Origin of the sequence: Umezawaea tangerina (assembly GCF_003002815.1) — a bacterium.
In the GTDB taxonomy this organism is placed as follows: Bacteria; Actinomycetota; Actinomycetes; order Mycobacteriales; family Pseudonocardiaceae; genus Umezawaea; species Umezawaea tangerina.
In genome coordinates this window covers 227,424-284,011 of record NZ_PVTF01000002.1, presented here as the reverse complement: position 1 = coordinate 284,011, position 56,588 = coordinate 227,424, and the positions used below count along the sequence as shown (strand labels likewise).

Annotated in this window: 52 protein-coding genes (1 of these 52 only partly in view); 27 read left to right on the top strand and 25 right to left on the bottom strand. The window is 72.7% G+C overall.

Features of this window, described 5'->3' with window-relative positions:
- Position 1 precedes the first annotated feature (1 nt).
- Positions 2-979, top strand: coding sequence for a methyltransferase (locus CLV43_RS07350; protein ID WP_106186295.1), 978 nt, complete (start codon positions 2-4; stop codon positions 977-979).
- Positions 980-1,016: 37 nt separating this feature from the next.
- On the opposite strand, the gene CLV43_RS07345 is transcribed toward CLV43_RS07350, so the two are convergent.
- From CLV43_RS07345 to CLV43_RS07325, 5 genes are all read right to left on the bottom strand, one after another.
- Positions 1,017-2,234 (bottom strand): cytochrome P450, encoded by a 1,218-nt coding sequence (locus CLV43_RS07345; protein WP_106186294.1) that lies wholly within the window; start codon positions 2,232-2,234, stop codon positions 1,017-1,019.
- 95 nt (positions 2,235-2,329) lie between these two features.
- Positions 2,330-3,514 (bottom strand): glycosyltransferase 87 family protein, encoded by a 1,185-nt coding sequence (locus CLV43_RS07340; RefSeq protein WP_106186293.1) that lies wholly within the window; start codon positions 3,512-3,514, stop codon positions 2,330-2,332.
- Positions 3,511-4,041: a VanZ family protein gene (locus CLV43_RS07335; protein ID WP_106186292.1), complete on the bottom strand. Its 531-nt coding sequence runs from the start codon at positions 4,039-4,041 to the stop codon at positions 3,511-3,513. The genes CLV43_RS07340 and CLV43_RS07335 overlap by 4 nt, the downstream gene beginning before the upstream one ends.
- A gap of 155 nt (positions 4,042-4,196) precedes the next feature.
- On the bottom strand, positions 4,197-4,823 hold the full coding sequence (locus tag CLV43_RS07330) for a response regulator (RefSeq protein WP_106186291.1): 627 nt from the start codon (positions 4,821-4,823) through the stop codon (positions 4,197-4,199).
- Positions 4,820-5,989, bottom strand: coding sequence for a sensor histidine kinase (locus CLV43_RS07325; protein WP_106186290.1), 1,170 nt, complete (start codon positions 5,987-5,989; stop codon positions 4,820-4,822). The genes CLV43_RS07330 and CLV43_RS07325 overlap by 4 nt, the downstream gene beginning before the upstream one ends.
- Before the next feature lie 134 nt (positions 5,990-6,123).
- On the opposite strand from CLV43_RS07325, the gene CLV43_RS07320 reads away from it, so the two are divergent.
- From CLV43_RS07320 to CLV43_RS07310, 3 genes are all read left to right on the top strand, one after another.
- Complete coding sequence (locus CLV43_RS07320) at positions 6,124-7,191, top strand: substrate-binding domain-containing protein (protein WP_106186289.1); 1,068 nt, start codon at positions 6,124-6,126, stop codon at positions 7,189-7,191.
- Positions 7,192-7,282: 91 nt separating this feature from the next.
- Complete coding sequence (locus tag CLV43_RS07315; protein ID WP_106186288.1) at positions 7,283-8,290, top strand: hydroxyacid dehydrogenase; 1,008 nt, start codon at positions 7,283-7,285, stop codon at positions 8,288-8,290.
- Positions 8,287-10,086, top strand: a complete 1,800-nt coding sequence (locus tag CLV43_RS07310; protein WP_245886203.1) for a DUF2264 domain-containing protein — start codon at positions 8,287-8,289, stop codon at positions 10,084-10,086. The genes CLV43_RS07315 and CLV43_RS07310 overlap by 4 nt, the downstream gene beginning before the upstream one ends.
- A 75-nt stretch (positions 10,087-10,161) precedes the next feature.
- Here CLV43_RS07310 and CLV43_RS07305 read toward each other — a convergent pair whose 3' ends face one another.
- Genes CLV43_RS07305 through CLV43_RS07285 form a run of 5 tightly spaced genes read right to left on the bottom strand, consistent with a single transcriptional unit; the run spans position 10,162 to position 15,587 of the window.
- Positions 10,162-11,181 carry a LacI family DNA-binding transcriptional regulator gene (locus CLV43_RS07305; RefSeq protein ID WP_245886202.1) on the bottom strand — a complete coding sequence of 340 codons (1,020 nt, stop codon included), beginning with the start codon at positions 11,179-11,181 and terminating at the stop codon, positions 10,162-10,164.
- Positions 11,166-12,524: a GH1 family beta-glucosidase gene (locus tag CLV43_RS07300; protein ID WP_106186287.1), complete on the bottom strand. Its 1,359-nt coding sequence runs from the start codon at positions 12,522-12,524 to the stop codon at positions 11,166-11,168. Before CLV43_RS07300 ends, CLV43_RS07305 begins: the two co-directional genes overlap by 16 nt.
- Positions 12,521-13,342 (bottom strand): carbohydrate ABC transporter permease, encoded by an 822-nt coding sequence (locus tag CLV43_RS07295; RefSeq protein ID WP_211304273.1) that lies wholly within the window; start codon positions 13,340-13,342, stop codon positions 12,521-12,523. The genes CLV43_RS07300 and CLV43_RS07295 overlap by 4 nt, the downstream gene beginning before the upstream one ends.
- Positions 13,343-13,344: 2 nt before the next feature.
- Positions 13,345-14,304, bottom strand: a complete 960-nt coding sequence (locus tag CLV43_RS07290; protein ID WP_106186286.1) for a carbohydrate ABC transporter permease — start codon at positions 14,302-14,304, stop codon at positions 13,345-13,347.
- A gap of 2 nt (positions 14,305-14,306) precedes the next feature.
- Complete coding sequence (locus CLV43_RS07285; protein ID WP_106186285.1) at positions 14,307-15,587, bottom strand: ABC transporter substrate-binding protein; 1,281 nt, start codon at positions 15,585-15,587, stop codon at positions 14,307-14,309.
- A gap of 291 nt (positions 15,588-15,878) precedes the next feature.
- Here CLV43_RS07285 and CLV43_RS07280 point away from each other — a divergent pair, with 291 nt between their 5' ends.
- The 6 genes from CLV43_RS07280 to CLV43_RS07255 all read left to right on the top strand — a co-directional run bounded on the left by CLV43_RS07280 (position 15,879) and on the right by CLV43_RS07255 (position 23,078).
- Positions 15,879-18,089 (top strand): glycoside hydrolase family 9 protein, encoded by a 2,211-nt coding sequence (locus tag CLV43_RS07280; RefSeq protein ID WP_106186284.1) that lies wholly within the window; start codon positions 15,879-15,881, stop codon positions 18,087-18,089.
- Between the two features lie 92 nt (positions 18,090-18,181).
- On the top strand, positions 18,182-19,126 hold the full coding sequence (locus tag CLV43_RS07275; protein WP_106186283.1) for a glycoside hydrolase family 6 protein: 945 nt from the start codon (positions 18,182-18,184) through the stop codon (positions 19,124-19,126).
- Positions 19,127-19,181: 55 nt separating this feature from the next.
- The gene (locus CLV43_RS07270; RefSeq protein ID WP_106186800.1) at positions 19,182-19,940 is read left to right on the top strand and encodes a sugar phosphate isomerase/epimerase family protein; all 759 of its coding nucleotides are present in this window, start codon (positions 19,182-19,184) and stop codon (positions 19,938-19,940) included.
- Positions 19,941-19,990: 50 nt separating this feature from the next.
- Positions 19,991-21,127 (top strand): Gfo/Idh/MocA family protein, encoded by a 1,137-nt coding sequence (locus CLV43_RS07265; protein ID WP_106186282.1) that lies wholly within the window; start codon positions 19,991-19,993, stop codon positions 21,125-21,127.
- Entirely contained in the window at positions 21,124-22,272 is a 1,149-nt protein-coding gene (locus CLV43_RS07260) for a dihydrodipicolinate synthase family protein (protein ID WP_106186281.1), read from the top strand. Before CLV43_RS07265 ends, CLV43_RS07260 begins: the two co-directional genes overlap by 4 nt.
- Entirely contained in the window at positions 22,269-23,078 is an 810-nt protein-coding gene (locus tag CLV43_RS07255; RefSeq protein WP_106186280.1) for a sugar phosphate isomerase/epimerase family protein, read from the top strand. Before CLV43_RS07260 ends, CLV43_RS07255 begins: the two co-directional genes overlap by 4 nt.
- A 13-nt stretch (positions 23,079-23,091) precedes the next feature.
- Here the strand turns inward: CLV43_RS07255 and CLV43_RS07250 are convergent, their stop codons facing one another.
- Both CLV43_RS07250 and CLV43_RS07245 read right to left on the bottom strand, forming a co-directional pair.
- Entirely contained in the window at positions 23,092-24,066 is a 975-nt protein-coding gene (locus tag CLV43_RS07250) for an alpha/beta fold hydrolase (RefSeq protein WP_106186279.1), read from the bottom strand.
- Positions 24,067-24,145: 79 nt separating this feature from the next.
- Entirely contained in the window at positions 24,146-24,964 is an 819-nt protein-coding gene (locus CLV43_RS07245; RefSeq protein ID WP_106186799.1) for an IclR family transcriptional regulator, read from the bottom strand.
- Positions 24,965-25,060: 96 nt separating this feature from the next.
- Here CLV43_RS07245 and CLV43_RS07240 point away from each other — a divergent pair, with 96 nt between their 5' ends.
- Positions 25,061-26,710: an FAD-dependent oxidoreductase gene (locus tag CLV43_RS07240; RefSeq protein WP_106186278.1), complete on the top strand. Its 1,650-nt coding sequence runs from the start codon at positions 25,061-25,063 to the stop codon at positions 26,708-26,710.
- Between the two features lie 10 nt (positions 26,711-26,720).
- Here CLV43_RS07240 and CLV43_RS07235 read toward each other — a convergent pair whose 3' ends face one another.
- Positions 26,721-27,392: a GntR family transcriptional regulator gene (locus CLV43_RS07235; protein WP_106186277.1), complete on the bottom strand. Its 672-nt coding sequence runs from the start codon at positions 27,390-27,392 to the stop codon at positions 26,721-26,723.
- A gap of 132 nt (positions 27,393-27,524) precedes the next feature.
- Between CLV43_RS07235 and CLV43_RS07230 the strand changes: the two genes are divergently transcribed.
- The 6 genes from CLV43_RS07230 (at position 27,525) to CLV43_RS07205 (ending at position 34,786) form a co-directional block, all read left to right on the top strand.
- Positions 27,525-28,394, top strand: a complete 870-nt coding sequence (locus tag CLV43_RS07230; protein ID WP_106186276.1) for a fumarylacetoacetate hydrolase family protein — start codon at positions 27,525-27,527, stop codon at positions 28,392-28,394.
- Between the two features lies 1 nt (position 28,395).
- Positions 28,396-29,319 (top strand): VOC family protein, encoded by a 924-nt coding sequence (locus CLV43_RS07225; RefSeq protein ID WP_106186275.1) that lies wholly within the window; start codon positions 28,396-28,398, stop codon positions 29,317-29,319.
- Positions 29,312-30,829: a bifunctional 3-(3-hydroxy-phenyl)propionate/3-hydroxycinnamic acid hydroxylase MhpA gene (gene mhpA, locus CLV43_RS07220; RefSeq protein WP_106186274.1), complete on the top strand. Its 1,518-nt coding sequence runs from the start codon at positions 29,312-29,314 to the stop codon at positions 30,827-30,829. Before CLV43_RS07225 ends, mhpA begins: the two co-directional genes overlap by 8 nt.
- The gene (locus tag CLV43_RS07215) at positions 30,826-32,781 is read left to right on the top strand and encodes an acetoacetate--CoA ligase (RefSeq protein WP_106186273.1); all 1,956 of its coding nucleotides are present in this window, start codon (positions 30,826-30,828) and stop codon (positions 32,779-32,781) included. The genes mhpA and CLV43_RS07215 overlap by 4 nt, the downstream gene beginning before the upstream one ends.
- Positions 32,782-32,880: 99 nt before the next feature.
- Positions 32,881-33,768 carry an NmrA family NAD(P)-binding protein gene (locus CLV43_RS07210; RefSeq protein ID WP_170155728.1) on the top strand — a complete coding sequence of 296 codons (888 nt, stop codon included), beginning with the start codon at positions 32,881-32,883 and terminating at the stop codon, positions 33,766-33,768.
- Positions 33,769-33,862: 94 nt separating this feature from the next.
- Positions 33,863-34,786, top strand: a complete 924-nt coding sequence (locus tag CLV43_RS07205; protein ID WP_106186271.1) for an NmrA/HSCARG family protein — start codon at positions 33,863-33,865, stop codon at positions 34,784-34,786.
- 3 nt (positions 34,787-34,789) lie between these two features.
- Here the strand turns inward: CLV43_RS07205 and CLV43_RS07200 are convergent, their stop codons facing one another.
- The gene (locus tag CLV43_RS07200) at positions 34,790-35,932 is read right to left on the bottom strand and encodes a PucR family transcriptional regulator (protein WP_106186798.1); all 1,143 of its coding nucleotides are present in this window, start codon (positions 35,930-35,932) and stop codon (positions 34,790-34,792) included.
- 263 nt (positions 35,933-36,195) lie between these two features.
- Here CLV43_RS07200 and CLV43_RS07195 point away from each other — a divergent pair, with 263 nt between their 5' ends.
- Positions 36,196-37,908 (top strand): FAD-binding dehydrogenase, encoded by a 1,713-nt coding sequence (locus CLV43_RS07195; protein WP_211304303.1) that lies wholly within the window; start codon positions 36,196-36,198, stop codon positions 37,906-37,908.
- Between the two features lie 67 nt (positions 37,909-37,975).
- Here CLV43_RS07195 and CLV43_RS07190 read toward each other — a convergent pair whose 3' ends face one another.
- From CLV43_RS07190 to CLV43_RS07175, 4 genes are all read right to left on the bottom strand, one after another.
- Entirely contained in the window at positions 37,976-39,091 is a 1,116-nt protein-coding gene (locus CLV43_RS07190) for a family 2 encapsulin nanocompartment cargo protein terpene cyclase (RefSeq protein ID WP_106186269.1), read from the bottom strand.
- Positions 39,092-39,133: 42 nt separating this feature from the next.
- Entirely contained in the window at positions 39,134-39,994 is an 861-nt protein-coding gene (locus CLV43_RS07185; RefSeq protein WP_106186268.1) for a geranyl diphosphate 2-C-methyltransferase, read from the bottom strand.
- A 55-nt stretch (positions 39,995-40,049) separates the two neighbouring features.
- Positions 40,050-41,462 carry a family 2B encapsulin nanocompartment shell protein gene (locus CLV43_RS07180; RefSeq protein ID WP_245886201.1) on the bottom strand — a complete coding sequence of 471 codons (1,413 nt, stop codon included), beginning with the start codon at positions 41,460-41,462 and terminating at the stop codon, positions 40,050-40,052.
- A gap of 376 nt (positions 41,463-41,838) precedes the next feature.
- The gene (locus tag CLV43_RS07175) at positions 41,839-42,282 is read right to left on the bottom strand and encodes a DUF6069 family protein (RefSeq protein ID WP_146174674.1); all 444 of its coding nucleotides are present in this window, start codon (positions 42,280-42,282) and stop codon (positions 41,839-41,841) included.
- A gap of 226 nt (positions 42,283-42,508) precedes the next feature.
- On the opposite strand from CLV43_RS07175, the gene CLV43_RS07170 reads away from it, so the two are divergent.
- Complete coding sequence (locus tag CLV43_RS07170; RefSeq protein WP_170155727.1) at positions 42,509-43,426, top strand: LysR family transcriptional regulator; 918 nt, start codon at positions 42,509-42,511, stop codon at positions 43,424-43,426.
- Between the two features lie 27 nt (positions 43,427-43,453).
- Here the strand turns inward: CLV43_RS07170 and CLV43_RS07165 are convergent, their stop codons facing one another.
- The 5 genes from CLV43_RS07165 to CLV43_RS07150 form a co-directional block, all read right to left on the bottom strand.
- Entirely contained in the window at positions 43,454-44,218 is a 765-nt protein-coding gene (locus tag CLV43_RS07165; RefSeq protein WP_170155726.1) for a thiol-activated cytolysin family protein, read from the bottom strand.
- 65 nt (positions 44,219-44,283) lie between these two features.
- Positions 44,284-44,529, bottom strand: coding sequence for a hypothetical protein (locus CLV43_RS47640; RefSeq protein WP_170155725.1), 246 nt, complete (start codon positions 44,527-44,529; stop codon positions 44,284-44,286).
- A gap of 207 nt (positions 44,530-44,736) precedes the next feature.
- Positions 44,737-45,981, bottom strand: a complete 1,245-nt coding sequence (locus tag CLV43_RS07160) for a DUF1501 domain-containing protein (RefSeq protein WP_106186263.1) — start codon at positions 45,979-45,981, stop codon at positions 44,737-44,739.
- A complete protein-coding gene (locus CLV43_RS07155) occupies positions 45,978-47,237 on the bottom strand; it encodes a DUF1800 domain-containing protein (protein ID WP_106186262.1) in 1,260 nt (419 codons plus the stop codon). The genes CLV43_RS07160 and CLV43_RS07155 overlap by 4 nt, the downstream gene beginning before the upstream one ends.
- A 90-nt stretch (positions 47,238-47,327) precedes the next feature.
- Positions 47,328-47,960: a TetR/AcrR family transcriptional regulator gene (locus CLV43_RS07150; protein WP_106186261.1), complete on the bottom strand. Its 633-nt coding sequence runs from the start codon at positions 47,958-47,960 to the stop codon at positions 47,328-47,330.
- Between the two features lie 263 nt (positions 47,961-48,223).
- On the opposite strand from CLV43_RS07150, the gene CLV43_RS07145 reads away from it, so the two are divergent.
- Positions 48,224-49,435: a cytochrome P450 gene (locus CLV43_RS07145; RefSeq protein WP_106186260.1), complete on the top strand. Its 1,212-nt coding sequence runs from the start codon at positions 48,224-48,226 to the stop codon at positions 49,433-49,435.
- A gap of 13 nt (positions 49,436-49,448) precedes the next feature.
- Positions 49,449-49,643: a ferredoxin gene (locus tag CLV43_RS07140; protein ID WP_106186259.1), complete on the top strand. Its 195-nt coding sequence runs from the start codon at positions 49,449-49,451 to the stop codon at positions 49,641-49,643.
- A 46-nt stretch (positions 49,644-49,689) separates the two neighbouring features.
- On the opposite strand, the gene CLV43_RS07135 is transcribed toward CLV43_RS07140, so the two are convergent.
- The gene (locus tag CLV43_RS07135; RefSeq protein WP_106186258.1) at positions 49,690-50,514 is read right to left on the bottom strand and encodes a helix-turn-helix domain-containing protein; all 825 of its coding nucleotides are present in this window, start codon (positions 50,512-50,514) and stop codon (positions 49,690-49,692) included.
- A 4-nt stretch (positions 50,515-50,518) separates the two neighbouring features.
- Positions 50,519-51,076: a carboxymuconolactone decarboxylase family protein gene (locus CLV43_RS07130; protein WP_106186257.1), complete on the bottom strand. Its 558-nt coding sequence runs from the start codon at positions 51,074-51,076 to the stop codon at positions 50,519-50,521.
- Positions 51,077-51,254: 178 nt separating this feature from the next.
- Between CLV43_RS07130 and CLV43_RS07125 the strand changes: the two genes are divergently transcribed.
- From CLV43_RS07125 to CLV43_RS07100, 6 genes are all read left to right on the top strand, one after another.
- Positions 51,255-52,412, top strand: coding sequence for a sensor histidine kinase (locus tag CLV43_RS07125; protein ID WP_146174672.1), 1,158 nt, complete (start codon positions 51,255-51,257; stop codon positions 52,410-52,412).
- Positions 52,409-53,068 (top strand): response regulator, encoded by a 660-nt coding sequence (locus tag CLV43_RS07120; protein ID WP_106186255.1) that lies wholly within the window; start codon positions 52,409-52,411, stop codon positions 53,066-53,068. The genes CLV43_RS07125 and CLV43_RS07120 overlap by 4 nt, the downstream gene beginning before the upstream one ends.
- Before the next feature lie 118 nt (positions 53,069-53,186).
- Positions 53,187-54,356: a glycosyltransferase 87 family protein gene (locus CLV43_RS07115; protein WP_245886200.1), complete on the top strand. Its 1,170-nt coding sequence runs from the start codon at positions 53,187-53,189 to the stop codon at positions 54,354-54,356.
- Positions 54,357-54,445: 89 nt separating this feature from the next.
- Positions 54,446-54,961, top strand: a complete 516-nt coding sequence (locus CLV43_RS07110) for a DUF4365 domain-containing protein (RefSeq protein WP_106186253.1) — start codon at positions 54,446-54,448, stop codon at positions 54,959-54,961.
- Complete coding sequence (locus CLV43_RS07105; protein WP_146174671.1) at positions 54,958-55,995, top strand: hypothetical protein; 1,038 nt, start codon at positions 54,958-54,960, stop codon at positions 55,993-55,995. Before CLV43_RS07110 ends, CLV43_RS07105 begins: the two co-directional genes overlap by 4 nt.
- Positions 55,988-56,588, top strand: partial view of a hypothetical protein gene (locus tag CLV43_RS07100; RefSeq protein WP_106186251.1) — the 5' portion only. The gene runs 8 nt beyond the window's last position; the window shows 601 of its 609 coding nt (coding positions 1-601); its start codon is at positions 55,988-55,990; its stop codon lies off the right edge, out of view. Before CLV43_RS07105 ends, CLV43_RS07100 begins: the two co-directional genes overlap by 8 nt.

The window sequence follows — 56,588 nt, the reverse complement described above, 5'->3', positions numbered from 1 at the left end:
GATGCGACAGTCGATCCTCGCCATGGCCGACCTGGCCACCCCGATGGCCATCCGGGTGGCCGCGACCCTGGGTCTCGTAGAACGCGCCGGCAGCGAGGGCGCGACCGCGCGGCGGCTCGCCGCCGACACCGGCGCGTCCGGGCCCGCGCTGCGCCGCCTGCTCGACCACCTCGTCGCCGTCGGCGTCTTCACCCTGGAGGCCGACCTCTACCGGCCGACGGACCTCGGCGCCCAGATGGCGCAGGACTCCCCGGAGGGCGTCAAGCCGCTGCTCGACATCACCAGCGCGGGTGGGCGCGCGGACCTGGCGTTCGTCGACCTGCTCGAAACCGTCACCACGGGCGCGCCCGCCTACCCGCACCGCTACGGCCGCGACTTCTGGGCCGACCTCGACGCCCGGCCGGAGCTGCGCCGCTCGTTCGACGCGCAGATGGAGTGGCGGTTCCGCGCGCACGTGCCGCACATCGCCGAGCGCTTCGACTGGGGCCGCTTCACCGACGTGCTGGACCTCGGCGGCGGCGACGGCAACCTGCTCACCGCGATCCTGCTCGCCCACCCCGGCGTCCGGGGCCGCGTCCTGGACCTGCCCCCGACCACCGGCGCCACCGCCAGGTTCGCCGCGGGCGGGATCGCCGACCGCGCGGGCACCGTCACCGGCAGCTTCTTCGACCCGCTGCCCACCGGCGCCGACGCCTACGTCCTGTCCGACATCCTGCACGACTGGGACGACGACCACGTCCGCGCCATCCTGACCCGCTGCCGGGAGGCCGCCGCGCCGGACGCCACCGTGGTGGTGATCGAGCCGGTGCGCGGGCGGGGCGCCGACACGGGGATCGACCTGTTCATGCTGATGTGCTTCAACGGCCGCGAACGGACCGTCGACGAGCTGGCCGCGCTGGCCGCGGAGTGCGGGCTCGCGCTCCAGGGCTCGGGTCCGGTCTCGGAGGGGCGGACGGCGTTGGAGCTCCGCGCGGGCTGACACCCGGCGCCCCGGTGTGCGGGGCGCCGGGCGGCTGTCAGAACTCCACCGGCAGCGTGTCCAGGCGGTGGTTGAGCGGCACCACGTTGCGCCACGGCGGCCGCTCGTAGGCCGCGCGCAGGTTCGGCAGCCGGTCGAGCAGCAGCCGGAAGCACTCGTCCGCCTCGACCCGCGCCAGCGCGGCGCCGAGGCAGTAGAACGAGCCCATGCCGAACGCCGTGTGCCGGTTGGGCTTGCGGGTCACATCGAAGCGATCGGGGTCCGGGAACACCTCAGGGTCGCGGTTGCCCGCGTTCATGGCGAGGTAGAAGCGGTCGCCCGCGCGGAACCGGTGGCCCGCCAGGTCGACCTCCTCGGTCGCCACCCTGGAGATCACGCCTGCCGGGCCGTCCATGCGCAGCATCTCCTCCACCGCGGTCGGCGTGAGGTCGGGCTGTTCGCGCAGCAGGGCCAGCTGGTCGGGGTTCTCCAGCAGCAGCACCAGGCCGTTCGAGATGAGGCCCGCGGTGGTCTCGTGGCCCGCGAACAGCAGCAGCACGCAGTTCGCGACCGCCTCGTCCTCCGTCACGACCCCGCGGGCCTCGGCGGCGGCGAACATGCTGAGCAGGTCGTCACGGGGCTCGGTCCGGCGCTCGGCGAGCATCGGTCGCAGGTACTCCTGCATCTCCAGCACGCTGCGCTGGCCCGCCCGCAGGTCGTCCACGTCGGCGATGGTGAACACCGCGGTGATGTCGCGCGACCACGCCTGCAGCTGCTCGCGGTCGCTGGTCGGCATCCCGAGCATCTCGGCGATCACGTTGGCGGGCAACGGGTACGCGAGGTCGGTGACCACGTCCATCCGGCCGTTCGGCTCGACGGCGTCGAGCAGCTCGGTGGTCAGCTCCCGCACGCGCGGCCGCAGGCCGTCGACCATCGCGGGCGTGAAGTACCGCTTGAGCAGTTGCTGGAAGCGGACGTGGTCGTTCTCGTCCGTGTGCCCCATCCAGCGTTCGAGCGACTCGCGCAGCGGCCGCAGCTCGGCGACCTCGTCGGGGCTGAGCCGGTCGACGCCCTGGGTCAGGTTGCCGCCGATCAGCTTCGGGTCCCGCAACGCCGCCACGACGTCGGCGTTGCGGGTCAACAGGTAGGAGTCGAGTCCCGGCAGCCAGCTGACCGGGCTCTCGGTGCGGGTTCGGCGCAGCAGTGCCACGGGATCGGCCATGGCCTCCGCGGAGAACACGTCGCAGGTGGGTACCGGTACTGCGGGAGCGGACATGCGCTCGGTCCTCCAGGTGTTCGGGAAGGTGCCTTCCTCCCCATCCAGTACCCGTCCGCCCGCTCCTGTCGACCACCGAAAGGGTCAACCGGTGATCAGCGCCCCCGCCACCGCGGTGACCGTTCGGCGGCGAACGCGATCGCGGGATCGGTCTCCAAGCGGTCCGGTGCCGCACCGACCCCGGTGGTGGACGCGGCCCGGCCACCACGGATGAGCAGCGCGACGAGGAACGCCAGTGCCAGCCACACGTAGGTGTTGCCGACCACGTGCTGCCACCACGTCCAGTCGAGCTCGCGGTCGCGGCTCTTGGGCAGCAGCCAGTGCGGGCCGACGGCGAAGACGAGCGCGGCGACCACCCTGGTCCGGCCGCGCAGCACGAGCAGCGCGGGCGCGACCCACACCCAGTGGTGCGACCAGGACACGGGCGACACCAGCAGTCCGGCGGCGGCGACCGCGACCACCGCCGTGAGGTCGTCGCGGACCCGCGGCAGCAGCACCGCGGTCGCCACGAGCACCACCACGCACAGCACGGGCCACAAAAGGTCCGGTGCGCCGAGGCGGAACAGCAGGCCGTGCAACGACTGGTTGCCGCTGTAGGCCAGTCCGCCGACCCGTTGAGGATCCAGCACGGCGTGGAACCAGAAGCTCTCCGAGTCCCGCGGCGCCAGCGCCCAGCCGAGTCCGCCGCAGGCCGCGAACGCCGCCGCGGCCGTCAGCGCCGGACGCCACCGGCGGCGGGACAGGAAGAACAGCACGAACACCGCGGGCGTGAGCTTGACGGCCGCCGCGATCCCGACCAGCAGACCGCGCGGCCACGGCGTGCGGGGCAGCAGGCAGTCGGCGGCGACCAGGCCGATCAGGAGCAGGTTGACCTGGCCGAGCTCCAGGGTGCCGCGCACCGGTTCCAGCAGCAGGCTCGCCGCCGCCAGACCGAGCCCGGTGCGCGGGAGGGCGTCGTGCCGCGCGGCCACCTGGCAGGCGACCGTGAACAGGGCGAGCCCGGCCGCCGTCCACAGGGCCATCACGACCGGCCACGGCGGCAGGGCCAGCGCGCTGAACAGCACGGCGGCGAACGGCGGGTAGGTGAAGGGCAGCACGCCGGGGAAGTCGTCGTAGAGCCTGCCGCCGGTGAGCCAGACCTCGCCGCCGGTGCGGTAGACGTGCAGGTCCACCAGCCCGGACCCGAGACCGCGCACGACCGCGTAGGCCAAGGCCACCACCACGAACACCCACCACACACCGCGGACGTCCAGGCGGGTCACGAGCGCCGACCCGGTCATCGCGACGCCACCCGACCCAGCGCCAGCACGGCCGCTCCCGCGGCGGCCGCGACGAGGGATCCCGCGCTGTTGTTCAGGAAGTCCTGCGTCTCGCACAGGCCGCGGTGCGTGAGCGGCTGGAGCAGTTCGACCACCGCGCTGAGCGCGACCGCCGCACCGGCCACGACCAGGACGCGGCGGACGGCGAGCACCGCGAAGAACACCAGCGGCACGAACAGCAGCACGTTGATCATCTCGTTGCCGCCGACCGCGGAGAACCCGTTGACGTAGCAGAACGGCCTTTCCCGCGGCACCACACCCGGCATGGACGCGTAGTCGGGGAGCGTGCGCGAGAACGTCGCGCCGAGCACCACCCCCAACGAGATCCCCGCCGCCACCGACGGCCCGCGGCGCCAGCCGAACCGCTTGGCCGCCTGCCACCCGCCGATCCCCAGCAGCACCCCTCCGAGCACCACACCACCCGCGATGAGCGGGTTCTCGAGCGTGTACAGGATCGTCGGGATCGTTCCCCACACACTGCCGACCATCGGTTCCGCACCTCTCGTCCACTGTTCTGAGTGGACGATCGTGGCGGTGCGGAGAGGGTGCGCGGATCAGCCGCGGAGCCCGTCCGGCCGGCTTCCGGGACGATCACCGGTCGGCCGATCGGCCGACCCGCTCGGATCGCGCCCGCGCGACGGGGTCACGGGTCGACGAGCCGGGTGCGGAAGGCCCAGGAGACGACCTCCACGCGGTTGCGGGCACCGATCTTCCCCTGCACCGCGGCCAGGTGGGTCTTCACCGTCGACAGCGACAGGTGCAGGACGGCGCCGATCTCGTGGTTGCCGAGCCCGCGCGCGACGTGCCGCACGACGTCCTGCTCCCGCGCGGTCAGCGGTTCGGTGTCGGGCTCCGGGGTCCGCCGGGAGTACCGGCCGAGCACGCGCAGCACGACCTGCGGGGACACCAGGACGTCACCGCGCGCTGCCGCCCGGACGGACTCCACGAGCAGGCCGGGACCCGCGTCCTTGGTGAGGAAGCCGCTCGCGCCGTTGTCCAGCGCGGTGTGCAGGTACTCGTCGGTGTCGAAGGTGGTGACCACGACGACGTTGGTGTGCGGGGCCAGCCGCCGGGTGACCTGGAGCCCGTCGAGGCCCGGCATCCGGATGTCCACCAGGCACACCAGGGGTTTGAGCTCCTTGGCCAGGGCCACCGCGCCGACCCCGTCGGCGACGTCCGCGACCACCTCGATGTCCGGCTGCGCCTGGAGGATCAGCCGGAACCCGGCCCGGACCATGTCCTGGTCCTCCGCGATGAGCACCGTGATCACCGGTGCACCGCCAGCGGCAGCTCCGCCGTCACCAGCCAGCCGGTGCGCGCGGCGCCCGCGTGGAACCGCCCGCGGAGCAGCTCGACCCGTTCCCGCATCCCCACCAGCCCGAACCCGCCGGAGTGCGCGGGCCGCCCGGTGCCGTCGTCCGCGACGGACACCCGCACGGCCGTGGGCGTGAGCTCCACGTCGACCTCCACCAGCGTCGCGCCGCGGGCGTGCTTGGCCGCGTTGGTCAGCGACTCCTGCACCAGCCGCAGCACCGACCGGCCCAGCTCCGGCGGCACCGGCGCGGGCAGCTCGATCCGGGCGCGCACGGGAACCCCCGCGGCGCGGGCTCCGTCGACGAGCACGGCCAGGTCCGCGGCGAGGTCGTCGGTGGCCGTCCCCGCCGCGCTGTCGCGCAGCGTGCCCACCAGCCTGCGCATGGCCCCCACCGCGTCGGTGCCGCTGGTGATGATGCCGGGCAGCGCGTGCCGAGCGGCCTCCCGGTCCCGGTCGGACACCACGAACGCCGCCTGCGCCTGCACCAGCATCCCCGTCACGTAGTGCGCGACCACGTCGTGCAGCTCGCGCGCGAGGTCGAGCCGTTCGTCCTGCCGCACCCGCTCCACGGCCGAGGTGGCGGCGGCCGCCCGTTCCCCGTCGCGCGTCCGCAGGAGCACCCCGTAGCCGACGGAGAGGACCCAGAGCAGCACCACGACCCGCGTGCCCCCTTCCGTGAACCACGAATGGAGGCCGACGCGCAACAGGGTGGCGTGCGCGCAGACCAGGGCGACAGCGCCGACGACACCCACCACCACCGGCGGCCGAGCCGTCCGGACCACCATCGCGACCAGCACGAGCACGGCCACCGACTCGGCGATCCCCAACCGCCCCGGCGCGAGGTCGAACCCGTCGATCCCGTTCACCCCGGCGGTGTCGAGGAAGACCGCCCGACCCGGCCCGCAGATCAACGTCGTGGTGACGAGCACCGACGCGCAGACGCACACCGTGGCCACGACCGGCCGGTGTGCGCACAGCGCGGCCACGCAGGCGAGCGCCGCGAGCCCCAACGCCACCAGTTGCCTGCCGTACAACGGTTCGGCCTCCAGGACCAGGACCTGCGCACCGAGCGCCAGGACCAGCACGATCGCGATCGGCCATGATCGCCGCAGTTCCCGCATCCCCGCGACCCTAGGGATCCGGGCGGTGCCGACACCTCGTCCATCCGGCCGACCCGGATGACCGTTCGGCCGGCGGTAGCCCTGGCGATCGATATGCTCTCCGCAAACCGATCAAACGAACAACGGGGCCGAGCATGAGAGAACCCTCCGACGTGCGGCGCCAGCGGATCCTCGGCGTCGTGGGGTCGCGCGGCGCGGTCCGGGTGACCGACCTGGCCGTCGAGCTGGAGGTCTCCGTCGTGACGGTGCGCCGCGACGTCGAGGAGCTGGCCCGGTCGGGCCAGGTCCGCCGGGGGCACGGCGTCGTGCGGCCGATCGCGCCGGTCCGGAGCGAGGAGGCGCCGGCGTCCGCGGGCGACGGCGCCGTGGCACTGGTGGTGCCCGAGCGGCACACCTACCTCTACGAGGCGGTGCACGGCGCGCGGGCGGTGCTGGAGGAGGCCGGGCTGCGGGTGGCGCTGCACATCGCACCGCAGGTCCCCGGTGCCGAGCGCCCCATCGTGGAGCGGGTGCTCGCCGACGGCGCGCGGGGCCTGCTCATCGCCCCGCGCTGGCGGTCGGCCGACGCCGAGGAGGCCGACTACGCCTGGCTCGCACGGGCGGACGTCCCGACGGTGCTGGTGGAGCGGCGGCCGCCGCGGGGGAGCGCGCTGCACGCCGTCGACTCGGTCAGCTCGGACCACTGGTACGGCGCCCACCTGGCCGTAGACCACCTGCTCTCCCTCGGCCACCGGCGGATCCTGCTGGCCGCGCGGGACGACAGCCCGACCGCGCGGGCGGTGCGGGCGGCGTTCGCGGAGATCGCCGGGTCCCGGCCGGAGGTCGAGGACTGGGGAGTGGTGCTCAGCGCGCCGGACGCCGGTCCCGGCCCCGGCGCGGAGCCGGTGGCCGACTTCGCCGGGCAGGTGCGCGAGCGCGGGACCACCGGTGTGGTGCTGCACGGCGACGTGGAGGCGCTGATGCTGGTCGGGCACCTCGTCGAGCAGGGGGTGCGGGTGCCCGAGGACTGCTCGGTCGTGGCGTACGACGACGTGGTGGCGGGGCTGGGCAGCCCGCCGCTGACCGCGGTCGCCCCGCCGAAGGCCGAGGTGGGCAAGGTGGCGGCCGAACTGCTGCTCCGACGGCTGGCGGGCGATACGGGCACCCGGCGGGTGGAGCTGCTGCCGGGGCTGACAGTGCGCGGGTCGACCATGAGCGTTTGACCGCTTTGGTTTCTTTTGAGCGAAGTATTGACCCGCTAGTGCTCAAGCGATCAGGATTTCGGTATCCCGCCCTGACCCCAGGAGGCCACCGATGCCCGGTCGACCCCGTGCGGCCCTCGCCATGTGGACCGACTCGGCCGACGCCGTGTTCGACGTGGACACCCTGCGCCTGCTCGGCGAGGTGTGCGACCTCGAACCGGCGGTGCTGGACGACCTCGCCACCGACCACGCCCGCTCCGTGCTGGCCGAGGTCGAGCTGCTGGTCACCGGCTGGGGCTGCCCCCGGCTCACCGAGGCCGTGCTGGCCGGGGCGCCCCGGCTGCGCGCGGTCGTGCACACCGGCGGGTCGGTGCGCGCCCAGGTGACGCGGGCCTGCTGGGACCGCGGCATCGAGGTCACGTCCGCCGCCGCGGCCAACGCCCTCCCGGTCGCGGAGTACACCGTCGCGATGATCCTGCTGACCGGCAAGCACGTCCTGGAACGCGCGCGCCACCACCGCGTCCTGCGCAGCCCGGACGACTGGCTGCGCACCCCCAAGACCATCGGCAACTTCGGCCGCACGATCGGCGTCCTGTCCGCGTCGACGATCGGCCGCCGGGTCGTGGAACTGCTGCGCCCCTTCGACTTCCACGTCCTGCTGCACGACCCGTACGTCACCCCGGACGAGGCCGCCGCGCTCGGTGTCGAGCAGGTCGACCTGCCCGGCCTGTTCGCCCGCAGCGACCTCGTGAGCGTCCACACCCCGTTGCTCCCGCGGACGCGCGGCCTGGTGAGCCGCGACCTGATCGACGCCATGCGGCCGGGCGCGGTGCTGCTCAACACCGCCCGTGGCGCCGTGGTCGACCAGGACGCGCTCACCGACGCCGTCGGCGAGAACCGGATCCGGGCCGTGCTGGACGTGACCGACCCCGAGGTGCTGCCACCCCGGCACCCGTTGTGGGACAGCCACAACGTCCTCATCACCCCGCACCTGGCCGGTTCGCAGGGCAACGAGTGGCGGCGCCTGGCGGACGTCGCCGTCGCCGAGGTCGGTCGCTGGGTGGGCGGCGAGGGGTTCGCCCACCCGGTGCGCCGCGAGCTGTTCGGGCAGCTCGCGTGATCACCCTGCCGCCCGAGGACCGGGGCCTCAGCCCGCACACCGGGTACACCCGCGCGCACTGGGAGGCCACCGCCGACGGGCTGCTGGCCGCCGCGTGGCGCTGGGCGAGCCCGCGCGGCGCCCGGCTCGACCTGCCGGGACGACCGTCGGCCAACGGGGCGGTGTCCGACGGTCTGGAGGGCTACGCCCGCACGTTCCTGGCCGCCGCGTTCCGGGTCGCCGGCGGTGGTGACCCCCACGACTGGCTGGGGCGCTACGCCGGCGGGCTGGTCGCGGGCACGGACGGGGGCGACGAGCAGTGGCCGCCGATCCTCGACGGCGGCCAGCCGATGGTGGAGGCGGCGTCGGTCGCGCTCGGCCTGCGGCTGACCCGGCCGTGGCTCTGGGACCGGCTCGACGACGGTGTCCGCGACCGCGTGGAGGAATGGCTGCGCGGCGCCCTGCGGCACGTGCCGTGGCCGAACAACTGGTACCTGTTCCCGTTCACGGTGGCGGGTTTCCTGGAGTCGGTCGGTCGCGGTGACGCCGGGACGGCACGTGCCAGGACGCGCGCGCTGGAGCTGCTGGACACCTGGTACCGCGGCGAGGGCTGGTACTCCGACGGCGACGGCCGGGCCTTCGACCACTACAACGGCTGGGCCCTGCACCTGTACCCGGTGCTGGACAACCACCTCGCGGGCGTGGGCACACCGCACGACCAGCGGCTCCGCGACCACCTGGGCACCTTCTCCCGGCTGTTCGGCGGCGACGGCGCCCCGCTCCACTTCGGACGGTCGCTGACCTACCGGTTCGCCGCCGCCTCGGCCGTGGCGTTGGGCGCTGTCACCGGTCACACCCCGCTCGCGCCCGGCGTGTCCCGCCGCCTGCTCAGCGGCTCGCTGCGCTACTTCCTCGACCGGGGCGCGCTCGACGGGAACGGGCTGCTCACGCTCGGCTGGCACGGCCCGCACGAGCCGACGCTGCAGCCCTACTCCGGCCCGGCCTCGCCGTACTGGGCCGGCAAGGCGTTCGTCTGCCTGCTCGCCCCCGGCGACCATCCACTGTGGACCGCGACCGAGGCTGCCGCACCGAGCGAGGGACCCGATCGGGTGTTCTCCTCGTCCGCGCCCGGATTCCTGGTCCAGTCGGCGAACGGCGTGGTCCGGCTGCACAACCACGGCAGCGACCACGTCGGACCGCACGACGGGGAGTCGGCGACCGACGACGACCCCCTCTACGGGCGGCTGGCCTACTCGACGCACACCGGCCCCGGCACCGAGGTGGCCGACAACCACTTCGCCGTGGTGGTCGGCGGCGACCGCAGCGCCCGCCGCCGCATCCACCCCCTCGGCGCGGCCCACGGCGACGGCTGGGGCTGGGCTGCGTCCTGGCACCGGCCCGCCTTCACCCCCGGCCGTCCCGCCCCGCCGGGGCTGGTGGTGCAGAGCGCCACCGTGGCCGTCGGGACGCACGAGCTCCGCGTCCACCGCGTGGTCGGCGCGCCCGACGGCGCGACGGCGGAGCAGACCGGCTGGGCCGCCCGGACCTCCACCCTGCACCCGCTGCTCGGCTGGACCGACCAGGACGACCTCACCACCTCGACGGCGTTCACCCCGACCGCGCACGTGCCCCGCTTGACCGGACCGGCGCACGGCACGGCGGTCTACGCGGCCCTGGCGTCCCTCACCCCGACCACCGCCCGCCCGACGGCGCGCGCGGTCGGGACCGGGGTCGAGGTGACCTGGGCGGACGGCTCCCGCACGACCGTCACCTTCGACCCGCTCGCCGTCGACCACGTCGGACCGGTCCGGGCATGACCACGGGCAGTGGGAACCCGCCGAGGCGGGCAGGGTCGGTCGTGCGCCGGCCCGGCCGGTCCGGTCCCCGAAACCTCAGGCCGAGTCGCGGATGACCAGTTCGGTGGGCAGGATCAGCGGGGTGGGCCGCTCACCGTTGATGAGGCGGACCAGCATCCGGGTCATCTCACGGCCGAGGGCCTCTATCGGCTGGTGCACCGTGGTGAGGCGGGGCTGGGTGTGCTGGGCGGTCACGACGTCGTTGAACCCCACCACGGCGATGTCCTCCGGCACGGCCCTGCCGCGCTCGTGCAGCACCCGCAGCGCCCCGGCCGCCATCGCGTCGGACGCCACGAACACGGCGTCCAGGTCGGGGTGCTCGTCGAGCAGGCGGGTCATGCCCGCGGCGCCGCTGGCCTCGCCGAAGTCGCCGTGCGCGACCCGCGCGTCGCTCAGCCCGGCCAGCGCCAGCGCCTCGCGGTAGCCGAGGTAGCGGTTCACGCCCACGTGCAGGTCGAGCTGGCCGGTGATGGTGGCGATCCGCTGCCTGCCGACGCCGATCAGGTGTTCCACGGCCTGCCGCGCGCCGCCGCGGTTGTCCGCGTCCACGTACCACTGCGGCGTCCGGTCGAGCGACCGCCCGCCGTGCACGACCGGCACGCCGCTCTCGTCGGCCAGCTTGGACAGCGGGTCGTTCTCCCGCAGGGCCAGCAGCATCACGCCGTCCGCGCTGCGCGACTGCAGGATCCGGGCGAGCCGGTCGCGGCCGCGTTCGGAGGCGGCCAGCACCAGCATGAGCTGGAGGTCCGTCTCCTCGATCACCGCGTTGACCCCGGTGATCACCTCGGCGAAGAACAGGTTGGCGAACAGCGCGGGGTCGTCGCTGGAGATCGCGAGCACGACCGCGCCCCGCCGCTGGCTGGCCAGCGAGCGGCCCGCCACGTTCGGGACGTAGCCGAGCTCCTCGACGGCCCGTTCCACGGCCTGCCGGGCCTTCTTGCTCACGTGCTGGGCGTTGTTGATGACGCGCGAGGCTGTCCCGGTGGACACACCAGCACGCTGCGCCACCTCGTCCAGGGTCGGCGGCCGGTTGCTCATCTTCAGGACCGCTCCCACGTGTGGTCGTCTACCCGCTGGAGACTACCAAGCGGCCCGCCGCGCGCGATGACGTCGGCGTACCAGCGGGCGCTGTCCTTGGGCGTGCGGCGCTGCGTGGCGCAGTCGACGTGCACGAGGCCGAAGCGCTGGGCGTAGCCGTAGGACCACTCGAAGTTGTCCAGCAGCGACCAGGCGAAATAGCCCTGGAGCGGGACACCGAGGTCGATCGCCTCCGCGCACGCCCGCAGGTGGTCGGCGAGGTAGGCGATCCTGGCCGTGTCGTGCGGCGCGTCGTCGAACGCGGCCCCGTTCTCGGTCACGTACAGCGGCACGGGTGGGTAGTCGTCGCGCAGCCGGAGCAGGAGGCGGAGCAGCCCGTCCGCGTCGATCTCCCACCCGATCGACGTCCGCGGCCGCCCGCCGTCGGGGAACTCCACGCGCGGCGAGCCGACGTAGGCCGACGGCCGGTCCTCGGCACCGGCCGCGACCAGCGCGGGGGAGTAGTAGTTGAGGCCGAGGAAGGCGAGCGGAGCGGCGACGGTCTCCAGGTCGCCCGGCCGGACGTGGTCGAACGCCGTGGTGCCCGCCAGGTCGGCGAGGACGTCGACGGGGTAGGAGCCGCGCAGCAGCGGGTCCAGGAACAGCCGGTTCTGCATCCCGTCGATCCGGCGCGCCGCGTCCAGGTCGGCCCCGGTGTCCGCGCGCGGCGACACGTGGGTGAGGTTGAGCGCGACGCCCACCTCCGCTGGACCCATCGCCCGCGCGGCCAGGCCGTGGCCCAGCAGCAGGTGGTGGGCGGCGCGGACGGCCGCGGCGGGCTCGCGGCGGCCGGGGGCGTGCCGTCCGGTGGCGTAGCCGAGGAACGCCGAGCACCACGGCTCGTTGAGCGTGGTCCACCGGGTGACCCGGTCGGCCAGGGCGTCGTGCACGACGGCCGCGTAGTCGGCGAACCGCAGCGCGGTGTCGCGTTCCGGCCAGCCGCCCGCGTCCTCCAGCGGCTGCGGCAGGTCCCAGTGGTAGAGCGTCGGCCACGGCTCGATCCCCTTGTCCAGCAGCGAGTCCACGAGCCGCCGGTAGAAGTCGAGGCCCCGCTGGTTCACCGCGCCGCGGCCGTGCGGCTGCACACGGGGCCAGGTGACGGAGAACCGGTAAGCGCCGAGCCCGAGGTCGGCCATCAGCGCGACGTCCTCGCGGTAGCGGTGGTAGTGGTCGGCGGCGACCTCGCCCGTGTCGCCGTTGTCCACCTTGCCCGGTGTGGCGGCGAAGGTGTCCCAGATGGACGGTCCGCGCCCGTCCTCCGCCACCGCGCCCTCGATCTGGTAGCTCGACGTGGCCGCTCCCCAGAGGAATCCCGGCCTCACGCCTTGACCGCGCCTTCCATGATGCCGCCGATGATCTGCCTGCCGAACGCGACGAACACGAGCAGCAGCGGCACCGTGGCGACCAGCGCCCCGGCGAACATCAGCGTGTAGTCGGTGTAGTAGGTCGTCGACAGCTGGCTCAGCGAGAACTGCACCGTCGGGTTGTCCGCCTCCAGCACGGCCAGCGGCCACAGGAACTCGTTCCAGGTGCCCATGAACGTGAACAGGCCGAGCACCGCCGCGCCGGGCCGCAGCGCGGGCAGCACGACGGTCCAGAAGATCCGGAACGTCGAGCACCCGTCGACCTTCGCCGCCTCGATCAGCTCGTCCGGGATGGCCCGCTCGGCGTACTGGCGCATCAGGAACACGCCGAACGCGGACACCAGCGACGGCACGATGACCGCCTGCATCCTGTTCTGCCAGGCCAGCTCCACCATGATCATGTACAGCGGGATGATGCCCATCTGCACCGGGATCATCATCGTGCCCAGGATGACCAGCAGCAGACCGTCGCGGCCGCGGAACCTGAGCTTGGCGAACGCGAAACCGGCCAACGAGCTGAAGAACACCACCGCGACCGTCACGGTGACCGACGCGAACGCCGAGTTCGCCATGCCCAGCAGGAAGTGCGCGTCCTCGGTGGAGAACAGCCGGGACACGTTGTCCCCGAGGTTCCCGCCGGGCACCAGCGGCGGCGGCCAGTCGCCGACGACGTCGTTCGTCCTCGTGGCCACGACGAACAGCCAGTACAGCGGGAACGCCGACAGCGCGATCCCCGCGAGCAGGGTGAGGTACACCAGCGGTTGCGACCCGCGCACGGTCAGTTCCCCCTTCGCGCGACGAGGAAGTTGACGACCGCGAGCAGCGTGATCAGCAGGAAGATCATCCACGCCACCGCGGAGCCGTACCCGTAGTCGAACTCCCGGAACGCCTTCTCGAACATGTACATCGACAGCGTCTGGAACTGCCGCAGGCTGCCGCCGGAGATGGCGAAGCCGCCCTGGCCGAAGATCAGCGGCTCGGTGAACAGCTGCATGCCCGCGATCGTGGACACGATCACCGTGAAGACGACCGCGGGCCGGATCATCGGCACCGTGATGCTGCGGAACTGCCGGACCTTCGACGCCCCGTCGACCGTCGCCGCCTCGTACAGCTCGCGCGGGACCGACTGCATCGCGGCCAGGTAGATCAGCGCGTTGTAGCCGGTCCACCGCCAGTTGACCATGGTGGCGATCGCGGTCCACGACGACCACTTGTCCGCCCGCCAGTCGACCGGGGCCACGTCGAACAGCCCGAGTATCCCGTTCACCATGCCCGCGTCGCGGTCGAAGATCTGGCTGAACACGATGCCCACTGCGGCCACCGACGTGACGATCGGCAGCACCACGCCCATCCGCAGGAACGTCAGCCCGCGCAGCTTCTGGTTGAGCAGGCTCGCCAGCACCATCGCGAGCAGCAGCTGCGGCACCGTGGCGAGCACGAGCATGCCGAGGGTGTTGACGACCGCGTTCCAGAAGTCTGGGTCGCCGAACAGGTCCGCGTAGTTGTCCAGCCCGATGAACGCGCCCGCGCCGCCGAGGTCCCACTCGTGCAGCGAGACCCATCCGGTGTAGGCCAACGGGAACAGCCCGAAGATCGCGAAGATCACGAAGAACGGCGCGATGAACAGGTAGGGCGACCACTTCGCGTCGACGTGGGCGAGGAACCCCCGCCGGGGCGGCGGAACCGGGGAGGGACGGGGTGCGGCGGCCGGTCGCGGCCGCACGTCGGTGACCGCCATCGTCACTTCACCAGGCGCTTGGCGTCGTCGACGGCCTTGGCCCACGCCTCGTCCGGCGAGAGCTTGCCCTGCTCCACGGCGGTCAGCGCGTTGGCGACCCGGTCACCGATGGGGGTGTTGTCCGGCCCCAGGTACACCGGTTTGAGCGCCTTGGCGCTGTCGCCGAAGATCCTGCCGACCGGCGCGTCGTTGAAGTAGGCGTTGGTGAAGTCGCGCACGGCGGGGTCGTCGATCGCCTGGGGCGAGGACGGGAAGTTGTTCTTCGCCTTGAACGCCGCGGTCTGGCCCTTGGCGCTGGTGAGGAACTCGACGAGCTCGGCGGCTTCGGCCTGGTGGGTGCTCTGCCCTGGCACGGCCAGGAAGGAGCCGCCGCGCACGGCGCCGTCGCCGGGAACCCTGGCCACGTCCCACTTGCCCTTGTTCTCCGGGCCGGACTGCTTCTCGATCGTGCCGAGCATCCACGACGGGCAGGGGATCGTCGCGAAGGCCCCGTTCTTGAACCCGGCGTTCCACTGCGGGCTGTACTGGTCGATGTTGGCCGACAGCCCCGCCCCGACGAGCGCGACGGTCTGGTCCCAGGCCTTCCTGACGCCGGGGTTGCTGTCGATGACCAGCTTGTTCGAGGTGTCGTAGTAGGTGTGGTCGCCCTGCTGCATCAGGATGTTCTGGTAGACGCCACCGGAGGTGTCGAAGAACTTTGCGCCGGTGCCCGCGTCGGTGAACCGGCGACCGGTGGCCAGGTAGTCGTCCCACGTGGTCCACAGCGCGCCGACGGCCTCGCGGTCGGTGGGCAGCCCGGCCTTGGCGAACAGGTCGGTGCGGTAGCACATGCCCTGCGCGCCGACGTCCGTGCCGAGCCCGATGACCTTCGACCCGTCCGGTGTGGACGCCTGCTTCCACTTCCACTCCAGGAAGTTCGGCTTCAGCTCGCCCGCGCCGTGGTCGAGCAGGTTGACGAACTGGTCCGGCTTGGCCGTGAACTGGGAGAGGATGCCCTCCTCCAGGGCGACCACGTCACCCGCGCCCTTCCCGGCGGCCATCCACTGCTGGAGCTTGGGCAGGTAGTCGCCCAGCTTCCCGATGTTCTCCTCCTTGATGGTGATGCCGGGGTGCGCGGCCTCGTACTCCTGGTAGAGCCCGTCGTAGCCGAACTGGCTGAAGGTCTTGACGACCAGCGTCGTCTTCCCGGACGCGGAGTCGGTGCCGCCACCGCACGCGGCGGTGGCCGCCAGTGCCGTGGCGACGAGCGCCGCGAGCACGGTCCGTCTGGGTCGTACAGCCATGGGATCCTCCGATTGAACCGAGCATTCTGGAAGCGTTAACGGTGGGTTGGATGTCTTCCAGGCCGGATATCTGCACCTGTGAGCTGCGGTGACGCCGTGGCTGTGCGGGTGCTGGTGACTCGGGTGTGAGGCGAAATTGGAAGCGCTTACAGGACTGTAACCAGGAAGTCACACGTCTGGGAAGAGGCAAAATCGAGGAGGGGAGACCGTTGACACACGGCGTCTCCGGGGTGACCATTCCGCCTTGACGCCGTGGAGTGCCGGGAGTCCCACGACCCGAAAGGGCCCGGTATGTCCGCCAGATCGAGGCTGTTCGCGGCCTGCCTCCCCCTCGTGCTCCTGGTCGGTCTCGCGACCCCGGCGCACGCCGAGACCTACGAACGGGTGCTCAACGGCACCTTCGCCACCGGGAAGTCGCCCTGGTGGAGCAGCGGCAGCACACCGTCCGCGGTGGACTCCGGGCGGCTCTGCGCCGACGTGCCCGCGGGCACGGTCAACCCGTGGGAGTCGATGATCGGCCAGAACGACGTCCCCCTGGAGGCCGGTCAGCCCTACACGCTGCGGTTCACCGCGTCGGCCACCAGACCGGTCACCGTCCGCGCCGTCGTCGCGCTCGCCGACCCGCCCAGCACCGGCACGCTGAACAAGCCGGTCCCGCTGACCGCCGAGCCCAAGGCGTTCGAGTTCACCGGGACCTCGACGAAGACCACCACCCGCGGCCAGGTCGCCCTCCAGGCGGGCGGCGCCAAGGAGGCGTACCGGCTCTGCCTGGACGACGTGTCGCTGACCGGCGGCGTGGTCCGGCCCGGTGGCGGCTGGGACTACGGCTCGCCGGTGCGGGTCAACCAGCTCGGCTACGCCGCCTCGGGCGACAAGCGGGCGTCCGTCGTCAACGCCGCCACCACGCCGGTCGCGTGGCAGCTGCGCGACGCCGCGGGCGCGGTCGTGGCCACGGGGACCACCACCGTCAAAGGCGACGACGCCATGTCCGGCGACCACGTGCACATCGCGGACTTCTCCAAGGTCAAGACCGTCGGGACCGGGTACACGTTGGCGGTCGGCTCGGACGTCAGCGAGCCGTTCGACATCGCCAGGAGCCCCTACGACTCGCTGCGCCGGGACTCGTTGGCGTACTTCTACCACAACCGCAGCGGCACCCCGATCGACGCGGAGCACGTCGGCGCGGCCTACGCCAGGCCCGCCGGGCACGTCGGCGTCGCGCCCAACAAGGGCGACACGTCGGTGCCGTGCCTGCCCGGCACGTGCGACTACTCGCTCGACGTCAGCGGCGGCTGGTACGACGCGGGCGACCACGGCAAGTACGTCGTCAACGGCGCGCTGGCGGCGTGGCAGCTCATGGACACCTACGAGCGCTCCCTGCGCACGCTGGACTTCGAGGGCCTGCGCGACGGGCTGCTGGCGATCCCCGAGCAGGCCAACCACGTCCCGGACGTGCTGGACGAGGCCCGCTGGGAGGTCGAGTTCCTGCTGAAGATGCAGGTCCCGGCCGACAAGCCGCTGGCGGGCATGGCGCACCACAAGATCCACGACCTGGCGTGGACCGGGCACCCGATGCTGCCGTCCAACGACCCGCAGCCCCGCTACCTGCACGCCCCGTCGACCGCCGCCACGCTGAACCTGGCCGCCGCGGGCGCCCAGTGCGCGCGGATCTGGGCGCTCTGGGATCGGGCGTTCTCGCAGAAGTGCCTGGCGGCGGCGGAAACCGCGTGGCAGGCCGCGAACGCGCACCCGGACCTCTACGCGCCGGACGAGGACAGCGTCGGCGGTGGCGCGTACGACGACACCGACGTCAGCGACGAGTTCTCCTGGGCCGCGGCGGAGCTGTACGCGACCACCGGCAAGCGGGTGTACCTGTCCCGGATCACCACGAAGCTCACCCCGGCCGGGTTCTCCTGGAAGGACACCGGCGCGCTGGCCGACCTGACCATCGCCCGGCTGCCCGAGCGGTTCCCGGTCGACCGCGTCCTCCCGGCCCGCAAGCGGATCCTGTCCGTCGCCGACGGCTACCTGCGCGATCTGCGGAAGCAGGGCTACCCCAACCCCTCGTTGCCGACCGACGGCGCCTACGCGTGGGGCTCCACCAGCGCCACCACCAACGCGGCGATGGTCATGGGCGTGGCCTACGACCTGAGCTTCCGGCGCGAGTACCGCGACGGCGTGCTGGAGTCGATGGACTACCTGCTCGGCCGCAACGGGCTGAACCAGTCGTTCGTCAGCGGGTACGGCGAGCGCGCCAGCCACAACCAGCACCACCGGCACTGGTCGCACCAGATCGACCCGGCGCTGCCCAGCCCGCCACCCGGCTCGTTGGCCGGTGGCCCGAACTCCGGGCTCCAGGACCCCGTGGCGCAGCAGAACCTGCCCGGCTGCCAGCCCGCCAAGTGCTACATCGACGACATCGGATCGTGGTCCACCAACGAGGTCGCGATCAACTGGAACTCGTCCCTCGCCTGGGTGGCGGCGTTCGTCGACGCCCGCTGACCCGACCGCCGCGGCGCCGCTCCCGAGGGACGAGCGGAGCGGCGCGCGCCACGGGCCCGGCGGCAGCCCACTCCCTGTAGAGAGGATCCACAATGTCGTGGAGAGCCCGCCTCGCGGCGGCCCTCGTCACCCTGCCCCTGCTGACGGTCGTGCCCACCGCGCACGCCGCCAGCCCCATCGACATGACCAGCGGTTTCTACGTCAACCCCAACTCCTCGCCCGCGGTGTGGGCGCGGAACAACCCCGGTGACGCGCGGGCGGCGCGCGTCCAGTCGTCGATCGGCTCCAAGCCCATCGCCCGCTGGTTCGGCAACGAGAGCGGGATCGGGGGGCTGGTCGCGAGCTACGTGGGCGCGGCCGACGCCAACGACAAGCTCCCGGTGCTGGTGGCCTACAACATCCCCGGCCGGGACGCCTGCGGTGGGCACTCGGGTGGAGGCGCGGGGAGCGTGTCGGCCTACCGGACGTGGATCTCCAGCTTCGCGGCGGGCGTCGGGACCAAACCCGCCGTCGTCGTCATCGAGCCGGACTCGTTGGGGGACTTCTCCTGCATGAGTTCCGCGGCGATCCAGGACCGGCTGGGAATGCTCACGTACGCGACCCAGATGTTCCAGCAGAAGGCCCCCAACGCCTACGTGTACCTCGACGGCGGCAACGCGGGCTGGGTCGCCCCGGCGACCATGGCGAGCAGGCTGCTGTCGGCGGGCGTGCGCAACGTCCGCGGGTTCTCGGTCAACGTGTCGAACTACTACACCACCGGCGCGTCGACCGGCTACGGCAACCAGGTCGTCTCGTCGCTGGGCTACGCCGCAAAGTTCGTCGTGGACACCAGCCGCAACGGCAACGGCTCCAACGGGGTGTGGTGCAACCCGGCGGGGCGCAAGCTCGGCGTGACCGCGCAGGTCGGCGGCGGCGCGGAGATGCTGCTGTGGATCAAGACGCCCGGCAACTCGGACGGTCTGTGCGGCATCGCGCCGACCACCCCGGCCGGGCAGTTCGACCCCGCGATCGCCATCCGGCTGATCGACGGCACGTGATCGGCACGGGTCGGGGTGCCCGCGGGCACCCCGACCCGGTCTGGAGGGACGAGTGGTGCGGTGGTTCGCGGTGAGCACGCTGGGGATGCCGGGAACACCGATCGGGCGGGCCGCCGGGCTCGCCGCCGACCACGGCTGCGCGGGGCTGGAGATCCGGACGCACCCGGACGAGCAGGTCCACACAGGACTTTCCCGGCGCGAGGTGAGTGAGGTGCGCGCGGCGGTCGCCGACCACGGCCTGGAGATCGCCTGCCTCGCCGGGTACGCGCGGGTCTGCGCCCCCGGACCGGACGGGCCCGTCGTCGCCGAGCTGAGGGCCCTGGTCGACCTGGCCCACCGGCTCGGCGCGCCGTCGGTCCGGGTGTTCCCCGGCGGTGACGTGGAGTCGCGCGACCGGATCGGCGAGGTGCTCGACGACCTCCGCTCGTCCGGAGTGCGGCTGCTGGTGGAGACGCACGACTCGCACCCCACGGGCGAGGAGGCGGTGCGGCTCGTGCGGCCGTTCGGCGCACCGGAGCTGGTCTCGGTGCTGTGGGACGCGCTGCACCCGTGGCGGCACGGCGAGGCGCCCGCGCGGACGCGGGAGGTGCTGGGGGAGTACCTGGCCTACTTCCAGGTGAAGGACGCCGTCGGCGCCACGCCGGTCGTACCCGGTCTGGGCGCGGTCCCGCTGGCCGAGTGCGGCGAGGTGCTGCGCGGGTGGTCGGGCTGGGTGTCGTTGGAGTGGGAGAAGGCCTGGTACCCGGACATCCCGCCAGTCGACGCGCCGCTGCGGGCGGCCGCGAAGTGGTTCGCGGAGTACCGCACCGGCTAGCGGACAAGTGTTGTACGGTAATTTGGAAAGCGCTTTCCACAGGAGGACGAATGGCCACGCGGACCCTGGGCGTCGTGATGAACGGCGTGACCGGAAGGATGGGATACCGGCAGCACCTGGTGCGCTCGGTGCTCGCGATCGGGGAGCAGGGGGGTGTCGAGCTGTCCGACGGCTCACGGGTCCGGCTGGAGCCGCTGCTGGTCGGCCGCGACGCCGCGAAGCTCGAGGAGATGGCGCGGCGGCACGGCCTGACCCGCTGGACGACCGACCTCGACGCGGCGCTGGGCGACGACTCGTGCCCGCTGTACTTCGACGCGCAGCTCACCGCCGTGCGCGAGAAGTCCATCCTGAAGGCCGTCGACGCCGGTCGGCACGTCTACACCGAGAAGCCCGTCGCGGAGTCCGTGGAGGGCGCGCTGACGCTGGCCCGTCGCGCCGCCGAGGCGGGCGTGAAGAACGGCGTGGTGCACGACAAGCTGTACCTGCCCGGCCTGCTCAAGCTCAAGCGCCTGGTGGACAGCGGGTTCTTCGGCCGGGTGCTCAGCGTGCGCGGCGAGTTCGGCTACTGGGTGTTCGAGGGCGACTGGCAGCCCGCGCAGCGGCCGAGCTGGAACTACCGCGCCGAGGACGGCGGCGGCATCACCGTGGACATGTTCTGCCACTGGAACTACGTGCTGGAGAACCTGTTCGGCGCGGTGACCTCGGTGATCGCCAAGACCGCCACCCACATCCCGACCAGGGTCGACGAGGCGGGCGAGTCCTACGACGCCACGGCCGACGACGCCGCGTACGCCATCTTCGAGCTGGAGGGCGGTGTGGTCGCGCAGCTCAACTCCTCGTGGTGCGTCCGCGTGCACCGCGACGAGCTGGTGGAGTTCCAGGTCGACGGCACCCGCGGCAGCGCCGTGGCGGGTCTGCGCAAGTGCGTCGTGCAGCCCCGCGAGGCCACGCCGCGCCCGGTGTGGAACCCGGACCTGGAGGAGACCCGTTCCTACCGCGCGCAGTGGCAGGAGGTCCCCGACAACACCGACTTCGACAACGGTTTCAAGACCCAGTGGGAGCAGTTCGTCCTGCACGTCGTCGAGGACGCCCCGCACCCCTACGACTTCCTCGCGGGCGTCCGCGGCATCCGGCTCGCCCAGGCGGGTCTGGAGTCGTCCCGCACGAACCGGCGGGTCGAGCTGTGATCACCCTGCCCGCCGCCGACGGCACCTTCTACGACCACGTGCCGCGCGACCCCGTGACGTGGGCCAAGCCGTCCGGGCCGCCGACCTCGCGGGTCGCGTTCGCCGCCGCCCACGTCGTCGCGGACCCGTTGGGGGACAACAGCCCCGGAGCCCCCGCCGTCGTCGACTGGGACAGCACGCTCGCGTTCCGCAGGCACCTCTGGTCCTACGGCCTCGGCGTGGCCGAGGCGATGGACACCGCCCAGCGCGGCATGGGCCTGGACTGGGCCACCACTCGTGAGCTCGTCCGCCGCAGCGCCGCCGAGGCCGCACACCTCGGCACCCGCATCGCCGCGGGCGCGGGCACCGACCACACCGACGCCACGACGCTCGACGACGTGGTGCGCGCCTACACCGAGCAGCTGGACGTGGTGCAGGACGCGGGTGCCCAGGCCATCGTCATGGCCAGCAGGGACCTCGCCCGGCTGGCCACCACCCCGGCCGACTACCGGCACGTCTACGACCGGATCCTGCCCCGCACCGACGCCCCGGTGATCCTGCACTGGCTGGGCCCCGTGTTCGACCCGGCCCTCACGGGCTACTGGGGCTCGACCGACGTCGACGAGGCCACGACCGCGTTCCTGGACCTCGTCCACCACCACGCCGACCGCGTCGACGGCGTCAAGGTCTCGCTGCTGGACGCCGACCACGAGAAGTCCTTGCGCGCCGACCTCCCGACCGGTGTCCGCCTCTACACCGGTGACGACTTCGCCTACCCCGACCTCGTCAAGGGCGACGGCGCCCACCACAGCGACGCCCTGCTCGGCATCTTCGCCGCCATCGCCCCCGCGGCCTCGGCGGCTCTGCAGGCCCTCGACCGCGGGGACGAGGCGGCTTACGACGCCGCCTTCGCGCCCACGCTCCCGTTGGCCCGCCACGTCTTCGGGCCGCCGACCTACTACTACAAGACCGGCATCGCCTTCGTGTCCTGGCTCTCCGGCCTCCAGCCCGGCTTCTCCATGGTCGCCGGCCTGCAGAGCGCCCGCGCCCTGCCCCACCTCGTCAAGACCTACGTCCTCGCCGACGCCGCGGGCCTCCTGCCGGACCCGGACCTGGCCGCCCACCGCGTCTCGACCCTGCTGGACGTGTACGGAGTCGCCCGGTGAACACGCTGTCGCTCAACCAGAAGACCATCAACGGCAGCACCCTCGCCGAAGCCGTCTCGGCCTGCGTCCGCGCGGGCATCACCTCCATCGGCGTCTGGCGCGAACCCCTGCACGACCACGGCGTGCAGGCGGGTGCGGCCCTCATCGCCGACGCGGGCCTGCACGTCTCCTCGCTGTGCCGCGGCGGGTTCTTCACCGCCCCCGACCGCACGGCCGTGCTGGTCGAGAACCGCCGGGCCATCGAGGAGACCGCCGCCCTCGGTGCCGACTGCCTCGTCCTGGTCGTGGGCGGCCTGCCCCCTGGCAGCCGCGACCTCCCCGCCGCGCGCGCGAGGGTCGCCGACGTCCTGGCGGACCTGGTGCCGTGCGCCGCGGACCACGGGGTCCGCCTCGCACTCGAACCCATGAACCCGCTCTACTGCGCCGACCGCGGCGTCCTGTCCACCCTCTCCCAGGCGCTCGACCTCGCCGAGGAGCACGACCCGGCCGCGGTCGGCGTCGTGGTCGACACCTTCCACGTCTGGTGGGACCCCGACCTGGAGACCCAGATCGCCAGGGCCGCCGACCGCATCGCCTCGTTCCAGGTCTGCGACTGGATCACCCCGCTGCCCGCCGACGCGCTGCTGGCCCGCGGCGTGATGGGCGACGGCCACATCGACTTCCACCACATCGCGGACCTCGTCGCCAAGGCCGGGTACACCGGCGCCGTCGAGGTCGAGATCTTCAACGCCGACCTGTGGCGGGAGGACCCCGACACCGTGCTGGCGACGGTCGTGCGCCGGTTCGCCGAGCACGTGCTGCTGTGAGGCCGGTCGGTTCCTACGACTCGTCGGGCAGACCGCCGACCCACTCGACCACGGTGCGCGCGAAGAGCTCGGGGTCGGCGTCGTGCATCGCGTGCGGCATGCCGGGGAACGACAGGTAGGTGAAGGGCTGCCCCGCCGCCTCGACGAGGGCGCGGACGCGTCCGGCCTGGAGGTCGGAGATCGCGCCGAGCAGGTGGCCGGTCTCGTCATCGACCTGGCGGAAGTGGTGGGTGAACAGCACCGGCACCTTGACGGCCGACAGCATGGTCGCGTGGTCGCAGCCGACGGTGACCGTGCCGGAGACGAACGCGCGGGCCCACTCCGGGTCGTACTCGCGGAGGTTCTGCGGCGGCTTGGCGAGGTCGGCGTCCTCGCCGTCGCCGAACATCGTGGCGATCGCTCGCAGCAGGACCGGGGGGAGCTCCGCGGGCATCGCCCGCGAGGCGCCCGCCCAGTCGCCGATCGACCACTGGTCGCCCAACCACTTGTGCAGCAGGGCGAAGAACGGGCCCATGCCCTGCCGGATGGACTGGCCGTGGGCGGGGTCGACCTGCGACGAGAACAGCGGCGGGTCCTCGTAGACGGCCGCGCGGACCTGTCCGGGTTTCGCGTAGGCCGACAGCCAGGCGGACAGCACACCGCCCGACGACAGTCCGCTCACGTACGTCGGGCGCCCGATGACGAGGTCGATGAAGCGCACGAGGTCGTTGCCGAGGGTGTCGAGGGTGTACCGGCCGGGCGTCCACGTCGAGCGGCCCTGGCCGCGCAGGTCCACGGCGTGGACCTGGAAGTGCTCGGCCAGCAGCGGGATCGCCTGTTCGTAGCCCCACCAGGACTCGGTCTGGCCGGGGATGAGGAGCAGGGCGGGCAGGCTCGCGTCACCCACCACGACGTGGTTCATCCGGATCTCGCCGAGGTCGGCGGTCCGCTCGGTGAACGCGTGCGGGACGAAGGTGTCGGCCCTGTCCTCGGCTTCGAGGATTCCCATTGTCGTCCCTTTCCGGAGGCGGACGGGTGTCGCGGCACCGGAGTCTGGCGCGCGCGGTCGAGGGCGTCCCACCGGGATTTCATCCATCGAAACGGTCAGGGCTCGGTCCGGTCCGCGCGCCGTCGCGCTGGAGGGCGCGCGACGCGGCCCGCGCGACGGCGACGACGGCGGGCGCCAGGGCGGCGGCGCGCACCGACGCCGTCGGTGCCACCACCGACAGCGCGGCGACCACCGCCCGCCTGCTGTCGTGGATCGGCGCCGCGACCGACGACATGGCCTCCGGTCTGCGCAGGGACGCCACCGCGACACCGTCCCGCCGCACCCGCGCGAGCGTCCGGCGGAGCTCGTCGGCGGTGAGGTCCTGCGGTTCGTCGGGCAGGGACAGCTCCCCGTCCAGCACGGCCTCCTGGAGGTCCGCGGGCGCGTGCGCGAGCAGGACCAGGCCGACACCGGTGGCGTGCAACGGGATCCGGCCGCCGACCCGGTACAGCACGGTGCCCGCCCGGTGCGCGGACAGCCGTTCGACGAGGACGGCCTCCCGGTCCTCGCGGACCGCGAGCAGCACGTGCTGCCCGGTCGCGTGGTGGAGGTCCTCCATGAACGGGAGGACCGCCTCCCGCAGCCCGTGCCCGCGCGGGGACAGGGACGCGACCTCCAGCAGCCGCAGGCCGATCACGAAGTCGCCGTCGTCGGTGCGTTCGAGCGCGCCCCACTCCGCCAGCCGCCGGGCCAGCCTCAGCGTCGTCGCCTTCGGCAGTCCGGCCCGCTCGCTCAGCCTGCCCAGCGACAGCGCGTCGCCCTTCTCCCGGAACGCGGCCAGCAGGCGCAGCGCCCGGTCCACGACCGGTTCGCCGCGAGCGGGCTTCCGGCCGCGCGGGGCGGGCGGATCCTCGGGCATGCGCACCACCTGTTCCTCGAACCTGGGACCAGGATGCCGGTTCATTGGGTGGAACGCGGCTGTGGGCCCGCCGTCCGCCCGACCAGACTCGCCGCCATGACGACCTCCCGCACGACCGACGCGCTGGTGGAGACCGACGTCGTCGTCGTGGGAGGTGGTCCGGTCGGCCTGACCCTGGCCCACGAGCTCGGCAGCCGCGGTGTGGACGTCGTCCTGGTCGAGCCGCGACTCGAACCCGACACCTCGACCCCCAGGTGCAAGCAGGTCAACCCGCGCTCGATGGAGCACTTCCGCAGGCTCGGCGTGGCCGACGCGGTCCGCGCCGCCTCCGGGCTGCCGTTCGGCTGGTCGGACTCGGTCGTGTTCTGCACCGGTCTGGCCGGGCGCCGGATCGAGGTCTTCGACGGTGTGTTCGCCCTGTCCGACGTCCCGAGCTCGGAGTTCCCCGAACCGGCCCAGTGGACGGCCCAGTACAGCCTCGAGACCGCGTTGCGGACCGCGCTGTCGACCCGTCCGACCGTCCGCGCGAGGTTCGGCTCCCGCCTGCGTTCCGCGGAGCAGGACGGCACCTCGGTCGTGGCGACGATCGAGGAGCCGGACGGCACCACCTCGCGGATCCGCGGGAGGTACCTGGCCGCGGCGGACGGGGCGGGCAGCACCGTCCGCCGCGCCCTGGGCATCGGCCTGGCCGGCCGCAGCCACGAGATCACGAACCTCCAGGTCGTCTTCGACGCGCCCGGCCTGGGGGACCGGCACGGGCTGGGGCGCGCGGTGCAGTACTGGGTGCTCGGCGCGACGGCGAGCGGACTGCTGGGACGGCTGGACACCCGTGACGCCTGGTGGGCGATCCTCCTGGACGCACCCGACGACGCGGACTGGACCGAACGGGCGCTGCGCGCGGTGGTCGGCGACGACGTCCCGCTGCGGATCCGCGGGCAGGACACGTGGACGGCCCGGATGCTGGTGGCCGACCGGTACCGGGAGGGGCGCTGCTTCCTGCTCGGCGACGCCGCCCACCTCAACCCGCCGTGGGGCGGGTTCGGGGCCAACACCGGCATCGGGGACGCCGTGGACCTGGGCTGGAAGCTGGCGGCCGACATCGCCGGGTGGGGCGGCGGGGCGATCCTCGACTCCTACGAGGCCGACCGCAGGCCCGTCGCCGTCGCGGCGATCGCGGAGGCCGAGCGCAACATGGCCGTGCTGACGCCGCAGCTCGGCAGGCCCGACCTCGACGGGGACGGGGCCGCGGGGGACGCCGCCCGTGCCGCGGTCGCGGAGGAGATCCGCGCGGCGAAGACGTCGGAGACCTACACGCTGGGCTTCGTCCTCGGCACCGGCAGCCCCGGCTCGCCGCTCGTCGTGCCGGACGACGGCCCCGCGCCCGTGTCGGAGACGTCGGTCTACCGGCCGTCGGCGCTGCCGGGGATGCGGCTGCCGCACCTCTGGCTCGCGCCCGGAGTCTCGCTCTACGACCGGCTGGGGCCGGGGTTCACGTTGCTGGAGGTGGGAGCGCCCCCGGTGCCGGGCTCCTGGCGTTCGGCGGCCGAGGAGCGCGGGATGCCGCTGACCACGACCCGGCTCGCCAGGCCCGACGCGCGGGCCCTGTTCGGCGCCCGCTACCTCCTCGTCCGCCCCGACCACCTCGTGGCGTGGCGGGGCGACGAGCCGGTCGCCGATCCGGGGCGGTTGCTCGACCACGTCCGCGGCGTGGACGTCCGGCGCGCGGCGCGTGCCGAGGACCGCTGATGTCGGCTTCTCACAGCCCGGCTTCGGCCGCGTACCTCAGCAACATGTCCGTGGTCCCCTGGATGTGCGCCGCCAACGCCGCCACCAACCCGTCGGCGTCCCGCGCGATCGCCAGCTCCAGCAGCCGCGCGTGCTCGGCGGGCACGTCCCTCTTCGTGTCGTGCGTCAACGACGTGGACCAGATCCGGTACAGCTCCGCCGCGTCCCTCAACCCGGTGGCGAGCCCCTGCAACCGCGGGCTCCCGCACCCGGCCACCAGCGCGTGGTGGAACGCCCGGTGCGCGTCGATCCACCCCTCGTTGACCTCCCCCTCGCCCGCCATCAGCGAGGTGCCCGCCAACGTGTGGTGCGCCGCCACCAGCGCCGTCTCCCAGGCCAGGTCGCCGTGCTCCACCGACCGCCGCGCCGCCAGCGTCTCCAGGTCGATCCGCGTGTTCGTCAGGTCCGTCAGGTCCTCCGGGCTCAACGCCATCACGCTGAAGCCCCGCTGCGGATGGGCCACCACGAGCCCTTGTTCCGCCAGCCTGCTCAACGCCTCCCGCACGACCGACAGGCTCACCTCGTAGCGGGCTCCGAGCATCGCCAGCTTGAGCTTCGACCCCGGCGCGAGCCGTCCGCCCAGGACGTCGGCACGCAGCCGGTCGAACACAGCGTTGCTCCGGGTGCCAGTTTCGGGGGCCATGGCTCGGGACGATAACACAGAGTGTCGAAATTCCGGTGGGCAACATCGAGACGGAAGAAATTTCGAAATAATGTTGCATTGACGACGATCCGGTGCCAACCTCGGAGTCACCACCCACACCGAGGAGAGCGCATGCGCATCGGCAACCTCGACAGCAGGCTCGTCCTGGTCACCGACCGCGGGGCCGTGGACGTCGCCACCGCCAGCGGGGGCGAGTTCGGCCCGGACCCGCAGGAGGTCTACGTCCGCTGGGAGGCGTTCGTCGACTGGGCGGCGGCCCTCGACCTCGACTCCGCCGCGGCGGTGCCGTTCGACCCCGAGCGGCTCGGTGCCCCGGTCCCGCGCCCCGGCCAGCTGTTCGCGATCGGCATGAACTACCGCGACCACGCCGCCGAGGCCGGGTTCGACCTCCCGGAGTCACCGCCGGTCTTCACCAAGTTCCGCGGTTCGATCACCGGTCCGAGCGGTCGGGTCGTGCTGCCGGGGGAGACCGTGGACTGGGAGGTCGAACTGGTCGTCGTCATCGGCCGCACCGCCAGCCGGGTCAGCGCGGAGGACGCCTGGAGCCACGTCGCCGGGATCACCGCCGGGCAGGACCTGTCCGAGCGGACGACGCAGCTCGCCGGCCCGGCCCCGCAGTTCAGCCTCGGCAAGTCCTTCCCCGGTTTCACGCCGATGGGCCCCTGGCTGGTCACCCTGGACGAGCTGGTCGTGGCGGGCCTGGACCGGGACGCCCTGGACCTGGGGTGCTCGGTCAACGGCGAGTCCGTCCAGAAGGGCAACACCGCCGACCTCGTGTTCTCCGTGCCCGAGCTGATCGCCAGGCTGTCCGCCGTGCTGCCGCTGGAGCCCGGTGACGTGATCTTCACCGGGACTCCCGCCGGCGTCGGCGCGGCACGGGACCCCCGCTGGTTCCTCAAGCCGGGGGACCGGCTCGTCAGCACGATCGCCGGCATCGGTGAGCTCGACCAGCAGTTCGTCGCCGCGTCGAAGGAGATGTGACATGCCCCTGCACCGCCTGACCTCCATCACCATGGGCGTCCCGAACGTGGCCGAGACCGCCGCGTACTACGCCGAGTTCGGCCTCCAGCCCACGACCGGGGGCACCACCTTCTCCACCGTGGACGGTGGCGAGCAGCTGCGCGTGGCGGACTCGGCCCGGCGGCGCCTGCTGGAGCTCGGGGTCGGTGCCGACGACCCGGACGACCTCGACCGGGTCGCGACCGACCTCGAACGCCTCGGTTTCCCGGTCACCCGCACCGCCATGTCGGTCTCGACCCTGGATCCGGGCACCGGCACCAGGGTCGAGGTGGCCATCGCCTCCCGGCTGGTCCAGCCCGAGGTCCCGGCGCCGCGGTACAACGGTCCGGGCCGCCACGACCGGGTCGGTGCCCGCGCCGACGGCGTGCTGCGCACCGACCGGGTCCGGCCGCGCAAGCTCGGCCACGTCGTGCTCGGCTCCACCGACGTCGAGACCAGCCAGCGCCTGTTCACCGAGGGCCTCGGCTTCAAGGTCAGCGACACGGTGCGCGGGCTCGCGGCGTTCCTGCGCTGCTCGACCGACCACCACAACGTCCTGGTGCAGCAGGCTCCTTTGCAGTTCCTGCACCACACCTCGTGGCAGGTCGACGACGTCGACGAGGTCGGCCGCGGCGCCAGCTCGATGCTCGCCGCCGACCCCGGCCGCCACGTCTGGGGGCTGGGCCGCCACCACGTCGGGTCCAACTTCTTCTGGTACCTGCGCGACCCGGCGGGCAACTTCTCCGAGTACTACTCGGACCTCGACTGCATCGTCGACGACGCGCTCTGGAAGCCGGGCGTCTGGGAGGGCGTGCACGGCCTCTACAACTGGGGCCCGCCTCCGCCGCCGTCGTTCCTGGCTCCCGAGGACCTCGCCGCGCTGATGACCGGCGCCCACAGTGACTGACGTCGAGTGCGACGTGGCGGTCGTCGGCGCGGGCCCGGTGGGCCTCGCGCTGGCGTCCCTGCTGGGCCGCCGCGGCCACCGGGTCGTCGTGCTGGAGCGCAGGCCCCGGCCGTACCCGCTGCCGCGCGCGGTGCACTTCGACGACGAGACCGCGCGGGTCCTGGCCGAGGCGGGCGTCGGCGAGGCCGTCCGCGCCCACGGCGAGCCCGCCTCCGTGTACGAGTGGCGCAACGCCGACGGGCGGTGCCTGCTCAGGTTCGACTGGTCCGGCACCGGGCCGTCGGGCTGGCCGACCGCCACGATGTTCCACCAGCCCGACCTGGAACGGGCGTTGCTCGCCGCGGCCGGAGCCCACGAGTCGGTGACCGTGCTGACCGGCCACACCGTGACCGACCTCGACGCGGGCGAGGACGGGGTCATCCTGCTCGTCGACGCACCGGACGGGCCGACCCGCGTGCGGGCCGCCTGGGTGGTCGGGTGCGACGGCGCCAACAGCCTGGTCCGCGACCGCATGGGCACCCCGGTCACCGACCTCGGCTACTTCTACGACTGGCTGGTCGTCGACGTGGTCCCGCACGTGCACCGCCCGTGGGACCCGACGAACGTCCAGGTCTGCGACCCGGCGCGACCGACCACCGCGGTCTCCGGCGGCCCCGGCAGGCGCCGCTGGGAGTTCATGCGGCTGCCCGGCGAGTCCGCCGCCGAACTGGGCGACGAGGCCACCGCGTGGCGGCTGCTCGCACCCTGGGACGTCACGCCGGAGACGGCCGTCCTGGAGCGGCACGCCGTCTACACGTTCCAGGCCCGGCTGGCCGACCGGTGGCGGGAGGGCAGGCTGCTGATCGCGGGGGACGCCGCCCACCTCATGCCGCCGTTCGCGGGGCAGGGCATGTGCTCGGGCATCCGCGACGCCGCCAACCTGGCGTGGAAGCTCGACCTCGTGCTCGGCGGGGTGGTCGACCCCGCCCTGCTGGACACCTACCAGGTCGAGCGGCGGGCCCACGTCCAGCACGCGATCGCCATGTCGGTGGAGCTGGGGAAGGTCATCTGCGTGGCAGACGCCGAGGCGGCGGCGCAGCGCGACGCCTTCATGCTGGCCCACGACGCCGACCCGGCGCGGGTCCTGCCGCCGATCCCGCCCTCCACGCTGACCGGTGGTGTCGTGGGCCGGGACGCGGCGGGCGCGGGCGTGCTGAGCCCCCAGCCGCTGCTGACGCTCGACGGGCGCACCGGGCCGCTCGACGACCTGGTCGGGCAGGCCGTCGTGGTCGCCGCCACGGTCGACCCGCGGGAGGTGCTGTCCGACGACCAGGCGGCTCGGCTGGAAGCGCTCGGCGCGGTGCTGCTGTACGTGGCCGACGGGGTGCTGGTGCCGCCCGGTCACGTCGGCGTCGTCATCCGGCCCGACCACTACGCGTTCGGCGCGGCGGAGACGCGGGTCGCCCTCGTGGAAGTCGTCGCCGACCTGCTCGCCCGGCTGCCGCGGCCGGTCGCGCTGGAGACCCGGTGAGCGCGGGACCGGTCTGGCGGCCGGACCCCGACCCCGACGCGTCGATCATCCGGTTCACCTGCCGGGCGGAGGCCGTGACCGGCCGGTCGATGGCGGACTACCGCGAGCTGTGGAAGTGGTCGGTCGAGGACCTCGAAGGCTTCTGGGGCGAGGTCTGGGAGTACTTCGACGTCCGGTCGGACAACGGGTTCGACCGGGTGCTGGACGACGAGCCGATGCCCGGCGCCCGCTGGTTCCCCGGCGCCCGGCTCAACTACGCCGAGCACGTCCTGCGCGGCGGCGGCGACGGGCCCGCCCTGATCGCGGTCACCGAGGACGGCACGACCACGTCGGTGGACTGGCCGGAGCTGCGCTCCAGGGTGGCCGCGTTCGCCGGATGGCTGCGCGGGCAGGGCGTCGGTCCCGGCGACCGGGTGGTCGGCTACCTGCCCAACGCGGCACCGGCCGTGGTCGCGTTCCTCGCCACCGCGAGCCTCGGCGCGGTCTGGTCGGTGTGCGGGCAGGACTACGGCGCGGACGGTGCCGCGGCGCGGTTCGGCCAGCTCGCACCGACCGTGCTCGTGGCGGCCGACGGGTACCGGTTCAACGGCCGCGTCCACGACCGGCGGGCCGCCGCGGCCCGGCTGCGCGACCTGCTGCCGACCCTTCGGGCGACGGTGCTGGTCGACCACGTGGGCACGTCCGGCGACCCGACGATGGTGCCCTGGGCGGAGGCCGTCGCCACCCCGGCGCCGCCGGCGTTCGAGCGGGTGGACTTCGACGCGCCGCTGTGGGTGCTGTTCTCCTCCGGCACCACCGGGGCGCCGAAGGGGATCGTGCACGGCCACGGCGGCGTCCTGCTGGAGCACCTCAAGCTCATGGGGCTGCACAACGACCTCCGCCCCGGCGAGCGGTTCTTCTGGTACACGACGACGAACTGGATGATGTGGAACCTCGTCGTCTCCGGGCTGCTGGTCGACGCCACCGTCGTCCTCTACGACGGCAGCCCGGTGTTCCCCGGCCCGGACCGGCTCTGGCGGCTCGCGGAGGAGCACCGCGTCTCGGTGCTCGGCGTGAGCCCCGGCTACCTGCTGGCGTGCGCCAAGGCCGGCGTCGAACCGTCGGCGCTCGACCTCGGCGCGCTGCGGGTGGTGGGGAGCACCGGCGCGCCGCTGCCCGTGTCCTGCTACTCCTGGGTCTCCGAGCACGTCGGCCCGTCGGTGCAGCTCGTCTCCACCAGCGGTGGCACCGACGTGGTCAGCGGCTTCGCCGGCAGTGCCCCGACCACACCGGTGTGGCCGGGGGAGATCTCCGCGCCGATGCTGGGCGTCGCGCTGGAGGCCTGGGACGCCGACGGGAAGCCGGTGGTGGACGAGGTGGGCGAGCTCGTCGTCACCAGGCCGATGCCGTCGATGCCGGTGGCGTTCTGGGACGACCCGGACGGCACCCGGTACCGGGAGGCGTACTTCGCGACCTACCCCGGCGTGTGGCGGCACGGCGACTGGATGACCGTGACCGGGCGCGGTGGCGTCGTCATCAGCGGGCGGTCGGACTCCACGCTCAACCGGCACGGCGTCCGGCTCGGCAGCGCGGACGTGTACGCCGTGGTGGAGAAGCTGCCCGGCATCCGCGAGGCGCTGGTGATCGGAGCGGAGCTGGCCGACGGCGGGTACTGGATGCCGCTGTTCGTCGTGCTGGAGGACGGCGTCGTGCTCGACGGGCCGTTGCGGGACCGGATCACCGCCGCCATCCGCGCCGAGGCGTCGCCGCGGCACGTGCCCGACGACGTGATCGCGGTGCCGGGCATCCCGCACACCCGCACCGGCAAGAAGCTCGAAGTGCCGGTCAAGCGCCTGCTTCAGGGCGTGCCGGTCGAGCGGGCGCTCGACCGCGGCGCCGTGGACGACCCCGCGCTGCTCGACTTCTACGCCCGGCTCGCCCGGAACCCGGCGTCCGGCGCCGCGGAGTCCTGACCCGCCCGGAGCACGACCACCGCGCGGGCCCCGATGCCGAGGCCCGTGACCACGGGACCGACGCGGTCCCGCCATCCACGAAGGAGCAAGGGAACACCCATGTCCGCACTGCTTTTGGGCGCCACCGGGAACATCGGGCCCCACGTCGTGTCGTCGTTGCTGGAGGGCGGGACGGAGGTCCGGGTGCTGGCCCGCGACGCCGACCGCGCGCGGTCGGTGCTGCCGGACGCGGTCGAGGTCGTCGGGTGGGACCCGCTCGACGAGAAGGGCCTGCTCGCCGCCGCCGAAGGGGTGGAGTCGCTTCTCCTGCTCTCCCCGCACGGACTGGACATGGCCGACACGCAGCAGAGGGTCCTGCGGACCCTGCGGGGCGCGCCGCTGCGCGTCGTGAAGCTGTCCGCGACGAGCACGTCGGTCGTGCCGGACGGACCGCTCGTCGGACGGCAGCACTGGGAGGTCGAGCAGGTCCTGCGCGCCGGGGGACAGCCGTTCGTCGTGCTGCGCCCCAACGGGTTCGGCCAGGTGATCGTGAACCAGGCGGTCGCGGGCGCGTTGCGCACCACCGGTGTGCTGCCGAACCCGCTCGGCACCGCGGCGATCAGCCTGGTGGACGCGCGGGACGTCGGCGCGGTGGCCGCGCGGGCGCTCACGAGCGACGCGTGGGACGGGAGGACGCTGGTGCTGACCGGTCCTCGGGCCGTCACCTACCAGGAGCTGGCCGACCTGGTATCGGCCGGGACCGGCACGCCGGTGACCGTCGTGGACGTCGGCCTCGACGCGGTCCGGGACTCGTTGGTGGGGCGCGGTCTGCCGGAGTGGGAGGTCCGGCACGTCGGCGAGATGTACGAGCTGTTCCGCGGCGGTGCGTCGGCGTTCGTGACGGACGACATCCGGCAGGTTCTCGGGGTGGAGCCTCGGGGTGTCGAGGTGTGCGTCGCGGAGGCCGTGACGGCGGGCGCGTTCACCCACGGGTCCATGGTGAGCTGATCCGGGGCGGCTTGCTAAGTGGCGGGGGCCGCCGTATTGTTCGGCAACAAGCGGCGGACCCCGCCGTTTGTTGCCGAACCCCCCGAGGAGCAGCATGTCCACCGATTCCGCGCCCGTCCTGGTCACCGGTGCCACCGGCAGGCAGGGCGGTGCCACGGCCCGCGCCCTGATCGCGGCGGGGATCCCCGTCCGGGCCCTCGTGCGCGACCCGGCCTCCGACCGGGCCGAGGCGGTCCGGGCGCTGGGCGCCGAGCTGGTCGTGGGCGACCTGGGCGACCGCGACTCCGTGGCGCTGGCGGCCAAGGGCGCCCGCGCGGTCTTCTCCGTGCAGATGCCCCCCTTCACCGGGGAGGGCTTCGACTTCGACGGCGAGGTCGCCCAGGGCACCAACCTCGTCGAGGGCGCGAAGGCCGCCGGTGTGCCGCAGTTCGTGCACACCTCGGTGACCGGTGCGGGCCGGCACCGCGAAGGTCCTCAGTGGACGGAGAGTCGCTGGTCCTCGATGACGCGGTCGATGGACGCCAAGGCCGCGGTCCAGGACCGGGTCCGCGAGGCCGGGTTCGAGCACTGGACGATCCTGAAGCCGGGCTTCTTCATGGAGAACTTCCTGCCCTCCATGGGTTTCCTGTTCCCGCGCGGGGTCGAGGGAGGGCTGGTCAGCGTGCTGAAGCCGGGCACCCGGCTGTCGCTGGCCGCGGTCGAGGACATCGGCAGGGCGGCGGCCGCGGCCATCGCCGACCCCGTGCGGTTCGACGGCGTCGAGCTGGAGTTCGCCAGCGACCACCTGTCGATGGCGGAGATCGCCGAGGTCCTCTCCCGCGTGCTGGGCACGCCGCTGGCGGCGCCCGACATGACCGAGGAGCAGGCGCTCGCCGCCGGGATGCCCCCGATGGGCGCGTCGCACGAGCGGTTGAACACCACCGGACAGCCCGCGAGGCCCGAGTACGGCAGGGAGCTGGGCATCCCGCTCACCGGTTTCGAGACGTGGGCGCGGGAGAACTGGCGGGCCGACGCCTGAGGTTCACCTCCCCTTCGCGCCGCGGTCGAGCCAGGTGCGCAGCGCCCACCACGTGTGCACCGTGGTGAGCACGTGGGAGCGGTGGGGGTGCGCGACGCCGTTGAGGTCGACGTCGGTGAGCTCCGCCAACCGGTCGAGGCGGTAGCGCACGGTGTTGGGGTGGATGTGCAGCACGGCGGCCGCGGTACCGATCCGGCGGCCGTGGTCGAGGTAGCACAACGCGGTCGTGACGAGCTCGTGGTGGAAGCCGCTCTTCGGGTCGAGCGGCCGCAGGAGGTCGTCGGTCAGGGTGGCAGCCAGGGCGGGGTGGGCGGCCAGCGCCGTCTCGGCCGCCAGGTCGGTGAGCGGGTGGGTGCCGCGGGCCCGGCGGGCCGAGGCGACGGCCAGGGCCTGCACGCACAGGGGGTACATCCCGCGCAGCGACGTCAACGGCGCGGCGGGGGACGTGACGAGCAGCGGCGCGTCGTCGTCCGGACCGCACGGCGGGTGCGGGCCGACACCCGTGAGCCGCCCCTCGACCAGTCCGTACACGCCGCCGGAGCGCTGCCACCGCTGCTCGAGCGACCTGGCGCGGCTCGGATCGGTGACGTCGGAGACCACGCAGTGGTAGCGGCTTTCCGGTCGCAGCCCCACCCGGCCCAGCTCGGCCGCGTCGGGGAAAGCGCCGTCCGGCACCAGGAGTCCGCGCAGCACCTGGGTGTTGAGGTCGCGGGCCGTGCGGGACAGTTGAAGCTCGGCGGTGTGGTAGCTGCTGATGATGTGCCGCTCGACCGCGGCGACGTAGGAGTCCACGTCCACGATGAAGTCGAGGATCGTGGAGTCGTCCACCCCCGTCGCGCGGGCGAACTCCACCCCGGCGCGGATCACCTCCGCGCGGCCCGCGTGCACCCCGCGCAGCAGACCGGCGATCGAGACGCCCTGCGCCGCGCGGTCGGCGCCCAGCGCCTCGGCGGCGGAGAAGTCGCCGTCGCCGCCCCGCAGGTGGGCGGCCCCGGCGGTGAGCAGGGTGGCGATGTGCCTGCGGTTCTCCGCCTCCGGCAGGCGGGCGACCTCGGGGGAGTTCTCGCGTGCGGCCCCGACCACCCTGGTCACGACTTGGTCGTCGGCGGCCATCGCGGCCATCACCCGCAGCGCGACCGCGGTCATCCGGTGGTCCCGCACAGCACCTCCGACGCATCGTTGTGGCTGGTGCACAACGAGATCGACGGCGTTTGGTGACGCGACCCTATCCGCCGCCCATCCCACCCTGGTTACGTGGGTTGACCCGACAGTAACCAGGAAGCCGCCGCCGCCGACAAGCCGTTCCACCCGTTCCCCTGAAGGGCTCAACGATGAGTTCACCTGGCAGCAGGAACATCAGCCGACGACACCTCCTCGCGGCCGGAGGCGCCCTCGCCGCGTCCACGACCATGGGCACCCTGGGACTCGGGCAGGCGTCCGCGGCACCCAGGGTCGACGCCGACGTGATCGTCGTCGGATCGGGGCTGGCCGGGCTCGTCGCGACCTCGGAGCTGGCCGCCGCGGGCCGCAAGGTCCTGCTGCTGGACCAGGAACCCGAGGCGAGCCTGGGCGGTCAGGCCTTCTGGTCGTTGGGCGGGCTGTTCTTCGTCGACTCCGCCGAACAGCGGCTGGCGGGCATCAAGGACTCGCTCGACCTGGCCCGCGGCGACTGGTTCAACACCGCGGGCTTCGACCGCGGCGTCGACACCCCGCTGGGCGAGGACTACTGGGCGGCCAAGTGGGCCGAGAAGTACCTGGAGTTCGCCGCGGGGGAGAAGCGGTCGTGGCTGTCGGGCCTCGGCGTGAGCTGGGTGCCGATCGTCGGCTGGGCCGAACGAGGCGGGCAGCACGCCGACGGGCCGGGCAACTCCGTGCCCCGCTTCCACCTGACGCTGGGCACCGGACCCGGTGTCGTGGAGCCGTTCGAGAAGCTCGTGCGCGCCGCGGCGGCACGGGGAACGGTGACCTTCCGCTTCCGCCACCAGGTGGACGGGCTCATCACCACCAACGGCGCCGTGACGGGGGTGCGCGGCAGCGTGCTGCAGCCCAGCAGCGCCGCCCGTGGCACACCCAGCTCCCGCACCAAGGTCGGCGACTTCGAGCTGTACGCCCCGATGGTCGTCGTCACCTCGGGCGGCATCGGCGGCAACCAGGACCTCGTCCGCCGCAACTGGCCCGCCCGCCTGGGCACCCCGCCCGCGCGCATGGTCACCGGTGTGCCCGCGCACGTCGACGGCCGGATGCTGGCGATCAGCGAGCTGGCGGGAGCGCGACTGGTCAACCGCGACCGGATGTGGCACTACACCGAGGGGCTGACCAACCACACCCCCATCTGGTCCGGCCACGGGATCCGCGTGCTCGCCGCGCCGTCGTCGATGTGGTTCGACGCCGAGGGCCGCCGCCTGGCCAACCCCGGTGTCCCCAGCTACGACACGCTCGGCACGTTGGAGCTGATCCAGCGCTCGGGCCACGGGTACTCGTGGTTCGTGCTGAACAAGAAGATCATCGACAAGGAGTTCGTGCTCTCCGGCTCTGAGCAGAACCCCGAGCTCACCAGGAAGGACCTCCTCGGCTACCTGGCGAGCCGCCTGCTCAACAGCACCCCGCCGCCGGTGAAGGCGTTCATGGACAGGGGAGAGGACTTCGTCGTCGCCAACTCGCTGGCAGACCTCGTCGCGGGCATGAACCGGATCGCGGGCGGCAACCTCGTCGACCTCGACGCCCTGCGCAGGCAGATCACCTTGCGCGACCAGCAGGTCGACAACCCCTTCACCAAGGACACCCAGATCATGGGCATCCGCAACTCCCTGGCCTACAGCGGCGACCAGCTCGCCCGCACGGCCCCGCTGCACAAGATCCTGGACTCGTCGGCCGGTCCGCTCGTCGCCATCCGGATGAACATCCTCACCCGCAAGACCCTCGGCGGCCTGCAGACCGACCTGTCCGGCCGCGTCCTCGGCTCCACCGGCCAACCGATCCCCGGTCTCTACGCCGCGGGCGAGGTCGCGGGCTTCGGCGGTGGTGGCGTGCACGGCTACCGCGCGCTGGAAGGGACCTTCCTCGGCGGCTGCCTGTTCACCGGCAGGCAGACCGGACGCGCCGCCGCGGCGGAAAGCGCCTGACGCTTCCGTGTCGGTGTGGCCGGATCTCGGCCACACCGACACAGGTGTTCGGTTCGGTGTTGTCGGGTCAGGACGGGGTCCGGTAGCGCGGGCTGGTGGAGTGCCACTCGAAGCCGCCGCCCATCCACGCGCGCAGTCCGCGCATGAACCGCCGCAGCTGCGGCGACGGCACGAACCGCGTTTTCCGGTACACGTCCTGGAAGTCGCGCACGAGTCCGTTGTGGAGCTCGACGACGGCCTCGACCGCCTCCGGCACCGAGCACTCCCGGTCCGCCGCGACCTGCAGCACCATGTTGCACGGCGGGTTCTCGTCGGCCAGGTCCTTGGTCACCGAGAACAGGTCGTTCACCAACACCGAGGCCGTGCCCGCGAGGATCGCCGCGCCGCGCACCTCCGGTTCGTAGAACAGGTTCGAGTCCAGCTCGTACCCGCCGAGCACGTCGATGAGCGTCATCGACGTGTAGAAGCTGTCGTGCTGCCTGGCCGCGAGGTACTCCCACGCGGGCGGGGTGCGGTCGTTGTGCTTCCACGCCCCGTAGGCCGTCCAGCTCACGAACATCGCGAACGTCGAGTAGCAGACCCGTTGGAACTGGGCCGGGGTCCCGTAGCCCGCCAGGTGCTCCATGCCCGAGCGCAGCGCGACGAGCACCTTGTCCCCGCCCAGCGCCTCGTCGAGCTCGTCGGAGAACGAGCCCGCGGTGGGCAGCGGGTCCATGGCGGCCATCGCCAGAGCCAGTCGTTGCGGGAGCTCGGCCGGCACGGCCCCCAGTGCGGTGTCGTCCGCGTAGAGGTCGTCCGCGGCCCACCACGCGGCGTTGAGCCTGGCCGAGATGAGCAGCCGGTCCGGGTCGTCGCAGTCCGGGTGCGCGAGCACGACGAGCCGTCCGAACTCCGCCTGGCCCAGCTGTTCGGCCTCCTCGGCGGAGAACCCGCAGTCCCGCGCCCAGAGCGCCAGCCGCCGGTCGACCTCCTGCGCCAGGGTGTCGTCGATCCGCTCGGGGAGCGGGCAGTACAGCGGCGACGCCGACCCGTCGCCCCACGGCCGGTGCGCGTACGCGGGGTCGTTCCCGTTCTCGGGGTCCGGAGACCCCTGCTCGCGGCCGCTGCCCAGCCGGGCCGCGAACCGCGCGGCCGAGGTCCCCAGACCGGTGAAGGTGGACGTGGTGTGCTGCAGGTCCGGCATCGCTTCGCTTTCTCCGGGGGTACTCGGCCGCGGCGGCTCGGGTCAGATGCGGTCGGCGGCGATGAGCAGGTAGTGGAAGCTGCCCTCGCGGTACGCGGTGAGGAACGGGTCCTCGATGCCGGTCGCCACCGACGACTTGGCCCGAAGCTCCCAGTACGGGATCGTCTGCGCGGTCAGGTCGACGACCGAGATGGGCACCAGGCCGTTGGCCGTCATGGCCTTGAAGTACGCGCTGCGCGGGTGGATGTTGCACGTGTAGTGCTGGTCGATCTGGGCCACCGCCTTGGACCGGCCGCCGGTGACGTCGTTGTAGCACCCGGTGATCGTCACGTACCGGCCGCCGAACTCGAGCTGGCGCGCGTGTTCGGCGAACAGCTCGAACAGATCGACGTACATCGTGCTCTCGTTGTTCCAGATGGCCCGCCGCGACCCGCTCTCGAACCCGGTGTCGAGCATGTTGCGGAAGTGGTAGCGGACCTTGCCCTCCGCGCCCCGCACCGCGGCCTGGCGGTTGGCGAAGTCCACCTGCTTCTGCGAGATGGACACGCCGTCGACCTCGCAGCCGAACCGCTCGTGGGCCATGATGCTCGTGCCGCCGCGCCCGCACCCGGCGTCCAGGAGCCTGTCCTGCGGACGGATGTCGCCGAGGTGGTCGAGCAACACGTCCGCCTGCGCCGTCTCCAGCCGGTGCATCTCGGCGATGATCTGGGCGTCGCGGGTGTCCTGCGGCCCCTCCAGCACCGACAGGTCGACCTCGCCGATCCCGTAGTGGTGGTGGTAGAGCCCGTCGACGTCGCCCAGCCGCAGGTTGACCGGGTCCTGCTCGGCGTTCCAGTACGACGCTACGGACTTCTGGTACGCGGTGCGGAGGACGTCGGCGGGAGCGGTGCTGACTGCGGTCACAGGAGGGGTTCCTTTCCTAGGGGTGCGGGAGAACGGGCGAGGACCGCCTGGTGGGCTAGCCCTCGCGGCTGACCTCCGCGCCTTCGAGCACGGCCAGCGCGTCGGGCACCAGCACGGCGGCGGAGTAGTAGGTGCTGACCAGGTAGGAGGTGATCGCGCGGTCGGAGACGCCCATGCGGCGGACGCTCAGCCCCGGCTCGTACTCGTCGGGCAGTCCGACCTGGCGCAGCCCGAGCACACCGCGGTTGTCCTCGCCGGTGCGCATCAGGAGCACGGAGCTCGTGCGGCCCGCGCTGACGGGGATCTTGCCGCACGGGTAGATCGGCACGCCCCGCCACGAGATCCGGTCGCCGCCGTCGGGGCCGGGGTCGCTGGGGTAGACGCCCGCTTTGGTGCACTCGCGGAAGAACGCGGCGATCGTGCGCGGGTGCGCCAGGAAGAAGCCGGGTTCCTTGCTCACCAACGACAGCAGCTCGTCGAAGTCGGCCGGGGTCGGCGGGCCGGTGCGGGTGGCGACGCGCTGGGCGAAGTCGGCGTTGTGCAGCAGGCCGAAGTCCGGGTTGTTGACCAGCTCGTGCTCCTGGCGCTCGCGCAGGGCCTCGATGGTCAGCCGCAGCTGCTGCTCGACCTGGTCCATCGGCTGGTTGTAGAGGTCGGCCACGCGGGTGTGCACCCGCAGCACGGTCTGCGCCACGCTGAGCCCGTACTCGCGCGGCGAGCCCTCGTAGTCGACGAAGGTGGTGGGCAGCGGCGGTTCCCCGCCGTGCCCGGACGCGATGTCGATCTCGGACTCGCCGTGCTCGTTCGCCGCGGCGCGCACCTCGGACGCGCGGTCCAGCTGGGCGCGCAACGACCCGGACCGGCGCAGCACGGCCTCGAAGTCGTCGCGCGACAACGTCAACGCCGTCCCGGCCGTGATCGCCTTCGCGGTGAACTCCGAGATCCCGTCGGCGGACAGCAGCGCCTGCGCGCCGAAGTGGTCGCCGTCCTTGAGCACTCCCAACGACGTCTCGTCGCCGTACGCGCCGGGACCGGACTTGGCGATCTTGCCGTGCGCGACGAGCACGACCCGGTCGGCCCGGTGGCCGAACCCGGCGAGCACGTCGCCCGGCGCGAACTCGACCCGCGCGAAGCGCCGCGCCAGCTCGGCCAGCACCGCGGTGTCGGCGTAGCCCCGCAGCGGCGCGAGCTCGGCCAGCTCCGCCGGGACGACCCGCACCGCGGAACCCGTCTGCTCGAACGTCACCCGCCCGTCGCCGACGGCGTGGCTCAGCCGCCGGTTGACCCGGTAGGTGCCGCCGTCGACCTGCTTCCACTCCAACAGCTTCAGCAGCCACCGCGAGGAGATCCCCTGCATCTGCGGGACGGACTTCGTCGTGGTGGCCAGGTTGCGCGCGGCGGCCCGGCTCAGGCTCGACAGCAGTGACGCGGCACCGGGGGAGGTGGTGTCCGATTCGGTCGCGGTCACAGCGGGAGCCACCAATCGGTAGACGTGCGGGGAAAAACCGGGAATCGCGGAGGTCGAATTCCCGGTGCCGTTGTGCTGTTCGAACATAGCAAGGCGGTTCGGGAGTGCAATGACACTTTCGGGGCATTGCCGTCGTCCCTCGAATGCGGCACCGAAGCGGAATTGGCGTCCGAGGAATTGCGGCGGTGCGAATACCTGAACGGCCCAGTGTTCGTCACCGCTCGGTGGATGCCGGAACCCGCGGTGATCGCTTCGGTACCGCTTCGATCGCGTCGGTACCGCTTTCGGTGCGCGCCGCGCCCACGTTCGTGGAACGCGCGAAACCGCGCGGCGCCAATGCGCCGCGCGGAGTCGCGGACCCGTCGTCCGGAAGGGGCTAGGAACGTGAGTGCGGCAGCGGCAGCACCTTCACGAGGACGGGCACGGTGATGGCGGCCACGACGAGGTGCATCGTGACGAGCGCCAGGGAGTTGAGCAGGTGCACTCCGGCCGCGAGGATGCCGAAGTCGGGGACGAGGGACACGAGGACGGCCGCGGGCACGAGCACCCGCAGGACGGCGCGGGGGTCGCGGGCGCTGCGCCGGACGAGGTACCACGCCAGGGTGCCGAGCAGGATCCCCACGACGGTCAGCGGCGCGTACTCCTTCAGCGTCAGCCCCTTCCGCACGCCCTCGGCGGGCAGCGCGGCGTTCGCGAGCACGGCGATCACGGTGTTCAGCGCGACGGAGGCGATCGCGGCGAGGGCGACGCCGACGGCGGCGCGGCCGCTCGCGATGGCGGGCTGGCGGGCGTGGGACGGGAGGTCGCTGGTGTCGGTCATCGTGAGGTCCCTCCGGTGCCGGGAAACGGCGCGCGTGACAAGTCCACTGTGGATTCGGTGGGCGTCCTGCCAGCGTAGGACGGGGTCGACGGGCTCGGCACCGACCATTTCGGGATGGGCTCCATCGACCGGTTCGATAGGTCGCGGGAGCTGCGCGGATGATCGCGGTGCCGTCTCAACGGGCGCGTTGTTGCCAGTCGGGACGGCGGGGAGGAGGATCCCGGCGGTGGCCACGGACTGGGGCAGGCTCGACCTGAACCTGCTGATTCCGCTGAACGCGCTCCTGCTGGAGCGCAACGTGACGAAGGCGGCCGACCGGCTCGTGATGGGCCAGCCCGCGATGAGCGCCGCGCTGGCCAAGCTCCGCCGCCACTTCGACGACCCGCTGCTCGTCCGCGAGGGCCGCGCGATGGTCCTCACCCCGTTCGCGGAGTCGCTGGTAGGCCCGGTCCAGACGGCATTGGTCGCCGCCCGCGAAGTGCTCAGCTCCGGCCGGTCCTTCACCCCCGCCACCGACCGCCGCACGTTCACCCTCATGGCCAGCGACTACGTCGCGGGCGTCCTCGTCCTGCCCGCCCTGCGCGGCCTCGCCACCGACGCGCCGGGCGTGCGCGTCACCGTCGCCTCCCTGCGCGCGGACCTCGTCGAGCTGCTCCGGACCGGCTGGTGCGACGTCCTGTTCTGGCCCTTGCAGCTCCAGACACCGGAACTGCTCAACTTCCCCCACGTCCCCGTGTTCACCGACGAGTTCGTCGCCGCGGCCGACCGGGACAACCACGGGCTGCCCGAACCCCTCACCGCCGAAGCCCTGACCACCACCCGCGCCGTCCAGGTCAACGGCATCGCGGGCCAACGCGTCGTCTCGGCCGTCAAGCTCGCCGAACTCGGCGTGACCACACCCAGCCCCGTCACCGTCGAGTCGTTCACGCTGGCCCTGCAAGCGGTCGCGGGCTCCGACCTCGTCACCCTCACACCCCGCCGCCTGTTCGACCACCTCGGGCCCGCGTTGGGGCTGCGGGAGGTCCCACTGGCCGTGGAGCGGCCGCGGATGACGATCGGCATGTTCTGGCACCCCCGCAACATGCTCGTGCCCGCGCACCAGTGGATGAGGGAGCGGTTGGCGGCGGCGGGGGAGGGGTTGTGAGCGGGGGCTGGTCGGTCGGACGGGTGGCTAGGTCGGGATGAGCTCGACCACCACGGTCACCGAGGTGTCCTCCCGCGAGAGCTTGACCTCCGCCACGTCCCGCCAGCCGTCCTCGTACCGCTTGTTCACGACGCGGTACTCGATCTCCTGGTCGGGGAACAGCGTGTTGGACTCGACCAGGCGGACGTGCAGGTCGATCGACTGGCCGTCGCGGGTGGTGACCTCCAGCGGCTCCTGGACACCCGGCTCCCACGGGTGCTCGTGCTCGACCGTGACCTTGTGGCCGTCCTTGCAGTCCCGGTCGAACAACGAGACCCGCGTGGTGCCGTGCCACGCGGAGATCGAGCCGCACAGGTCGACGTCGTCCTCCGAGTCGACCTTGACCTGCTTGAGCTTCACGGCGACGCGACCGCGGATCCGCTCGCACCTGCGGACCGGGTAGTCGACCGTCCGCCCGGCGCCCGCCATGGCGTTGTCGCCGAGGTTCGAGAGGCTGTAGGCGATCGGCGCCCCTGGGGACTCGGCCGAGTAGTTCCCGCCACCTGTGATGTAGGCCTGCACGTCGTCCAGCCCCCGCGAGGCGCGGACCGCGTCAGGACCCGAGCCGCCCAGGACGTACCCGGTGAAGCTGCTCTTGCCCAGCGTGTCGGCGCTCCACCACTTCGGCTCGACACCCGCGCCCACCGGGATCGGACCCAACCGCGCCGTCGCCGAGACCCGCAACGCGGCCTCGACCTCCTGGCTGGAGTACTCCGACTCGTAGACGATGAAGGCCGTGCGACCGTAGGACACGGACGCGTCCAGACCGAGGGCAGGCCGACGGTGCCCGCCTCGGTGACGTCCACGCGGTCCCAAGATCACGTCGACCTTGGTCGCGCGGTGACGCGGGGTTTCAGGAGACCTCCCAGCGCGTCCCGGTACGCCGAGAGGGTGGGTTGCTCGACCGTGGTCGAGTGCGGGCCGTTGAGCTGGACCTGGTTGCCGACGGAGATGGTCATCGTCGCGCGGGCCGGGTCGCTCACCGGCACGAACCGGTTGCCAGCAGGAATCTTGCGCGGTATCCGCGTCGGCTGTTCGCGGCGACCACGACTCGGGCTGTCCACGCCGGTTCTTCCTCATCCGCTCGTTCCGCGGATGCTGTTCTCCGGGATCGCTCGTCATGAGTCGTCAATTCCGCACCGCGAACGTCCGCAACGGACGTCGGGAGCGTCATATGACATGCGGCCGCCGTATTTCTCCGGTTTCGACCACGGAAAGTCGAGTGTCGTTCACGAATTGCCGCGGTCATGTCATTGCCGGGGAATTGCGCCTCACAGCAACAGCCCGTCGATCCGCCCCCTGTGGTCCTCGATGACCTTCCCCGGATCGGTGTCGAGCACGTCCTGGAGCACGGTGGCGTAGATGTCGCGGAAGTCGGTGGTCTGCTTGAGGTCGCCGTTGTCCAGGTCGGTGAGGCTCGGCTGGTCGCCGAAGAAGCCGCCCTTGACCGGTGCGCCGAGCAGGAAGACCGGGCCCGCGGTGCCGTGGTCGGTGCCGTCGCTGGCGTTCGCGTGGACGCGGCGGCCGAACTCGGAGTAGACGAGGACGACCGCCTGGCGGCCGCGGTCGGTGCCCTTGAGGCGTTTGGCGAACGCGGTCAACGCGGTGTCGAGCTCGGTGAGCAGGCGTTGCTGGGTGTCGCGTTCGTCGGCGTGGGTGTCGAAGCCGCCCAGGGACACCGAGTAGGCGCGGGTGGGCACCTCGGCCTCGATGAGCGCGGCGACGGCGTCCAGTTGCGCGCCGAGGGCGGACGCGCCGCCGGCCGAGGCGCCCTTGTCGCGCTTCTCGTCGGGGTCGTCCTCCGCCGCGTCGTGGACGGCGCCGCCGAGGATCCTGGCCGCGCTGTGCAGGTCGGTGATGGACTTGGCGGCACGCGCCTGCCACGGCTCCTCACCGGCTGACGGCGTCCCGAGCGCCTGGAAGGCTTCGCCGAGCTTGCCGGTGGGCAGCTTCAGCCCTCCCAACGGCAGCGACGCGGCGGCCGTCTTCGCCCCGGCGAGCATGGGCGGCAGCACGGGTTCGACGGAGAGGGCGCGCAACGGGTCGGCGCCGGTGGTGTCGAGCCAGCGGCCGAGCCAGCCGGTGGGCACGGAGGTGCGCGGGGAGGCGGTCTGCCAGATCGCCATGGAGCGGAAGTGGCTGTGGTCGGGGGTGGGGTAGCCGACCCCGCGCACGACCGCGAGGCCCTTCTCGTCCCACAGGCCCTTGAGGCCCTTCAGACCGGGGTTGAGGCCGAGGCCGTCACCGAGGTCCAGCACCTCCTCCGGCCGGTAGGCGAGGTCGGGTCGGGCGTCTTGGTAAGCGCTGTCCGCGGCCGGTACCACGGTGTTGAGGCCGTCGTTGCCGCCGTAGAGCGTGACGACGACCAGCACGCCCGCACCGGAGGCCAGCGGCGAGTCGGCCGCCGCGGACAGCAGGTCGTCCCAGTCGACGCGGGTGGCGCCGTAGGCGAGCGCGCCCGCGGCGGTCACGCCGGACAGGGTCAGGAAGTGGCGTCTGGTCAGCTTGGCGGTCATCGGCTCACCACGTACTCGGGGGCGCAGGCGGCCACGGCGATCACGTCCTCCGGCTTGTCCACCTTCGCCAGTGCGTCACGGGTCCGGTCGGACCACGCGTCCACCGACAGCAGCACGCGCGCGGCTTCCGCGTCGGCGGGCTTGCTCGCGGTGCGGGCGGCGAGCAGTCGCGCGACGGTCAGCCGCGCGACGCCCGCCGCCGTCGTGAGCCACGCGCCGCCCGCGGCCCAGCCCCCGACGCTGGGCGGCCGCAACGGCACCTGGCCCATGCCCCGCAGCCCGGTCCCGAGCTGCTTGACGGCCTTGTCGTCAAGGGACTCCCAGCGCACGTCGAGCGCGCGCATGAGCCCCACGACCCACTCCACGGGCTGTTTGACCAGCGTCGTGTCGGCCGACCGGAACGCCGGTTCGGCCGCGATCGCGCGCAGCACGGCCGTGACGTCCCGCTTCGCGCCGTAGGCGGCGACGAGCCGGTCCACCGCGTCCGGTGCGGGCGGGGTGGCCGACACCAGCCGGAACCACAGGCGCCCCACCACGAACGCGGCCGACTCCGGCTTCGCCAGCACGGTGTCCACGAAGGACGCCGCGGTGAACGAGGACGTCACCCCGAGCACGGTCTGCGGCTTGTCGTCGTGGCGCTTGGCGGTCAGCACCGCCTGCGCGGAGTCGCGCTTCACCGTCCACCCGGTGAGCGCCCGCGCGGCTTCGCGCACGTCGGTCTCGCTGTAGTGCCCGATCCCGAGCGTGAACAGCTCCATGAACTCCCGCGCCAGGTTCTCGTTCGGCGCACCCGAGCGGTTGTCGTTGCCGTCCAGCCACAGGATCAGCGCCGGGTCGACCACGAGCGCCTTGGCCAGCTCGCCGAAGTCGCCCGCGCCGAGCCGTCGGAACGCCTCGTTCTGCCCGAGCATGTGGAACGGGCTGCGCACCTTCTGCTCGCTGGTCGCGAAGTGCCCGTGCCAGAACCAGGTCAGCCGCTCCTGGGCGGTGTCGGTGGCGACCATCCGGCCGAGCCACCACGACAGCAGCTTCTTCTCGTCGGCCGCGCGCGCCGCGTTGGCGTCCTGCTTGGCCTGCTTGTCCTTCGTCGGCGCGGCCGGGGGAGCGAGCTGGAGCGCGGGGGTGGCGGCGGGCGCCGCGGTGAGCAGGCGCCCCAGCGCGTCGTCCGCGCCGCGGTCGAGGTCACCGGGCCGCGGTCCGAACCCGAACCGGTCGTGCAGCCTGCGCGCCAGTGCGCGGTCGTCGAGATCGGCCATGACGTGAGCATCGTGCGCGGAACGGTCCGTCCGCTACCCGTGCGGGGCTCTTTCAGCAGACGCTCAGGCGCGCGGGAGGTGCCGCGCCCGTCAGTCGAGCAGGTCCTCGTAGGTGATGGGGCGGCTGGGCAGCGGGGTGCCGGGGTGGGCGCGCAGGCCGTCGAGCATGAGGGTCATGCACCGCTCGCTCGCGCCCTCGATCTCGTCCAGCTTGGCGGGCAGCGGCCGCATGAGCAGCACGAACAGCATCGCCACGTCGCCGGTGCCGATGTCGGTCCTGACCTTGCCCTCCGCCTGCGCCCCCTTGACCATGTGGTCGAGGTCGGTCAGCAGGACCCGGCGGAACTCGTCGGTGGCCGGGTCGTCGCGGATGACCGCACCCGCCTGGGCCGAGATCATCGCGAGGTGCAGGCTGAGCCGGAGCTCCTGCGAGAACCCGATGAACCGGACCAGGGCGTCCCAGCAGGTCGGCTCCTCCTCGATGGAGGCCCGTGCCTCGGTGAGCGCCCGGCCGAAGCTGTCGACGGCGACCTCGCGGATGAGCGTCCCGCGGTCGGGGAAACGCCGGTAGAGCGTGCCCACGCCGACTCCCGCGGCGCGCGCGATGTCCTCCATGGGAGCGTCGGGACCCTGGTCGACGAAGATCGTCCGGGCGGCCGCGATGATCTGGTCGCGGTTCCGCCGGGCGTCGGCACGCAGGGGCATGGCGGGGTCCACTGCCATCGGGCTGCGCCTCTCCACTCGAACGGGCGCCGATTGTCGCACGGGGGCCGCGCAACCGGGCGTAAGGGAAAACGAGGAGCTACACCCCGAAGTAGGTGGACGGTTTTCTTCCGCTTCGCTACCTTGGAGAGAAGCGGAAGGTAATCCTCCGCATACTCACGGTCCTCGGACGGGGTGGACGCGGCCGAACCGGCTCCGCTCCGTCCGACGACCAGGACGTTCCCGCCGCCCCACCCGGTGACCGGCAAGATGAGGAGATCACGATGACGGAAGCGGTCCAGATCCGTCCCGAACAGTTCCCGCTGACCAGGGAGTGCCCCTTCTCCCCGCCCAAGGAGTACCGCGACCTGCGCGAGGAGGCGCCGATCGCGAGGGTCAACCTGCTCGACGGCAAGTGGGCGTGGGCGCTCACCCGGCACGAGGACGTGCGGACGATGCTGTCCGACCCCCGTTTCAGCGCCGACCGCTCGAACCCGGACTTCCCCCAGATGGTCATGGGCAGGGTGCAGGACGACGACGCCGAGAAGTCCCTGATCTCCATGGACGCGCCCGAGCACGGGCCTGCCCGGCGCGCTGTCCTGGGGGAGTTCACCGTGCGCAGGATGGAGGCGCTGCGCCCGCGCATCCAGGAGATCGTCGACGAGCGGATCGACGCGATGCTGGCCGGACCGCGCCCCGTCGACCTGGTGCGCGAGCTCTCGCTGCCGGTGCCGTCGCTGGTGATCTGCGAGCTGCTCGGCGTCCCCTACAGCGACCACGAGTTCTTCCAGGCGCACACCGCGACCATGGTCAGCAGGCAGTCGTCCGTCCCCGACCGGCGCGCCGCCTTCCAGGCCGTCCAGACCTACCTGGGCGACCTGATCCTGCTCAAGGAGAAGGACCCCAGCGAGGACGACCTGCTCGGCAGGCAGATCATCAAGGGCCGCGAGGAGGGCACCTACCGGCACCGGGCGCTGGTGGCGATGGCGTTCCTGCTGCTGCTCGCGGGCCACGAGACCACCGCGAACATGATCTCGCTGAGCACGGTCGCCCTGCTGGAGAACCCCGACCAGCTGGCACTGGTCAAGGCGGACCCCGCGCGGACGCTGCCCGCGGTGGAGGAGCTGCTGCGCTACTTCACCATCGTCGACACCGTCACCGCGCGGGTGGCGACCGAGGACGTCCCGCTGGGCGGGGTCACCATCCGCGCGGGGGAGGGCGTGCTGGGGCTTGGCTTCGCGGCCAACCGCGACCCGGAGGCCTTCGCGGACCCCGACGACCTGGACATCGAGCGCGGGGCGCGGCACCACGTCGCGTTCGGGTTCGGCCCGCACCAGTGCCTCGGCCAGAACCTGGCGCGGATGGAGCTGCAGATCGTCATCGACACGCTGTTCCGGCGCATCCCGGACCTCGCGCTCGCCGAGCCGGTGGGCAAACTGGCGTTCAAGGACGAGGCGGCGATCTACGGGATGTACTCGCTGCCGGTCACCTGGTGAGGAGGAGGTCGGGATGAAGCTCATCGCCGATGTCGGGCGCTGCGTGGGCGCGGGTCAGTGCGTGCTCACCGAGCCCGACGTGTTCGACCAGAGCGAGGACGACGGCACGGTGGTCGTGCTCGTGGACGAACCGGAGGGCGACCAGCTGGAGCACGTGCGCGAGGCCGTGCGCGTCTGCCCCAGCCAGGCGATCTCGCTGTCCGGTTGAGCCGTCCGCGCGGGCCGCCCCGGTGCACTCGGGGCGGCCCGCGCGGTCACGGGCCCGTCCGTCCGTTGTGGACGTCGGACCCGGCGAGCTCGTGCGCGGCCGCGCGGGTCTCGTCGTCCACCGGGAAGAAGCACTCGATGCGCAGCTCCTGCAGCGTCACGTCCTGAGGTGTGCCCAGCGTCGTGACCGTGGAGAAGTAGTCGAACCGCCGCTCGCCCAGCGCGTACCGGATCGGCACGATCGGCAGCAGCGGCGCGCTGGTGTCGAGCGACCGCAGCGACGCGGGCACACCGGGGTAGGAGAGCACCTCCTCCAGGATCCGCTGCGCCCGTTCGTCGGTGACCCCGCCGATCGCCTCCCGGCGGACCCGACGCACCAGCGCCTCGGCGACCTCCTGCCAGTTCGCCACGTGCGGCCGCACGCCGTCCGGGTGGAACATCCGGCGCAGCACGTTCGCCGGGCCGGGTGGCGCGGTCGTCCGGCCGCCGCGCAGCAGGTCGAAGAACCGCACGGCCGCGGCGTTGGTGTGCCGGATGTCCCAGCTCCGGTCCACCACCAGCGCCGGGAACGGCTCCTGCTGCCGGAGGATGGTCTCCAGCGCGCCGCGGACGGCGGCCAGTTCCGGGGCGTCCAGTTCGGACTCCTGGTAGACCGGGGCGAACCCGGCGCTGAGCAGCAGCGCGTTGCGCTCCCGCAGGGGCACGTCGAGCACCTCGGCGAGCCGCAGCACCATGGCCCGGCTCGGGTTCGCCCTGCCGGTCTCGACGAAGCACAGGTGCCGCAACGACACGGCCGCCTCGGTGGACAGCGCGAGCTGGCTCAGCCGCCGCGCGTTGCGCCAGTGCTTCAACAACGGGCCGACGTCCGACACGGCGTCAGTATCCGCCGGTCCAGGCGTGCCCGCCGATCTGGGGCTCCAGCGGGGGCCGGGCGACGTTGGCGGCGTGGTTGGTCATGGTCGAGATCGCCACGCCGGTGATCACCTCGAGCACCTGGGACCCGCTGAAGCCCGCCTCGGTGAACGCCTTCACGTCGCCCTCGCCGAGGTGGCCGCGGTTGTCGATCAGCGCGCGGGTGAGGGTGGACAGCGCCGCCAGCCGCGGGTCGTCGGGCAGCTCGCGCCTGCGCAGCGCCTCCACCGCGTCCGGGTCGACGCCGTCCAGCAGCGCCTCCAGCGAGTGGAACGCCACGGCCCACGCGCAGTCGTTGGCGACTGCGTTGGACAGCAGCAGGACCTGGCGTTCGGCGGGGGAGAAGGTGCCCGCGCCGCGGAACTGGCCGAACGCCGAGAAGAACGAGTTCACCAGCGGCGGTGACCCGGCCATGACGCCCGCGACGTTCGGGACGAAGCCGAACGCGCCCTGCAGTGCCTCCAACGGCCCGCGGGCGCTGTCGGGGGCGGACTCGGTGGTGTGGACGGGAAAAGTGGTCATGGCCGGAATCCTTCGCCCGCCGTCGCGCCCCGCCAATTCCCTCCGGGGTAAACGCCGTCGGTCACCTCGACGGCGCCGGTGTCCACGCGCACCCCTCGACCGGGAACGAGCGGCCGCTGTTCGGTGCGGTGGGGCCGCCGGCGACACGCGGTGACGGGAGGGCGGTTACCGTGACCGGGTGCGACTGGGGCGGGGCATCGAGTGGGTGAGGGCGCACGAGGCCAGGTCGACGTACCTGGTGGCCGCGCTCTGCGTGCTCCTCGCGATCTGGCCGACCGCCCTGTACCGCGAGGACGGCCTGCACGGGGTGAACCTGTTCTGCGGGGCGCTGACGGCGGTGCCGGTGCTGCTGGTGACGCGCAACCCGCCGGTCGCGTGGTCGGTGTCCGTGCTGCTGGTGCTCTTCCTGCCCCGCGCCTACGGCGGGCGGACCGGCCCCGAGCAGACGTGGGGCTGGTCGTGGACGCTCGGGCTCACCCTGGCGGTCGGGTACGTCCTGTACCGGGTGGCGCTGGGTTACCGCCCGCGCGTGGTGGCGGTCGCGCTGGTGGTCACCTTCGTGGCGACCTGGCCGCACCTGTCGGACTGGGGCGACGCGCCGCTGCCCGGATTCCTCCTGGTCGGCGCGGTCGTGCTGGGCAACGCGGTGCGGCAGCGGCGGCAGGTCGACGACCAGCGGCGGGCCGAGCGGACCCGTGCCATCGCCGCGGAGGAGCGCACCCGCATCGCGCGGGAGCTGCACGACGTCGTCAGCCACCACATGTCGGCGCTGGTCCTGCGCACCGACGCGGTGTCCTACCGGCTGCCGGACCTGGCACCCGAGGTGCGCGCGGAGCTGGACGTGATCCAGGGCATGGCCCGCGACGGGCTCACCGAGATGCGCCGGATGCTGCTGGTGCTGCGGGCCGAAGACGGTGAGGACGGCGCGCCGCAGCCCGGACTGGCCGACGTCGAGGGGATGGTGGACCGGTTCCGCGCCACCGGCACCGAGGTCGCGCTCCGGGTCGACGTCGGCTCGGTGCCGGTGCCCGCGGGCGTCGGGCTGTCGGCGTACCGGATCGTCCAGGAGGCGTTGAGCAACAGCGGGAGGCACGCGCCCGGCGGCGCGGTCTCCGTCAAGATCTTGCTGGACGGTGGTGTGCTGGGCATCGAGGTGCGCAACGCGGCCGCGACCCGACGCGCGGTCGACGGCGACCCGGCGCGGGCGCGCCACGGACTGGTGGGGATGGCGGAACGGGTGCGGGTGCTCGGAGGCGAGCTCACCGCGGAACCGACCGCGGACGGCGGGTTCGTCGTGGTCGCGGAGCTGCCGCTGGGAGAGGAAGGGGTTTCGTGACGATCAGGGTGCTGGTGGTCGACGACCAGGCGATGATCCGGGAGAGCTTCCGGGTGGCGCTGGACAGCCAGTCCGATGTGGAGGTCGTCGGCGAGGCGGGCACCGGCGCGGACGCCGTGGCGCTGGCCCGCGACCTCGTGCCGGACGTGGTGCTGATGGACGTGCGGATGCCCGTGATGGACGGGCTGGAGGCGACCCGCCGCATCGTCGACTCCGGCGACGAGCCGCCGAAGGTGTTGGTGCTGACCACGTTCGACCTCGACGAGCACGTCTACGGCGCGCTGCGCGCGGGTGCCAGCGGGTTCATGGTCAAGGACGCCCCGCTGGCCGACCTCGTCAACGCCGTCCGCGTGGTGGCCGCCGGGCACGCGCTGTTCGCCCCGTCGGTCACCCGGCGGCTGGTGGCCGCCTTCGCGAGCCGCACGGCGCGACGGCAGGACGACTCGGCGTTGCGCTACCTCACACCCCGCGAGGTCGAGGTGCTGCGGCTGGTCGCGCGCGGCCTGTCCAACGCCGAGATCGCGGGCGCGCTCACCATCGCCGAGCAGACCGCCAAGAGCCACGTGAGCCGGGTGCTGACCAAGCTCGGCCTGCGCGACCGCGCCCAGGCCGTCGTGCTGGCCTACGAGTGCGGTCTGGTGGTGCCCGCGGAGTAGTACCGGGGTACGGGTCGGATCCGACCCGTACCCAGGGGGCGGGTCAGGACACCACCGCGGCGGGACGACTGCCGTGGCCGCTGTTCCTAGCGTCGGACGGGTGGCCAAAACACCCGCTGTGCCCCTTGTCCCAGCCCGGTTCCCACTGGTCCTGGCCGCGCTGCTCGCCGCGGTGGCGGTGGTGTGGTGGGCGCTCGGCTGGCCGTTGGGCGTGGACAGCGCCGTGTACCGGTCGGGCGCGTTGGCCGTGCTGCACGGTGAACCGCTCTACGGCCCGCTGACGGCGACCCCGGACTGGTCGCCCGAGCTCCCGTTCGCCTACCCGCCGATCGCCGCCGTGGCGTTCCTGCCCCTGGCAGGGCTGCCGGTGCAGTTCGCCTGGGGACTGCTGGCGGTCGTGACCGTGCTGGCGCTGCACTCTTCTGTGCGACTGGTGGGCGGGGCGTGGTGGGTGCTGCCGCTCGTGCTGGTGCTGGAACCGGTGTGGCGGACGGTCGGGCTGGGGCAGGTCAACGCGGTGCTGATGGCGCTGGTGCTGCTGGACGTGCTGGTGCTGCGCGGTTCCCGGTGGTCCGGGGTGCTGGTCGGCGTCGCGGCCGCGGTGAAGCTGACACCGCTGGTGTTCGTGGCGCACCTGCTGCTGACCGGACGCCGTGCGGACGCGCTGCGCGCGCTGGGGGTGTTCGCGGGCCTGGGCGTGACGGGATTCGTGCTGCTGCCTGGTGACAGCGTGCGGTACTGGACGTCCACGATGCTGTCCGCCAACAGCGCGGGCTCCAACGGGTGGTGGGGCAACCAGTCGGTCAGCGGCCTGGTCCGCCGCGTGCTGGGCGACTCCGGTCCGGTCACCGCCGCGGTGGTGCTGCTGGTGCTGTGCGCCGCCGCGTACCTGGTCCGCGACCTGCACCGCCGCGGCGACGCGGTGGGCGCACTGCTGGTGACGGCCTTCTGCGGCGTGCTGGTCAGCCCGATCTCGTGGACGCACCACTGGGTCTGGGCGGCCCCGCTGTGCGCCCTCCTCCAGGCCCGGCGTCGGCACGGCGGTCTGGTGGCGGTGGTCGTGCTGTTCACCGGGTGGGTGTTCGCGCTGGTGCCGCGGGCGGAGGGGCGCGAGTCGTCGTGGACGGCGCTGGAGTCCCTGGCAGGCAACGCCTACGTGCTCGTCGCCCTGGCCGTCCTCGGCGGGCTGGTCCTTCGCCGGTGGCGGAGTTCCCGCGGTGTCGCGGTGGTCCGATCCCATTCATTCCGCATTAATGCGGTTCTCAGGATGGGAAAAAGAACTGGGTGACTTCTTTCCCGGTCCCCGATGAACGGGGTGGCGAATCGCGTAAAGTGCCCAGGGCTCGTCGGGGAACGCGTTCGAGGGAAAGGTGGACCGTGCTCGACGCCCGCAACCACCAGGGCAAATTCGGCGCCGACTACGTGAGGGCACTCGCTTCCGGAGCCGGGCTGCTCTGGGCTGAGGACGATGTCGACCTCGACGGGATAGACCTGTGCATCAAGATGCCGGGCCGCACTCCGCGCGGTTTCTCGCCGAGGATCGACGTGCAGATCAAAACGGTCTCCACCGCGGTGCCCCGGCACGGGATGATCGACTTCGACGGGCTCGACCAGGCCCAGTTCAACAAGCTGGCCGGGGACGACTTCGTCGTTCCCCGCTACCTCTTCGTGGTCCACGTCCCGCCCAAGGCGGACCGCTACACCGACCTCAGTCCCGCGGGACTGCTGCTGCGGCACATCGGCTACCACCACTCGCTGCGCGACCGCGTCCCGTTCCCCGCCCCCGACCGCCGCAGCCGCACCAGGGTCAAGATCCCGCTGGGCAACGTGCTGACGACCGCCAGCCTGCGCGCCCTGATCGCCGACGGCGCCCCGGCGCCGGCGAGCACATGACCCCTGCCGTCCGGGTGGACCAGGTCGTCGGGTACCTCGCCGCGAGGGGGTGGGAGGTCACCGGGCACTGGCGGGGAGCCGACGTCCGGTCCCTCGGCGACTTCGACGTCCTGGTACCGCCCGGTGACGACCGGGGGGACGTGTCGCCGCGGCTGCGCGAACTGCTGGCGTGCGTCGCCGACGCCGAGGGGCGCACGCCGCGAGAAGTGGTGCGGGACATGGTCGCGCCGTCCGCGGACGTGCTGTCCTACCGGTTGCGATTACCCCGCGCGGGCACCGTGCCCCTCGCCGCGGGGTTCCGCGCGGTGCGCGCCGTCCGGGACCTGGTAGCCACCTGCGCCCACGACGTGGCCCCGGACACGGGCGACCTGCTGGACCGGACCGCGCTGGCGACCGCGGAGGACGGGTTCGGACTCGACGTCCTGGTGCCGGTCCGGCACGACGGTGTGGGCCGGAGGGCGACCCTCCGGGTGCTGCGCACCTCGGCCACCGTCCTCGCCGCCGCCGACTCGCCGGACCCCACCGCTTGGCGCGACCTGCCCCGGCACGGTCTGGTCGACGACGTGTGCGGGTGCCTGGCCGACCTGGCGGGCGAGCACCGCGCGTCGGCCTTCGAGCTGGCGTTCCACTGGGCCCTCGCCCTGCCCTCCGCCGAACCCGACGCCGTCCTGAGCTTCCCCGCCGACTTCGGTGTGCGCGCCCGCGCCCGGCGCAAGCGGGTCGAGCCGGTCACCGCCGAGCGGGCGCTCGTGCGGGGACGCGTGACCAGGCTCGCCCAGGACAGCGGGGGTCGGCGGGTGGTCACCGTCCGGGGAACGCTGGTCGTCGACGGCGCCCCCGTGGGCCGCGAACGGGCGGTCCGGGTCCGGGTGGACGACCACGAGACCTACCTGCTGGCCATCGAGGCGCATCGCGCGGAGGACGAGGTCCAGGCCGAGGGCGCTGTCGAGAGCACGGGGACCAGGTACGGAATCGCGGTGGAGCCGAGCGGTTTCACCGTGGCCGAGCGAGGAGAACGGGACCGGAATGGTTGAGGGACGGCTGACCACGCGCGAGCGCGCCGCACTGCTGGTGCTGATGGCCGAGGCGCGTGAGCTGACCAACGCGGAACTCCGCGAGCTGGCGGGGTTCACCGTCGACGGGGAGTGCCGCAAGAAGCTGAACGAGCTCGGGCTGGTCACCAGCGAGAAGGTGGGCCGGGCCTTCGTGCACGCGCTCACCGACGAGGGCGGTGTGCGGTGCCAGGCCGAGCTCACCGCGCCCCTGCCGCCCAGGGCGGGCTACCTGGGCGGGGCGCTGCACGTGGTGATGGCCGGTCTGCACCGCCACTTCGAGCTGACCGGCACGTCGCTGACCGACATCTTCGTCCTCGATCCCGAGCACCGGGTCGAGACCGCGTACCGGGTTCTGGCGGCGAAGCCGGGCGAGGCCGTCGGGCTCCGGGCGCTCCGGGAACGCCTGGACGACCTAGCGCGGCCCGTGGTGGACCGGGCGTTGACGTCGCTGGCCGACCGCCCGGACGTCCACCTCCGCGCGGAGGCAGACCAGAAGTCCCTGACCGACGAGGACCGCGAGGCCGCGCTCGTCCTGGGCGGCACCCCGCGGCACACCCTGATGGTCGAGGCGG

What these genes read in the sequence shown, in the direction of transcription:
- CLV43_RS07350 (WP_106186295.1), top strand. Translation starts at nt 2, where the DNA reads ATGCGACAGTCGATCCTCGCCATGGCCGACCTGGCCACCCCGATGGCC.
- CLV43_RS07345 (WP_106186294.1), bottom strand. Translation starts at nt 2,234, where the DNA reads ATGTCCGCTCCCGCAGTACCGGTACCCACCTGCGACGTGTTCTCCGCG.
- CLV43_RS07340 (WP_106186293.1), bottom strand. Translation starts at nt 3,514, where the DNA reads ATGACCGGGTCGGCGCTCGTGACCCGCCTGGACGTCCGCGGTGTGTGG.
- CLV43_RS07335 (WP_106186292.1), bottom strand. Translation starts at nt 4,041, where the DNA reads ATGGTCGGCAGTGTGTGGGGAACGATCCCGACGATCCTGTACACGCTC.
- CLV43_RS07325 (WP_106186290.1), bottom strand. Translation starts at nt 5,989, where the DNA reads ATGCGGGAACTGCGGCGATCATGGCCGATCGCGATCGTGCTGGTCCTG.
- CLV43_RS07320 (WP_106186289.1), top strand. Translation starts at nt 6,124, where the DNA reads ATGAGAGAACCCTCCGACGTGCGGCGCCAGCGGATCCTCGGCGTCGTG.
- CLV43_RS07315 (WP_106186288.1), top strand. Translation starts at nt 7,283, where the DNA reads ATGCCCGGTCGACCCCGTGCGGCCCTCGCCATGTGGACCGACTCGGCC.
- CLV43_RS07290 (WP_106186286.1), bottom strand. Translation starts at nt 14,304, where the DNA reads ATGGCGGTCACCGACGTGCGGCCGCGACCGGCCGCCGCACCCCGTCCC.
- CLV43_RS07285 (WP_106186285.1), bottom strand. Translation starts at nt 15,587, where the DNA reads ATGGCTGTACGACCCAGACGGACCGTGCTCGCGGCGCTCGTCGCCACG.
- CLV43_RS07280 (WP_106186284.1), top strand. Translation starts at nt 15,879, where the DNA reads ATGTCCGCCAGATCGAGGCTGTTCGCGGCCTGCCTCCCCCTCGTGCTC.
- CLV43_RS07275 (WP_106186283.1), top strand. Translation starts at nt 18,182, where the DNA reads ATGTCGTGGAGAGCCCGCCTCGCGGCGGCCCTCGTCACCCTGCCCCTG.
- CLV43_RS07265 (WP_106186282.1), top strand. Translation starts at nt 19,991, where the DNA reads ATGGCCACGCGGACCCTGGGCGTCGTGATGAACGGCGTGACCGGAAGG.
- CLV43_RS07250 (WP_106186279.1), bottom strand. Translation starts at nt 24,066, where the DNA reads ATGGGAATCCTCGAAGCCGAGGACAGGGCCGACACCTTCGTCCCGCAC.
- CLV43_RS07245 (WP_106186799.1), bottom strand. Translation starts at nt 24,964, where the DNA reads ATGCCCGAGGATCCGCCCGCCCCGCGCGGCCGGAAGCCCGCTCGCGGC.
- CLV43_RS07240 (WP_106186278.1), top strand. Translation starts at nt 25,061, where the DNA reads ATGACGACCTCCCGCACGACCGACGCGCTGGTGGAGACCGACGTCGTC.
- CLV43_RS07235 (WP_106186277.1), bottom strand. Translation starts at nt 27,392, where the DNA reads ATGGCCCCCGAAACTGGCACCCGGAGCAACGCTGTGTTCGACCGGCTG.
- CLV43_RS07230 (WP_106186276.1), top strand. Translation starts at nt 27,525, where the DNA reads ATGCGCATCGGCAACCTCGACAGCAGGCTCGTCCTGGTCACCGACCGC.
- CLV43_RS07225 (WP_106186275.1), top strand. Translation starts at nt 28,396, where the DNA reads ATGCCCCTGCACCGCCTGACCTCCATCACCATGGGCGTCCCGAACGTG.
- CLV43_RS07210 (WP_170155728.1), top strand. Translation starts at nt 32,881, where the DNA reads ATGTCCGCACTGCTTTTGGGCGCCACCGGGAACATCGGGCCCCACGTC.
- CLV43_RS07205 (WP_106186271.1), top strand. Translation starts at nt 33,863, where the DNA reads ATGTCCACCGATTCCGCGCCCGTCCTGGTCACCGGTGCCACCGGCAGG.
- CLV43_RS07200 (WP_106186798.1), bottom strand. Translation starts at nt 35,932, where the DNA reads ATGACCGCGGTCGCGCTGCGGGTGATGGCCGCGATGGCCGCCGACGAC.
- CLV43_RS07195 (WP_211304303.1), top strand. Translation starts at nt 36,196, where the DNA reads ATGGGCACCCTGGGACTCGGGCAGGCGTCCGCGGCACCCAGGGTCGAC.
- CLV43_RS07190 (WP_106186269.1), bottom strand. Translation starts at nt 39,091, where the DNA reads ATGCCGGACCTGCAGCACACCACGTCCACCTTCACCGGTCTGGGGACC.
- CLV43_RS07175 (WP_146174674.1), bottom strand. Translation starts at nt 42,282, where the DNA reads ATGACCGACACCAGCGACCTCCCGTCCCACGCCCGCCAGCCCGCCATC.
- CLV43_RS07160 (WP_106186263.1), bottom strand. Translation starts at nt 45,981, where the DNA reads ATGACCGCCAAGCTGACCAGACGCCACTTCCTGACCCTGTCCGGCGTG.
- CLV43_RS07155 (WP_106186262.1), bottom strand. Translation starts at nt 47,237, where the DNA reads ATGGCCGATCTCGACGACCGCGCACTGGCGCGCAGGCTGCACGACCGG.
- CLV43_RS07150 (WP_106186261.1), bottom strand. Translation starts at nt 47,960, where the DNA reads ATGGCAGTGGACCCCGCCATGCCCCTGCGTGCCGACGCCCGGCGGAAC.
- CLV43_RS07145 (WP_106186260.1), top strand. Translation starts at nt 48,224, where the DNA reads ATGACGGAAGCGGTCCAGATCCGTCCCGAACAGTTCCCGCTGACCAGG.
- CLV43_RS07140 (WP_106186259.1), top strand. Translation starts at nt 49,449, where the DNA reads ATGAAGCTCATCGCCGATGTCGGGCGCTGCGTGGGCGCGGGTCAGTGC.
- CLV43_RS07130 (WP_106186257.1), bottom strand. Translation starts at nt 51,076, where the DNA reads ATGACCACTTTTCCCGTCCACACCACCGAGTCCGCCCCCGACAGCGCC.
- CLV43_RS07105 (WP_146174671.1), top strand. Translation starts at nt 54,958, where the DNA reads ATGACCCCTGCCGTCCGGGTGGACCAGGTCGTCGGGTACCTCGCCGCG.